The 57,671-nt window shown below is 67.7% G+C and carries 48 protein-coding genes and 3 pseudogenes (1 of these 51 running past the window's edge); 19 read left to right on the top strand and 32 right to left on the bottom strand.

The features are described 5' to 3' along the window. On the bottom strand, window positions 1-496 hold the beginning of the coding sequence (locus RT309_RS00255) for a mechanosensitive ion channel domain-containing protein (RefSeq protein WP_313354240.1). Its footprint begins 536 nt before the window's first position; 496 of the gene's 1,032 nt are visible here — the first part of the coding sequence; the start codon lies at window positions 494-496; its stop codon lies beyond the left edge, outside the window. Between the two features lie 86 nt (window positions 497-582). Between RT309_RS00255 and RT309_RS00250 the strand changes: the two genes are divergently transcribed. Continuing rightward, a complete protein-coding gene (locus tag RT309_RS00250; RefSeq protein WP_313354238.1) occupies window positions 583-966 on the top strand; it encodes a DoxX family membrane protein in 384 nt (127 codons plus the stop codon). 27 nt (window positions 967-993) lie between these two features. On the opposite strand, the gene RT309_RS00245 is transcribed toward RT309_RS00250, so the two are convergent. Both RT309_RS00245 and RT309_RS00240 read right to left on the bottom strand, forming a co-directional pair. Then, window positions 994-1,974 carry an SRPBCC family protein gene (locus RT309_RS00245; RefSeq protein WP_313354236.1) on the bottom strand — a complete coding sequence of 327 codons (981 nt, stop codon included), beginning with the start codon at window positions 1,972-1,974 and terminating at the stop codon, window positions 994-996. 1 nt (window position 1,975) lies between these two features. Beyond that, the gene (locus RT309_RS00240; RefSeq protein WP_313354234.1) at window positions 1,976-2,353 is read right to left on the bottom strand and encodes a metalloregulator ArsR/SmtB family transcription factor; all 378 of its coding nucleotides are present in this window, start codon (window positions 2,351-2,353) and stop codon (window positions 1,976-1,978) included. 517 nt (window positions 2,354-2,870) lie between these two features. On the opposite strand from RT309_RS00240, the pseudogene RT309_RS00235 reads away from it, so the two are divergent. Further along, a pseudogene (locus RT309_RS00235) lies at window positions 2,871-3,125 on the top strand (MFS transporter); the annotation flags it as partial. A 91-nt stretch (window positions 3,126-3,216) separates the two neighbouring features. Here the strand turns inward: RT309_RS00235 and RT309_RS00230 are convergent. From RT309_RS00230 to RT309_RS00210, 5 genes are all read right to left on the bottom strand, one after another. Further along, window positions 3,217-4,818: a gamma-glutamyltransferase gene (locus RT309_RS00230; protein WP_313354232.1), complete on the bottom strand. Its 1,602-nt coding sequence runs from the start codon at window positions 4,816-4,818 to the stop codon at window positions 3,217-3,219. Window positions 4,819-4,851: 33 nt separating this feature from the next. Further along, the gene (locus tag RT309_RS00225; protein ID WP_313354230.1) at window positions 4,852-6,540 is read right to left on the bottom strand and encodes an ABC transporter ATP-binding protein; all 1,689 of its coding nucleotides are present in this window, start codon (window positions 6,538-6,540) and stop codon (window positions 4,852-4,854) included. Then, the gene (locus RT309_RS00220; protein WP_313354229.1) at window positions 6,537-7,385 is read right to left on the bottom strand and encodes an ABC transporter permease; all 849 of its coding nucleotides are present in this window, start codon (window positions 7,383-7,385) and stop codon (window positions 6,537-6,539) included. Before RT309_RS00220 ends, RT309_RS00225 begins: the two co-directional genes overlap by 4 nt. A 71-nt stretch (window positions 7,386-7,456) precedes the next feature. Then, window positions 7,457-8,413, bottom strand: a complete 957-nt coding sequence (locus tag RT309_RS00215; RefSeq protein WP_313354227.1) for an ABC transporter permease — start codon at window positions 8,411-8,413, stop codon at window positions 7,457-7,459. Window positions 8,414-8,455: 42 nt separating this feature from the next. Next, a complete protein-coding gene (locus tag RT309_RS00210) occupies window positions 8,456-10,036 on the bottom strand; it encodes an ABC transporter substrate-binding protein (RefSeq protein ID WP_313354226.1) in 1,581 nt (526 codons plus the stop codon). Between the two features lie 339 nt (window positions 10,037-10,375). On the opposite strand from RT309_RS00210, the gene RT309_RS00205 reads away from it, so the two are divergent. Then, window positions 10,376-11,476, top strand: coding sequence for a LacI family DNA-binding transcriptional regulator (locus tag RT309_RS00205; protein WP_313354225.1), 1,101 nt, complete (start codon window positions 10,376-10,378; stop codon window positions 11,474-11,476). Here the strand turns inward: RT309_RS00205 and RT309_RS00200 are convergent. The 8 genes from RT309_RS00200 to RT309_RS00165 all read right to left on the bottom strand — a co-directional run bounded on the left by RT309_RS00200 (window position 11,464) and on the right by RT309_RS00165 (window position 21,578). Next, window positions 11,464-13,098 carry a hydantoinase B/oxoprolinase family protein gene (locus RT309_RS00200; protein ID WP_313354223.1) on the bottom strand — a complete coding sequence of 545 codons (1,635 nt, stop codon included), beginning with the start codon at window positions 13,096-13,098 and terminating at the stop codon, window positions 11,464-11,466. The two genes, RT309_RS00205 and RT309_RS00200, sit on opposite strands and share 13 nt — an antisense overlap. Continuing rightward, entirely contained in the window at window positions 13,095-15,158 is a 2,064-nt protein-coding gene (locus tag RT309_RS00195; RefSeq protein WP_313354222.1) for a hydantoinase/oxoprolinase family protein, read from the bottom strand. Before RT309_RS00195 ends, RT309_RS00200 begins: the two co-directional genes overlap by 4 nt. Further along, window positions 15,155-16,024: a PfkB family carbohydrate kinase gene (locus RT309_RS00190; protein WP_313354220.1), complete on the bottom strand. Its 870-nt coding sequence runs from the start codon at window positions 16,022-16,024 to the stop codon at window positions 15,155-15,157. The genes RT309_RS00195 and RT309_RS00190 overlap by 4 nt, the downstream gene beginning before the upstream one ends. Before the next feature lie 20 nt (window positions 16,025-16,044). Then, complete coding sequence (locus RT309_RS00185) at window positions 16,045-17,070, bottom strand: SIS domain-containing protein (RefSeq protein ID WP_313354219.1); 1,026 nt, start codon at window positions 17,068-17,070, stop codon at window positions 16,045-16,047. A 141-nt stretch (window positions 17,071-17,211) separates the two neighbouring features. Then, window positions 17,212-18,330: an FAD-binding oxidoreductase gene (locus RT309_RS00180; protein ID WP_313354276.1), complete on the bottom strand. Its 1,119-nt coding sequence runs from the start codon at window positions 18,328-18,330 to the stop codon at window positions 17,212-17,214. 132 nt (window positions 18,331-18,462) lie between these two features. Continuing rightward, complete coding sequence (locus tag RT309_RS00175; protein ID WP_313354217.1) at window positions 18,463-20,139, bottom strand: AarF/UbiB family protein; 1,677 nt, start codon at window positions 20,137-20,139, stop codon at window positions 18,463-18,465. A gap of 23 nt (window positions 20,140-20,162) precedes the next feature. Next, window positions 20,163-20,741, bottom strand: coding sequence for a PadR family transcriptional regulator (locus tag RT309_RS00170; RefSeq protein WP_313354215.1), 579 nt, complete (start codon window positions 20,739-20,741; stop codon window positions 20,163-20,165). 93 nt (window positions 20,742-20,834) lie between these two features. Further along, the gene (locus RT309_RS00165; protein ID WP_313354213.1) at window positions 20,835-21,578 is read right to left on the bottom strand and encodes an IclR family transcriptional regulator; all 744 of its coding nucleotides are present in this window, start codon (window positions 21,576-21,578) and stop codon (window positions 20,835-20,837) included. Window positions 21,579-21,732: 154 nt separating this feature from the next. Between RT309_RS00165 and RT309_RS00160 the strand changes: the two genes are divergently transcribed. The 6 genes from RT309_RS00160 to RT309_RS00135 all read left to right on the top strand — a co-directional run bounded on the left by RT309_RS00160 (window position 21,733) and on the right by RT309_RS00135 (window position 27,522). Then, window positions 21,733-22,161: a heme-binding protein gene (locus tag RT309_RS00160; protein ID WP_313354211.1), complete on the top strand. Its 429-nt coding sequence runs from the start codon at window positions 21,733-21,735 to the stop codon at window positions 22,159-22,161. After that, a complete protein-coding gene (locus RT309_RS00155; RefSeq protein ID WP_313354209.1) occupies window positions 22,158-24,335 on the top strand; it encodes a malate synthase G in 2,178 nt (725 codons plus the stop codon). The genes RT309_RS00160 and RT309_RS00155 overlap by 4 nt, the downstream gene beginning before the upstream one ends. A gap of 395 nt (window positions 24,336-24,730) precedes the next feature. After that, window positions 24,731-26,308 carry an SDR family oxidoreductase gene (locus tag RT309_RS00150; protein WP_313354207.1) on the top strand — a complete coding sequence of 526 codons (1,578 nt, stop codon included), beginning with the start codon at window positions 24,731-24,733 and terminating at the stop codon, window positions 26,306-26,308. 206 nt (window positions 26,309-26,514) lie between these two features. Beyond that, window positions 26,515-27,000, top strand: coding sequence for a DUF2975 domain-containing protein (locus tag RT309_RS00145; RefSeq protein ID WP_313354206.1), 486 nt, complete (start codon window positions 26,515-26,517; stop codon window positions 26,998-27,000). Continuing rightward, window positions 27,001-27,222 (top strand): helix-turn-helix transcriptional regulator, encoded by a 222-nt coding sequence (locus RT309_RS00140; protein ID WP_313354204.1) that lies wholly within the window; start codon window positions 27,001-27,003, stop codon window positions 27,220-27,222. It begins immediately after the preceding gene. Between the two features lie 90 nt (window positions 27,223-27,312). Then, window positions 27,313-27,522 (top strand): hypothetical protein, encoded by a 210-nt coding sequence (locus RT309_RS00135; RefSeq protein WP_313354202.1) that lies wholly within the window; start codon window positions 27,313-27,315, stop codon window positions 27,520-27,522. A gap of 62 nt (window positions 27,523-27,584) precedes the next feature. On the opposite strand, the gene RT309_RS00130 is transcribed toward RT309_RS00135, so the two are convergent. The 5 genes from RT309_RS00130 to speB all read right to left on the bottom strand — a co-directional run bounded on the left by RT309_RS00130 (window position 27,585) and on the right by speB (window position 31,705). Beyond that, entirely contained in the window at window positions 27,585-28,082 is a 498-nt protein-coding gene (locus RT309_RS00130) for a gluconokinase (RefSeq protein ID WP_313354201.1), read from the bottom strand. A gap of 87 nt (window positions 28,083-28,169) precedes the next feature. After that, window positions 28,170-28,862, bottom strand: a complete 693-nt coding sequence (locus RT309_RS00125) for a cyclase family protein (protein WP_313354199.1) — start codon at window positions 28,860-28,862, stop codon at window positions 28,170-28,172. Between the two features lie 4 nt (window positions 28,863-28,866). Continuing rightward, the gene (locus tag RT309_RS00120) at window positions 28,867-30,261 is read right to left on the bottom strand and encodes a cytosine permease (RefSeq protein ID WP_313354197.1); all 1,395 of its coding nucleotides are present in this window, start codon (window positions 30,259-30,261) and stop codon (window positions 28,867-28,869) included. A gap of 50 nt (window positions 30,262-30,311) precedes the next feature. Further along, on the bottom strand, window positions 30,312-30,716 hold the full coding sequence (locus RT309_RS00115; RefSeq protein WP_313354195.1) for a nuclear transport factor 2 family protein: 405 nt from the start codon (window positions 30,714-30,716) through the stop codon (window positions 30,312-30,314). Then, on the bottom strand, window positions 30,713-31,705 hold the full coding sequence (gene speB, locus RT309_RS00110) for an agmatinase (RefSeq protein ID WP_313354193.1): 993 nt from the start codon (window positions 31,703-31,705) through the stop codon (window positions 30,713-30,715). Before speB ends, RT309_RS00115 begins: the two co-directional genes overlap by 4 nt. A 100-nt stretch (window positions 31,706-31,805) precedes the next feature. On the opposite strand from speB, the gene RT309_RS00105 reads away from it, so the two are divergent. Both RT309_RS00105 and RT309_RS00100 read left to right on the top strand, forming a co-directional pair. Then, window positions 31,806-32,390 (top strand): helix-turn-helix domain-containing protein, encoded by a 585-nt coding sequence (locus RT309_RS00105; protein ID WP_313354192.1) that lies wholly within the window; start codon window positions 31,806-31,808, stop codon window positions 32,388-32,390. A gap of 101 nt (window positions 32,391-32,491) precedes the next feature. Beyond that, window positions 32,492-33,988 carry a SulP family inorganic anion transporter gene (locus RT309_RS00100; protein WP_313354191.1) on the top strand — a complete coding sequence of 499 codons (1,497 nt, stop codon included), beginning with the start codon at window positions 32,492-32,494 and terminating at the stop codon, window positions 33,986-33,988. A 174-nt stretch (window positions 33,989-34,162) separates the two neighbouring features. On the opposite strand, the gene RT309_RS00095 is transcribed toward RT309_RS00100, so the two are convergent. The 5 genes from RT309_RS00095 to RT309_RS00075 form a co-directional block, all read right to left on the bottom strand. Beyond that, complete coding sequence (locus RT309_RS00095; RefSeq protein ID WP_313354189.1) at window positions 34,163-35,506, bottom strand: DUF222 domain-containing protein; 1,344 nt, start codon at window positions 35,504-35,506, stop codon at window positions 34,163-34,165. A gap of 115 nt (window positions 35,507-35,621) precedes the next feature. Beyond that, window positions 35,622-36,923 carry a hypothetical protein gene (locus tag RT309_RS00090; protein WP_313354188.1) on the bottom strand — a complete coding sequence of 434 codons (1,302 nt, stop codon included), beginning with the start codon at window positions 36,921-36,923 and terminating at the stop codon, window positions 35,622-35,624. A gap of 113 nt (window positions 36,924-37,036) precedes the next feature. Continuing rightward, window positions 37,037-37,408 (bottom strand): hypothetical protein, encoded by a 372-nt coding sequence (locus RT309_RS00085; protein WP_313354187.1) that lies wholly within the window; start codon window positions 37,406-37,408, stop codon window positions 37,037-37,039. A gap of 31 nt (window positions 37,409-37,439) precedes the next feature. Beyond that, complete coding sequence (locus RT309_RS00080; RefSeq protein WP_313354185.1) at window positions 37,440-38,093, bottom strand: NAD(P)H-hydrate epimerase; 654 nt, start codon at window positions 38,091-38,093, stop codon at window positions 37,440-37,442. Window positions 38,094-38,376: 283 nt separating this feature from the next. Then, window positions 38,377-40,017, bottom strand: coding sequence for an AAA family ATPase (locus tag RT309_RS00075; RefSeq protein WP_313354183.1), 1,641 nt, complete (start codon window positions 40,015-40,017; stop codon window positions 38,377-38,379). A gap of 53 nt (window positions 40,018-40,070) precedes the next feature. Between RT309_RS00075 and RT309_RS00070 the strand changes: the two are divergent. Then, window positions 40,071-40,695 (top strand): annotated as a pseudogene (locus RT309_RS00070) (transposase); the annotation flags it as partial. Window positions 40,696-40,777: 82 nt separating this feature from the next. On the opposite strand, the gene RT309_RS00065 reads toward RT309_RS00070, so the two are convergent. Next, window positions 40,778-41,860 (bottom strand): type I restriction endonuclease, encoded by a 1,083-nt coding sequence (locus RT309_RS00065; RefSeq protein ID WP_313354182.1) that lies wholly within the window; start codon window positions 41,858-41,860, stop codon window positions 40,778-40,780. A 200-nt stretch (window positions 41,861-42,060) separates the two neighbouring features. Here RT309_RS00065 and RT309_RS00060 point away from each other — a divergent pair, with 200 nt between their 5' ends. Beyond that, the gene (locus RT309_RS00060; RefSeq protein WP_313354180.1) at window positions 42,061-42,465 is read left to right on the top strand and encodes a (deoxy)nucleoside triphosphate pyrophosphohydrolase; all 405 of its coding nucleotides are present in this window, start codon (window positions 42,061-42,063) and stop codon (window positions 42,463-42,465) included. Here RT309_RS00060 and RT309_RS00055 read toward each other — a convergent pair whose 3' ends face one another. Then, the gene (locus RT309_RS00055; protein WP_313354178.1) at window positions 42,466-43,353 is read right to left on the bottom strand and encodes an HNH endonuclease; all 888 of its coding nucleotides are present in this window, start codon (window positions 43,351-43,353) and stop codon (window positions 42,466-42,468) included. A 76-nt stretch (window positions 43,354-43,429) separates the two neighbouring features. Here RT309_RS00055 and RT309_RS00050 point away from each other — a divergent pair, with 76 nt between their 5' ends. The 3 genes from RT309_RS00050 (at window position 43,430) to RT309_RS00040 (ending at window position 46,407) form a co-directional block, all read left to right on the top strand. Beyond that, entirely contained in the window at window positions 43,430-43,756 is a 327-nt protein-coding gene (locus RT309_RS00050; RefSeq protein ID WP_313354176.1) for a nucleotide pyrophosphohydrolase, read from the top strand. Next, window positions 43,753-45,471 (top strand): DNA/RNA helicase domain-containing protein, encoded by a 1,719-nt coding sequence (locus tag RT309_RS00045; RefSeq protein WP_313354175.1) that lies wholly within the window; start codon window positions 43,753-43,755, stop codon window positions 45,469-45,471. Before RT309_RS00050 ends, RT309_RS00045 begins: the two co-directional genes overlap by 4 nt. 87 nt (window positions 45,472-45,558) lie before the next feature. Next, a complete protein-coding gene (locus RT309_RS00040) occupies window positions 45,559-46,407 on the top strand; it encodes a hypothetical protein (protein WP_313354173.1) in 849 nt (282 codons plus the stop codon). Window positions 46,408-46,626: 219 nt separating this feature from the next. Here RT309_RS00040 and RT309_RS00035 read toward each other — a convergent pair whose 3' ends face one another. Together RT309_RS00035 and RT309_RS00030 are read right to left on the bottom strand one after the other, a co-directional pair. Next, complete coding sequence (locus RT309_RS00035; RefSeq protein ID WP_313354171.1) at window positions 46,627-47,382, bottom strand: uracil-DNA glycosylase; 756 nt, start codon at window positions 47,380-47,382, stop codon at window positions 46,627-46,629. After that, a complete protein-coding gene (locus RT309_RS00030; protein ID WP_313354169.1) occupies window positions 47,379-48,299 on the bottom strand; it encodes a hypothetical protein in 921 nt (306 codons plus the stop codon). Before RT309_RS00030 ends, RT309_RS00035 begins: the two co-directional genes overlap by 4 nt. A gap of 79 nt (window positions 48,300-48,378) precedes the next feature. Here RT309_RS00030 and RT309_RS00025 point away from each other — a divergent pair, with 79 nt between their 5' ends. After that, window positions 48,379-49,383, top strand: coding sequence for a nuclease-related domain-containing protein (locus RT309_RS00025; RefSeq protein ID WP_313354167.1), 1,005 nt, complete (start codon window positions 48,379-48,381; stop codon window positions 49,381-49,383). A 45-nt stretch (window positions 49,384-49,428) separates the two neighbouring features. Here the strand turns inward: RT309_RS00025 and RT309_RS00020 are convergent, their stop codons facing one another. Next, complete coding sequence (locus RT309_RS00020; RefSeq protein ID WP_313354166.1) at window positions 49,429-53,166, bottom strand: hypothetical protein; 3,738 nt, start codon at window positions 53,164-53,166, stop codon at window positions 49,429-49,431. 199 nt (window positions 53,167-53,365) lie between these two features. Continuing rightward, window positions 53,366-55,048: an RNA-binding domain-containing protein gene (locus RT309_RS00015; RefSeq protein ID WP_313354164.1), complete on the bottom strand. Its 1,683-nt coding sequence runs from the start codon at window positions 55,046-55,048 to the stop codon at window positions 53,366-53,368. Window positions 55,049-55,290: 242 nt separating this feature from the next. On the opposite strand from RT309_RS00015, the gene RT309_RS00010 reads away from it, so the two are divergent. Both RT309_RS00010 and RT309_RS00005 read left to right on the top strand, forming a co-directional pair. Continuing rightward, window positions 55,291-56,658 (top strand): plasmid pRiA4b ORF-3 family protein, encoded by a 1,368-nt coding sequence (locus RT309_RS00010; protein ID WP_313354162.1) that lies wholly within the window; start codon window positions 55,291-55,293, stop codon window positions 56,656-56,658. Window positions 56,659-56,718: 60 nt separating this feature from the next. Then, window positions 56,719-57,671 (top strand): annotated as a pseudogene (locus tag RT309_RS00005) (ABC transporter); the annotation flags it as partial.

Raw genomic sequence — 57,671 nt, 5'->3', positions numbered from 1 at the left:
TGCCGGCGGATGCCAGTACGCTCGTGCCCACGACGCGCAGCGACGGGAACGAGAACAGGGCCATGCCCACCGCGATCACCGCGATGAGCACGACCGTGAGCCGCTGGATGATGAGGATCTGCGTGCGCCGGCGACGCAGGTCGGCGCCCGAGAAGGTGACCTTCTCACGAGTGAGCAGCCCCTCGAACGCGAACGACGTGACCGTGGCCAGCAGCCAGGCTCCCGCGAGGATCGTGGCGATCAGCAGCAGGTGCGAGACGGCCGGCCACCATTCCTCGCGCGCCGGCTGGCTGACCGACGCGGCGGTCCAGAGCGCGATGATGAGCACGACCACCGCCCACGGGCGGCCGGCACGACGGTACAGGTCGCGCATCCAGGCGGCCCTGCGACCCACCACCGACGCGATGGCGCGCGGGGCGAGTACGGCGGCGATCGCGGCCGCCAGGGCGATGCCGACGGCGACGGCGGTTCCGGTCCACGAGGTCCAATCGAGCATCCTTCCACCGTAGGCGGCGCCCTGTCGGGTTCCTGAGTGGCGGGTGATCCGGGCCACACGGGCGGCGGCGCGCGTACCATCGGGACATGACGTCACCCGCCCGCATGCTCGCTCGTATCGCCCTCGGCGGCTTCCTCACCTTCGCCGGGGTCAGCCATCTCACGGTCGCGCGCCGTGAGTTCCAGGCGCAGGTGCCCGACTGGGTGCCGGGCGATCCGGATGCGACGGTCGTGGCATCCGGTCTGGTCGAGGTCGGCCTCGGCACGGCGTTGCTGTTCGCGTGGCGTCAGCGCCGGCTGGTCGGGGTGCTGACCGCGCTGTTCTTCATCGTGATCTTCCCCGGCAACGTGTCGCAGTGGACGCATCATCGAGACGGGTTCGGGCTCGACACCGACATGAAGCGCTTCGCGCGGTTGTTCTTCCAGCCGGTGCTCGTGTGGCTCGCGCTGTGGAGCACCCGCCGGGGGTGAGCGGGCCGATCCGGGGGTCCGGTGCCGTCAGACGGTGAGCACCGCCGACTCGAGCCGCTGGTACGAGGCCTCCATGCCGTCGGCCATGCCGGTGGCGAGGATCATGTCGCGTGTCTCCTTGTCGGGGAACTCCATCAGCACGGTGATGAGAGTGGCGCCGTCTTCTTCGTAGAGGGTGAGGTCGTTGAGGATGTCGGGGCCGTCGGTTCCCGACATCCGCTCCAGCTGCACCGCGCGGCGCGGGGCGTCGACGAGAAGCACTTCGCCCTCGAAGCCGAACGGCTCGCCCTCGGTGTCGCCGACCGGCGCCCACTCGTTGCGGTAGCGGTCGCCGGCCTGCAGGCCGACCTCGCAGACGGTCATCTCCCATCCGTCGGGTCCGAGCATCCACCGCTTGATCAGCTCGGGCTCGGTGTGCGCGCGCCAGACCAGATCGCGCGGGCCGTCGACGAGACGCGTGATGCGCACGTGGGTGTCGTCGAGCATCTCGACCTGCGTGCCCTTGCCCTGGGCGTAGTCGCGGAGATCCTGCAGCACGGCATCCAGCTGCGACAGCGCCATGCGGGTGCCCTCGACGGCGCCCATGGCGACGACCTGCTCGAGCGCGTCGAGCGAGACGAAGTGGCTGGTGTTGCGCATGCGGGTGCCGGTGGCGGTGGGTTCGAAGGTGAACTCCATGCGCATCGCGGGCAGGTCATCGTTCGGGTTGCCCTGCTCGTCGGCGAACCCGTCGAGCACCTCGAAGCGGTGCGGCTGCTCGATCGCGAGGAACTCCCAGTACCCGGATGCCTTCTCGCCTCGCGGTCCGTGCATCGTGTAGGTGGCGCGGCCGCCGACCTCGTGATGCCACGAAGTGAAGGTGGCCGGCCAGCCGGGAGGGCCCCAGAACCGGCCGAGCTGCTCGGGGTCGCTGTACACGCCCCAGACGCGTTCGACGGGTGCGGCGAGATCGGCGACGACGGTCATCGTCAGGTTCTCGTGATCGGTGATGATGTCGGTGACAGGCATTTCAGACTCCTTCGTTGGATTCGTCCGAGCCGGCCGAGTCGGTCGGCTTCTCGGCCAGCAGGTCATCGAGCCGGGCGATGCGTGCGCGCCACAGCTCTTCGTATCGGGCGAGAAGCGCCCGCGCACGGGCGATCATCTCGGGGTTCGCGCGGACGAGCCGCTCGCGTCCCTCGGCGCGCTTGACGATGAGGCCGGCCTCTTCGAGGACGGCGACGTGCTTCTGCACCGCCGCGAACGACATCGCGTAGTCGCTCGCGAGGGTGGAGACGGAATGCTCGCGCTCGATCGTCCGCCGCAGGATGTCGCGCCGGGTCGAGATCGCGAGTGCATGGAAAACACGGTCGATCTCCGCTTCGCTGAGTTCTGTTCGTACAACCATTTGGTTGTACGTTATGCCCGACGGATGCCCGTGTCAAGAACTTTCTCGATCGAGCATGCGCCCACGGGGCGACACAGCCAATCTTGTCCCCAAAAAGGGGGACAAAGTCGTCGATTCTTTGTACGTTGCATTCGTACCTGAGACTCAGCTCGTCGGGGACTGGGGACCGCGCCGAGCTGAGACAGGACATCATGCCTCCGTGGTGTAGCCGCGTCGGGGAGACGGCTTGGGAAACCGTGTCCTCGAGGGCGGTAGCGACGAACGGGAGGGGGCGCGCCGCCTGATGGCAACGTCAGGCACATGCGCCCTCATCGGAATCCGAAGCGTCGAGCGCGGCAGAACTGAGAGCGGGACGAACGGGAGGGAAGCATGGTCACTCAAGCGATCCATGTCGCGGACGCGGAAGAACTGCGCTGGCTGCGTGCCGGCTGGCTGAAGCGCGTCCGCGAGCGCACGTCGACGTACTCGGTCGTCACCGCCAGCCTCTTCCTGCTGTTCGGCGTGCTCGGCATCATCAGCTGCGCCGCCGGAGGACGGCGGGCTGGCATCCGGCATCGTGAACACGAGCTACCAGGTGGGATCGGCGGTCGGCCTCGCCGTCGTCTCGGCGATCGCCGCGGCTTTCGGCGCCAGCCGGCTGGGGGATGCCGAAGCGCTCACTCAACGGTACTCGGCGGCGTTCATCGCCGCGGGGGCGCTGGCCCTGCTCGGCGCACTGCTCACGACGGTCTTCTTCCGCGGGCGTCACGCGCGCGGCGGCATCGACGGGTGACGCAGTAGTCGAAACCAGACCGCGGGGGCGGCGGGTCGTGGCCGCCGCTCCCGCTTTCGCCGGGCGCGCGACCACGCGGACGGAAATCAGCCTAGGCCGCGACGGCGACGCCCATACGCCTCGGGTCTCCGCAGGAGCGCATCTCGCCTGTCGCCGGGTCGATGGTGATGCCGTCGAAGTTCCCGGTCATCGAATTCCACGGTCCGATCTCGCGCGTCCACAGGCGATTGCGTTGCGCCCACCGCTGCACGTCAGCGAGCACGTCCGCCGAGAACCCGGACTCGAGTGTCGTACCGGGCACCCAACCGCGGGCCGGATCGTGCGGACGCGCGCCGAAACGTGGCTCGGCCACACTCTGCTCGATCGGCATGCCGAAGTCCATCAGGTTCACGAGGTTCTGAAGGACGCACGCCACCAGCGACACCGAGGGGGAGCCCGAGGCGATCACCGGCACTCCGTCGCGCAGCACCATGCTCGGAGCGAGGTAGATCGTCGCCCGCTCCCCCGGCTGCGGCATCACGCGCTGGAAGAAGGAGCCGCCGCCGGCGAGCTGGAAGCCCTCCGCGTACAGGCCGTTCACCCAGGGAGACGCCATGTGCGAGTGCGTCAGTGTGGCCACGTTGTGATCCGCGTCGACGACGGACAGGTGAATCGTCCCCGGCGTGGGCGGCGCCGCACCGAGGGGGCCGGCGAGCGTGTTCAACAGTGCGAAGCGCTGACGGCCGTACTCCTTCGACAGCAACACGTCCATGAGTCGGTCATCGTCACGGAAGCGCCGTTCCCGCGGCGCCGCATAATAGACGGCGTTGTGCACCGCGATCAGGGCGGAGAGGGTCTCCGGCGACGAGCTGGCCGGTCCGAGCGCGGCGAGATCCAGATTCTCGAGGATGTTGAACGCCTCGACGAGCTGAAGACCTCCGTCATCCGGGGGTGCCGAGCCGATGAGCTCGAAGCCGCGATACGAGCCGCGCACCGGGTTCGCCCACTCGGGTTCGTAAGCCTCGAAGTCGGCGAGCGTGATGACACCGCCGTCTCCATCGCTCTCCGCGCAGAATGCGCGGGCGAAGTCGCCCCGGTAGTAGCTCATCCCCTCGTCGCGCAGCCTCTCCAGGGTGCGGGCGGCGCGCTCCTGCACGAGCGGCTGTCCCGGCCCGATGAGCGAACCGTCGCGGAAGAACATCTCGCGGGACTGCGGATGCCGGCCGAGGTTCTGTCGTGCGTTGTACATCTCCCCGAACAGGTAGGGAGAGACGGCGAAACCTTCCCGCGCCGCGTCGATCGCCGGAGCGAGCAGTCGGCCCACCGGCATCGTTGCGAAGCGATCGTGCGCGGCGGCGAACGCCGGCCACCAGCCGGGCACCGGCACACCGCGGGCGCGGGTGAGATCCGCGCCGCCGAAGTCCGCAAGCTCGGCCAGCGGAGCGTTGATGTTGCCGGAGAGGTACGACGCCCGCCCGCTTGCGGCCTCACGGTAGACGAGCGAGATGCCGCCGGTGAGAGAGGTCATGTGGGGCTCGGTGATCAGCTGCGTCGCCGCGACGGCCAGAGCCGCATCGAGCGCGTTCCCGCCCTCCCGCAGCACAGCGGCACCCGCCTCGACGGCGATGGGCTCGGAGCTGACCACCATGCCCCGTGTGCCGACAGCGACCGGCTTCGGACCGAACCGGCCGGGGGTCGCATACTCGCTCTTCAACGGCGTCTCCTCGTGTTCACGCTTCCGAGCTCATCACACGCTGCCCACACCACGCCGCGCACGCTGCGCGACCGGGTCGGGCACGGGAATCGCTCCGAGCAGGGTTCTCGTGTACTCGTTCTCGGGATCGTGGATGACGGCGTCGGTCGCGCCGCTCTCCACCACTTGCCCGTCCTTCATCACCAGAACTCGATCGGAGATCGTGGAGACGACGTACAGGTCGTGGCTGATGAAGATGCATGCGAAGTTGTGCTCCCGCTGCAGCCGCGCCAGCAGTTCGAGGACGGTCACCTGCACCGTCACATCCAGCGCCGAGGTCGGTTCGTCCGCGATGAGGACGTCCGGCCGATGCGAGACCGCGCGCGCGATGGCCACGCGCTGGCGCTGACCGCCCGAGAGCTCGTGGCGCCGGCGATCGATCCACGCGGGATCCAGATCCACGTCCGCGAGCAGCTCGCCGGCGCGCCGACGCAACTCGCCCTTGTCGCGGACGGTTCCGCTGCGCCACAGCGGCTCGGTGACGACCCGCCAGAGCGGAAGGCTCGGATCCAGCGAGGACGTCGGGTCCTGGAACACGACTCCGAGCCGGGACAGCGCCTTGCGGCGGCGGCGTCCGCGCAGCCCCACCAGTTCGACGCCGGACAGCGACACCGATCCGCCGGTCACCGGAGCGAGGCCGAGGATCGCCCGAGCGATCGTGGACTTGCCCGAACCGGACTCGCCGACGATGCCCAGCGTCTCGCCGCGCGCGACACTCAGATGCGCCCCGCGAACGGCGGCCCGGCGGTTCTCCTCGGTCCGCGGGCGACGCAGACCCGAGCGGCGGTACTCCACGAGCAGATCGCTGACCTCCAACGCCACCGGCTCCGCGGCATCCACCTCGACAGCCGCCTCCTGGACGACGTCCGGCTCGCGAACGGCGGGTTGCCGCTCATCCTCGCCGTGCAGGGCCCGGGCGGCCGACAGCAGTGAGCGGGTGTACTCGTGCGTCGGGTTCTCGAAGATCGAGTAGACGTCGCCGGTCTCCACGACCTGACCGTTGCGCATCACGACCACGGAGTCGGCGATGTCCGCGACGACGCCCATGTCGTGCGTCACGAAGACCATCCCCATGCGCTCACGCTGGACGAGCTCACGGAACATGGCCAGCAGGTTGCGCTGGGTGGTGACGTCGAGTGCTGTGGTCGGCTCGTCGGCGATGAGAAGCGCCGGCTTCCAGGCGACCGCGCCCGCAGCCATGATCCGCTGGCGCTGCCCGCCGGAGAGCTGGTGCGGATAGCGCTGCAGAAGGTCGTCGTAGCCACCCAGCCCGACGAGGTCGAGCAGCTCCTGGGGCTCACGGCGCGGTCCGCCGGTGTGGTCCTGATGCGCACCGATGGCTTCGGCCAAGAAGTCGCCGATGGTGTGCAGCGGGTTGAGCGCTGTCATCGGCTCCTGGTAGACGCATGCGATCTCGGCGCCGCGGTAGCGGCGCATCTCGCCCTCGGAGGCACCGACCAGTTCGGTGCCCTGGAAGCGGATCGAACCGTGGCGGGTCACGCCCTGCGGCAGCAGAGCGGGGATCGCCATGGCCGTCATGGACTTGCCGGCGCCGGATTCGCCGACCAGCGCCACGACCTCTCCGGGCGAGACCGTGAAGGAGACGCCCCGCACGAGCTGCTTGTCGGCGACGTCGATGCGAAGGTCCGAGACCGAGAGCAGTACCTCGTCGCGCGCGTTCATGCGTTGACTCCCTGTCCGAGCGAGATGTCGTTCGGGCGCGCGGCTGCGTTCTTCCGTGCCGGGCGCCGCTTCCGTGTGACCCCGCGAGGGTCGAGGAGATCCCGAACCCAATCCGCGACGTATCCGAGTGAGACCAGCAGCGCGACGAGCACGATGCTGGGGATGAGCAGCTGCCACGGGCTCTGCATGAAGTACTGCTGTCCGGTCGCGATCATCAGACCGAGCGAGGGACGCGGTGGCGTGATGCCCAGACCGAGGAAGCTGAGTCCGGACTCCAGACCCACGGCGAACGCGAGCGTGAGGAAGCCCTGAGCGAGCACCAGCGGCCCGACGCCGCGCAGGAGCGGCCCGCTGATGATCTGCCAGCGCGTACCGCCGAACAGCTCGGCCGACTCGACGTACAGCGACTGCCGCAGCGAGAGCACCTCACCATATGCGAGCCGCGCGAACGTGGGGAAGAACGCGATCGCGCAGACGGCCACGACGGTGAGGTCGCTGGCGCCGTAGAGCGAGACGATGAGCATCGCGAAGACGAGGTTCGGAAACGCGAGCACGACGTCCACCACGCGCATCAGGAGCAGATCGGCGAAGCCGCGGAAGTACGCGGCGAGGATGCCGATGAGCGTGCCGACGAGGGCGGCGAGCAGCGTACCCGATGCGCACACGATGATCTCGGTGCGCAGACCCACCACGAGGCGGGCGAACGTGTCGCGCCCGAGGTTGTCGGTTCCCAGTGGATGCCCTGCGGCGCCGATCGGTGCGAAGGCGTCCGCGACGTCCTGCGCCAACGGGTTGACGGTGCTGAACAGCGGGTAGATGAAGATGAACAGGACCACCAGGGTCATCACGCAGCTCGTGATGAAGAGTCCGGGGCTGGACCTGTGCCAGATCGTTCGGAAGGCGCTTCTCATCGGAATCACCCCTCCACTCGGGGGTCAAGGAATCGGTAAAGGAGGTCGACGAGGAGGTTGGTCAGGATGAACACCACGGCGAACAGGATGACGATGCCCTGGACCAGCGGATAGTCGCGACCGTTGATGGCATTCAGCAGCGTGCTTCCGATACCCGGCCAGTTGAAGACCTGCTCGATCAGCACGGTCGCGCCCAGCAGTCCGCCCAGCTGCAGCCCCGAGACGGTGACCACCGGGTTGATCGCATTGCGGAAGACGTGGCGGCGGAACACGCGTGCACGCGGGAGTCCCATGCCGCGGGCCGTGCGCACCCAGTCCTCACGACGAACGGAGAGGATGGAGGTCCGCGCGACCCTCCCGACGATGGCGAGGAACCCGAAGGACAACGCCAGGCTGGGCAGGAACGCGTGGTACAGGAACGGCCCGATCCCCTCCTCCGGGGCTCGGTATCCCAGCGAGGGGAACCAGCCCAGGCTCAGCCCGACGATGAGCGACAGGAAGATCGCGATCACGAAGCCGGGCGTCGAGACCGCCACCGAGATGAGTCCGGACAGCACGCGGTCGAGCACGCTCCCCGGCCAGTTGCCGGACAGAACGCCGAACGCGAGGCCGACGATGCCGCCGATGATGAGCGCGATGAACACGAGAGTGACGGTGTTGCCCAGCGGCGACGCGATGATCTCGGTCACCGGGGTGGAGTACTTGATGGAGTTGCCCAGGTCGCCGCGCAGCAGATCGCCGAGGTAGGTGACGTACTGCAGCAGGATGGGACGGTCCAGCCCGAGCTCCTGTTCCAGGGCGGCGACGGCGGCGGGATTGACGTCCCCGCCGCCGGCGCCACCTTGCAGGATGATCGATGCGGGGCCGCCCGGGACGGCGCGCACGGCCAGGAAGACCAGTGTCACGACGCCCCAGACGGTGACGACACCCAGTCCGAGTCGAAGCAATATGTAGCGAATCATTGAGAACCCATTCGAATCAGAGGGTGCCGTGCGCAGCGCGACTCATTCGGTGAGACGCGCTCCGGCCAGGCTGTACATCGAGGAATAGACGATCGGTCCGTTGAGCATCTCGAAGCCTTCGAGCGCGTCGGTGTAGGCGTAGGCCGCCGTCCCCTGTCCCCACGTCACGAACGGCACGTCCTCGAGGTAGATCTCTCCCAGTTCATGGTAGATCTCGGCACGTTCGGGGCCGTCCGGGGTCTGCGCGCCCTTGTCGAGCAGTTCGGCGTAGAGGTCCTGGTTGATGCCGAAGCTGCGCACGAAGGTCGGACCGCCGATGAACGCACCGGTGATGGAGGACGGGTCGTTGATCGCCGCGGGCGGACCGCCGATCATCAGGTCGTACGAGCCGTTGTTGCCCTTGGCGATCATGTTGGCGTAGTCGCCCGTCTCGATCTCCGCGGTGATGCCGATCTTCTCGAGGTCGCTCTTGACGACCTGCGCGCGCTCGCTGTGACCGAAGTACTGCGAGTTCGTCAGCAGCGTGAGGTCGATGCCGCCGTCGGGGAAGCCGGCCTCCGCCAGCAGCTCCTTCGCCTTGTCGAGGTCCTGCGCGTAGTGCGTGGCCTGCTCTTCGTCGTAGTACTCGCTGTCCTCCGAGATGGGCAGTCCGCCGCTGGCGGTGCCGTACCCGAGGGTGCCGACCTCGTTGAGGGCGTCCAGGTCGAGGGCGTATGCGATCGCCTGGCGCACCTCGGGGATCGCGACCGGACCCTCGGTCAGGTTGAACTGGAGCGCACCATAGAGACCGTGGGCCGTGTCGAGCGTGACGCCGTTCGTCTTCTCGATCGTCGCGTAATCGGTGGCCGGCACATAGTCGATGAACTGCACCTGGCCGCTGACCAGAGCCTTCACGCGGGTCTGCGCGTCAGCCATGAAGATCATCTCGATCTCCTCGAGCTCGACGGAGTCCGCCTCGTAATAGTTGGGGTCGGCCTCGAGGGTGTACGAGACGCCCTTCTTGTAATCGGTCACCATGAACGGGCCGGCTCCGACGGGAACGCCGTTCGCGTCGACCGGCTCCTCGGGAACGATCGCGTTGAGCGGGTTGGCGATGATCTTGGGCAGTGCCGTCTGCGGCTCTGCGAGCGTGAGCACGACCGTCGTGTCGTCCGGGGCCTCGATGGCGGCGATGTTCGCGAACGACGTCTGGTCTGCGGCGCCGTTCTCGGGCACCGCGAGGTACTCGTAGGTGCGCTTCACGTCGGCTGCGGTCAGCGGGTCTCCGTTGGAGAACGCGAGCCCGTCGCGAAGCGTGAAGGTGTAGGTCAGGCCGTCTTCAGAGACCTCGTAGTCGGAGGCGAGCGCGGGGACGACGTCGCCGTCCGGGCCGTACGAGAGCAGGCCGCGGCGCACCAGCGTGATGAGCTGGCGGTTGGCGGAGCCCTGGTCCACGCCGGTCTTGAAACCGGGAGGCTCGGCGGAGAAGCCGATCGTGAGGGTCTGGTCGACAGCTGCATCCGTGCCGCCGGCGCTCGAATCGCCGGCGCAACCGGTCAGGCCCAGGCCGAGCACGAGTGCGGTGGCTCCGGCGACGACGCCGAGCCGTGCACCGCGCCGAGGGCGGATGTTGAGAGTATTCATGCCGTGAATCCGTCTCTTGAGGGCCCGAAGGGGCCGAGGGGAAGAGAAAGTAGTGCTCGGCTGCGATGCCGAGTGCCGGGACCAGGGAGTCATGAGCTGTTCGGGCGCTCACTCACCCGCTCGCCGGGGTTCTGCGGTGAACCTCCTCCTGTCTTCGTCGGTTCGGGAGAAAAGTGGGACACGCTCTTTTTGGGAACGTTCCCGGTAGGTTTTGTCCCACTCTTACGCACGTTGGGAACGATGTCAATATCATGAGGGAAGATTTACCAGACGGTGATCGTCGGGGCGGCTGCGAATGGCCCGTCCGCTACGATGCCATCGACCGAACAGGAGCGATGCATGGCGCACGGAGCAGTGACGATCATCGACGTCGCGCGAGAAGCAGGGGTGTCGAAATCGGCGGCCGCCCGGGTGCTCGCGCAGAAGGGATCGGCGAGCGAGAAGACGCGGACCAAGGTCCTCGAGGCGGCGGATCGCCTGGGGTACCGTCCGAACCAACTGGCTCGCGCCATGAAGTCGGGCACCACGAACATCATCGGCATCGTCGTCCCGGACGTCGCGATCCCCTTCTTCTCGGCGGTGCTGCGCGGTTCGGCCGACACCGCCCGTGCTGCCGGGTTCGAGGTGCTCGTCAGCAACACCGACAACGACGCCGACATCGAGGATCGCGCATTGGAACTGCTGGCTGAGCAGCGCGTGGACGGCGTGATCATCGCGCCCGTCTTCCAGCCGGACCCCGCCGCGATCACGCGGTTGTGCGAGGAGGGGATGCCGATCGTCCTTCTCGATCGCCGGATGCCGGGGCTCGAGCACCTTCCGCTGGTCTCGGTGGACCACGTCGACGCGTCCGAGCGCGCCGTCCAGGCGCTCATCGACGAGGGGCACCGGCGCATCGCGCTTGTCACCGAGGCTTCTCAGGTGCATTCCACCCTGAAGGACTTCACCGACCGGCCGGCGGAGGACGTCGATCTGTCGCTGCTCCGACCCTCAGCCCAGCGCTTGGTGGGGTACCTCCGCGCGCTGGGTCGCGCCGGGCTCGACATCGACGAGCGCCTGATCATCCGCTCCAGCTACACCACGGCGGATGCCCAGAAGGCGGTGGAGGCGTTCCTGGAGACGGGAATCGAGGCCTCGGCGCTGCACGCCACCGACGCCGTGCTCAGTTCGGGTGCCTATCGAGCGCTGCGAGCTCGGGACGTGGCGATCCCCGATGACCTTTCCTTCATCGGGTTCGACGATCAGGACTGGACGACGATGGTGCAACCCGCGGTCACCGTGGTGGAGCAGCCGCGTCAGCGGCTGGGCGCCACGGCGACCACGGCGCTGATCGGGATCATCCGGGGAGCGGCGGCGGAGTCGCGCCCGCAGATGCTCACTGCTGAGCTTCTGGTGCGCGACTCCGTCGCCGCCGCCGCACGGGCGACGAGTCAGCTCCGATAGCTGCGGGCCGTCTCCGGGGAAACGCGGCCATCCTGCACATCGGCCTGAAGGGCTTCGTCCACTCTGGCCGAAGGATCGCCATAGCCGCCGGCGCCGGCCGTCTCGATGGACGCCCACTGACCAGGCTGCAGAACCGTGTAGCCGTGATCGATGGGCCGCGCATCCTCGCTGAGCACGCAGCGTGCCGAAGCGCCGGGACCGCCACCGAACACTCCCCAAGGCTGCGACTTCTGACGACTCGTGTCGAGCCAGAAGTGCACGTCCTCGGCTTCGGCCCGGATCCGGCGCCGAATGCCCATGCCGCCGCGGTACTCACCGGTGCCGCCGGAGTCCTCGATGAACTCGTACGCCTCGACCATGAGCGGGTACTCGGTCTCCAGGCTCTCGACCGGCAGGTTCGAGGTGTTCGTCATGTGCACCTGGACGCCGTCCAGGCCGTCCTTGTTGTACCGGGCTCCGCTACCGCCGCCGATCGTCTCGAGGTACACGAAGTCGCGCCCGCGTGCGTTGTCACGGCCGGAGAAGTGCACCCCGGTGTTGGCGCCGTTGGACGCCCCGGTCACGCGCTCGGGCACGGCGGGAGCCAGCGCCCCCTGGATCAGATCGACGATGCGCTGACACGTCTCGCTGCGGCCGTTGACCGCGGCGGGGGCCGAGCAGTTGATGATCGACCCCTCCGGCGCCTCGATCGTGATCGGTCGGTAGAGCCCCGCGTTGGGGGCGATATCCGAATCGATCAGTGTCTTGATCGTGTAGTACACCGCAGCGTACAGACCGGTCCAGACGACGTTCACACTCGCCCGGACCTGGGGAGGGTTGCCGGCGAAGTCGAAGAGCATCCTGTCGCCGCTGACCACGATCCGCACCCGCAACGTGAGCTCTTCGTCCAGCTCGGGGCAGTCGAACTTGTCCTCGAACGTGTACTCGCCGTCGGGGAACTCGGAGATCGCGACGCGCGTCCGGCGCTCGGTGTAGTCGAGCAGCTCCGCCCCGATGGCACGCACGACGTCGGCACCGTAGCGCTCGCACAGCTCGGTGTACCGCGTCACGGCCACCCGCAGCGCCGCCTCCTGCGCACGCAGGTCGGCGATGCGCTCTTCGGGGATCTGGCAGTTGAGCAGGATGAGTTGAAGGAGCTCGTCCTGACGCACCCCTTCGCGCACCAGGTGGACCGGAGGGATGCGGATCGCCTCCTGGAAGATGTGCGCGTGACCCCGATCGCCGAAATCGGCGTGGTGGGCCAGCGTCGCCGCCCAGGCGGAGAGCTTGCCGTCGATGAAGATCGGCGTCGCCAGCACGATGTCGGGGAGGTGCGAGCCTCCGCCGGTGTACGGGTCGTTGCCGATGAACACGTCGCCCGGGCGGATCTTGTCGAGGGAGTACTGCTCGCGCAGCGCCGACACGATGCCCATGAGCGAACCGAGGTGCAGGGGTGAGCCACCCTCATCTTGGGCGATGGCCTGCCCCTCGGCATCGAAGAGGCTCGCGGTGCAATCGCGGCGCTCCTTGATGTTCGGCGAGAAGGCCGCCTTCACCAGCGTCTCGCTCATCTCCTCGACGATGGTCGACAGGGCGGACCCGACGACCTCGACGAGCACGGGATCCAATTCGATAGCGGTCACTTCTGCTCTCCGATCTCCACGATGAGGTTGCGGTATTCGTCCACACGGCACACGTCCGACGGCAGCAGGACGGTCGTGGTGTCCATCTGCTCCACGATGGCCGGCCCGGTGAAGACATCGCCGGGGGTGAGCAGTGCACGGTCGTAGACCGGTGTGTCGACGTATCCGGCGACGGGGTCGAAGCAGGTGCTCCGAGTCTCGACGACGGCCTTCGCCGGGTCGGACGGACTGATCTCGTCGCGTCGCAGATCCACGTGCGGCGCGGAGCCGGAGGCCTCGAGTCGGAACGTGACGACCTCGACAGCGGCATCCTCTGAACGGTATCCGTAGACGCGCTCGTGCGCCTCGTGGAACAGCTCGATGACGGCATCCGCCCCATCCGCAGCGAAGCGGTGGCCCGCAGGAACCTCGACGGCGAGCTCGAAGTTCTGACCGCGGTACCGCAGGTCCATGCGTCGACGCAGGGTGCGTCCGCTCTCTTCGACCTCCTCTTCGACGAACCACTCCGCCGCGCGAGCGGCGAGCTCGTCGAAGACGTCGTCCACGGCTGCCGCCGTGGTGTCGTCCACCGCGGTGATCAGCGTGCGCATGAAGTCCGTCTTGACGTCGGTCATGAGCAGGCCCAACGCCGACTGCGCGCCCGGGATCTCGGGGATCACGATCGTGCGCATGCCCAGTTCCCGCGCGAGACGCGAGGCGTGGAGAGGACCGGCACCGCCGAAGGGAACCAGCGCGTAGTCGCGCGGGTCGTATCCGCGCTGCACGCTGACCACGCGGATCGCGCGCGCCATGTTGGCGGTGACCACGCGAAGGATGCCGAGGGCGGTCTCCTCCACGGACAGTCCCAGCAGCTCGGCCAGGCGCTGGACGGCGGCCACCGAGGCGGAACGGTCGATCTTCATCTGTCCGTTGAGCAGATACTCAGGGTTGAGCATCCGCAGCACCACGTTCGCGTCGGTGACGGCGGCGTCGACGCCGTTGCCGTAGCACGCAGGCCCGGGGAAGGCGCCCGCGCTCTGGGGCCCCACCCGCAGGTGGTTACCGCTGTCGATCCAGGCGAGGGAGCCGCCACCCGCGCCGACCGTGTGGATGTCGAGCATGGGCGAGCGCACCGGTCGCCCATCCAGCTCCATCCCCGCGGTGACCTTCGGGCGTCCCTCCTGAACGAGCGAGATGTCGGAGGAGGTTCCGCCCATGTCGAACGTGATGATGTCGTCGAAACCGGCGGCCGAGCAGATCTGCGCCGCCCCCACGACACCGGTGCTGGGCCCGGAAAGGACCAGGCGGACCGGCAGCGACTCGGCGGTCGAGAACGGGATCACCCCGCCGTTGCTCTGCGTGACATGCGGGACGGCGGTCAGGCCGCGGTCGGCGAGCACCCCGCGCAGACGGGCGAGGTAGTTCGCGACGACCGGACCCACGTAGGAGTTGGTGACGACAGTGGACAGGCGCTCGTACTCCCGGAACTCAGGGAGCACGTCACAGGAGAGCGAGACATAGACCTCGGGCATCTCCTCGCTGATGATCTCGCCGATGCGTCGCTCGTGGTCGGCGTTCAGGTAGCTGTACAGCAGACACACCGCGATCGATTCGACCCCGGCATCCTTCAGCTCCCGGACCGCACGGCGGACGTCGTCCTCATCCAGCGGGGTCTCGACGGCGCCGGTGTGACGCACGCGCTCGGTGACCTCCTTGCGCAGATGCCGTGGCACCTGCGGTTCGGGCTTGTCCGCCTGGGGGTCGTACATGCTCGGGCGGCGGCCGCGTCCGAGCTCGAGCAGGTCACGGAAGCCGCGCGTGGTGATGAGGCCGGTCCGCGCGCCTCGTCCGGTCAGTAGAGCGTTCGTGCCGACCGTCGTGCCGTGGGCGAAGTACCCGACCTCGTCGATCGTCCGGGAGCCGATCTGGTCGAGGATGGCCTCGACGCCCTCGACGATCGCGCGTCCCGGGTCGTCGGGCGTACTGGAGACCTTGCGCACGTGCACGCGCCCCGTGCCCTCATCGAAGGCGCACACATCGGTGAAGGTGCCGCCGGTATCCACTCCGATGCGCAAGCTCATGCCGTCACCGCTTCCTGATCGTCGTTGCTGTTGTCATTCGTTCCATGCTCACGCCGAACGGCCTCCGCGTCGAACGGGATGCCCCGCTCGAACGCTCCGTTCACCTGGCACACCTGCGCAGCCTGCGCGCTGGCGGCGACGAGGGTCGATCGCAGATCGCGCCCCGCCCCGATGCCGACCAGCACGCCCGCGATGAACGCGTCGCCCGCGCCCAGCGTGTCGCGCACGTGCACGCGGTCGGCCTCCTGGTGCAGGATGCCGTCGGCGGACCCGAGCAGCGCTCCCTCGGATCCGCGTGTCACCAGAGCGTATTCCGCTCCGGCGTCCAGCACGCGACGGACCAGCAGTCCGGCCTCCTCCTCGCCGAGATGACCGCCGGAGAAGCTCGCCAGATGCAGGTGAGGGAGGTAGGGCTCGGCGTCGCGAGGATCGAACCGGCTGCCGAAGTCGAACGACACCTGTGCGCGCTCTGCCATCTCGGGCACCCGGCTGAGCAGGGTGCCCGCGTACCCGGAGTGCACGATGTCGTACTCCTCCATCGCCTTCAGGTGAGCGTCCTCCAGTTCGAAGAGCGCTGTCGTGCGATCGGATCGGAGGAACACCCGGTCGTTGCCGACCAGTTCGACATCTGCTGTCGCGTTGGGAGCCTGCACGACGCGCGTGAGCGTGGTGTCGACGTGCTCCGCCCGCAACGCGCGCAGGATCTGTCGGCCCGCAGCGTCGTTGCCGAGCACACCGAGGTAGCCGGCTCGTGCCCCGAGCCTGGCGGCGAACACGGCGACATTCACCGCGTTGCCGCCCGGATACATCATCGCCTGATGCAGGTATCTGTCGGCGACGTTGTCACCGGCACCGAGGACTCTCATGGGAAGCTCCCGCCCGCCGTTCAGTACGCGATCTTGTACATGTAGCGGCGCTGGGAGGTGTCGTGACCCCGTCGCGCGGCCACGTGATCGAGCACACGGCGCTCGGCACTCATGAGAGCCAGCACACTTAGGTCCGGTCGGGACTCGGCGGGGATGCCAGGCAGAGTGAATCGCGCAGTGTCGACGGCGGCGGAGTTGCGTGTCTGCTTCTCGGCGAAGCGAACGACGCGTTCGCCTAGTTCTCGGCTGGCATCCTCAGCGACGAGGGTGACCACAGTGGTGTCTTCGAGCACCATCTCGAGCGGGCCGTGGAAGAAGTCGCCGGCGTTGATGGCCGCCGAGTTCATCCAGCTCATCTCCTGGAAGTAGCACCACGCCATCATCTTGGCCATGCCGTACGCCGGTCCGCCGCCGACGATGTAGCTCAGGGGCGCGTCCGCGGCCGACAGCAGGTCGGCGACGCGCTCGCCCGCCTCGGCGACCTCGTCCTTGACGGCGCGCAGCGCGCCGGGAAGTGCCGGGATGCCGCGGCGGAGCTCTGCCGCCTTCTCCGGGGCGCCGAAGGCGTCCAGCAGCGCTGCCGCGACCTGCTCGTTGTGGACGAGCTTGGGCTCGGTGATGGAGATCGTGTCCGGGTAGTCGAGGTGAACGTCGCCGATCTGCGACAGCCCGTTCTCACCCTGGCGGGAGATGCCGGCAACGATCGCGCCGCGCTCCTTGGCGAACGTCGCTGCGGCCACCGTCTCGGGGGTGTTGCCCGAGTGCGACGCCGCGACGACGAGCGACTTCTCGTTCAGGCCGATGGGCGCACGTGAGGTCAGCTCGGCGCTGGTGATCCGCTGCGAGACGATCCCGGATGCGTAGCGGTCTAGCAGGTCGAAGGCGGGGTAGGTCCCGAAGTGCGAACCACCACATCCCACGAGGTAGACGCGCTCGACGCCGCGCTCCACGGCGCGCTCGACCAGGGAGCGGGCCTTGCCATCCTGGTCGATCGCGTGCTGGACACACGCTTCGAAGTCGTCGGGGACCGGAATCAATTCGCTCATCGCTATCGCTTTCTCTGCGTCACTTCGCCGTCCAGGCGGATGTGGAACGTTCCCACACCGATACTCTTGCCTAAATTGGGAACGGTGTCAATAGCGAGGTGTGCGGGTTTGGCGGCGGCTCTGCACCGTCCGCCGAAACCGCTAGGAGAAACGATCGATGCGGAAGGGCTGCAGCACCGGGGCGGGGCGTCCGGTCAGGAGTTCCTCGGCCACGAGCTCTCCGAGGATGAGGCCGAGCGTGGCGCCGGAATGCGTGAATAGCACCGAGAGACCGGGCACCGCCTCCACGGCGCCGACCACCGGTTCACCGTCGCCGGGGATCGGCTTGGGTCCAAGGCCGATGCGACGAACTGTGAGACGCGGAGCGCCGGCAAGCACCTTTGCTGCTTCGGCAAGCAGGCCTGTCACCGTTCCTTCCGGCACTGTGAATTCTCCGTTCCCCCCGCGGACGACGGACTCCTCGGCCCATCGGGAGTCGAGCGCCACGCCCCCGTCGGGCATCGGCCGGACGGCGACCCGCGGAGTGTTCAGCACAGTGCGCACGGGCGCGGCCAGCGGATCGGCCACGACGAGACAGGCCGGCACCGTCGCATCTGGCACCGACACACCGAGGGAGGCGAGCTGAGCAGGCGCATCGGCGCCCGTGGCGAGCACCACCCGGTCCGCGCGAACCAGACGCCCGCCATGCAGTCGAACGCCTCGCACGCCGTCTTCATCCCGCTCGACGTCAGCAGGCCCGACGCGCTCGAGCACCGTCGCGCCACCGGCGACTGCCTGCGCGAGGAGCTCCCGGATGATGTGCGGCAAGTCGATCCAGCCCTCGCCCGGATTGAAGATGGCGCCTTCCTCGTGGACGGCTTGTGCACGGACATCCGGCAGTCGAGCGGCGATCTCCGAACGGGTCACCCAGACGGTGTCGTAGCCACGTGAGCGCTCGTGCTCGAAGATGTCGCGCAGCGATTCGCCCCGGTCAGCCCACTTCAACGCTCCCTCGAAACGCAGATAGCGTTCGCTGCCTGGGCGTCGGGCCTGCCAGCTGCGGTACCGATCGATGCCGAGCATGCGCAAGGTGTGGTAGTCGCGCGAACGGATGCCGGAGGAGTTGATCCACGCCAGAGAGCGACCCGATGCTCCGTCGCCCAGAGTCCCGGCGCTCAACAGTGTCACCTTCGCACCACCGCCCACCAGATGAAGGGCGGTGGACGCTCCGAGGATGCCGCCACCGACGACGATGACATGGAGGGGGCGGGACGTGGGCATCTGGTTCCTCCGGTTTGGGCGCCGGCCCGTTCCGGCCGCGTTCGAGTGGTCAGTCTGGACGGGCACCGGTGATCTCCGCAAGTCCAAACAGGGGTCATTCCACCGCGAGACGACGCGCAGCTGCGTGGTGAGTCACGACCGAGGCGCCCGACGCTCGCGCCCGAACAGGGCGTGCAGCAGCGGCAGCACCGACACGCACATCAGCGCGACACCCCAGCCCGATGCGGGCTCGAGCAGCAGCACGCCGCCGATCAGCATCCCGCCGAACAGCACGGCCGACACCGCGCGGTACGCGACCCGGATGATGCGGTCGAGCCGCAGCTCGAGGCTCGAGATGTCGAACGTCAGCGAGCCCGAGTCGAGGCGGTCGAGCACGCCGTCGACACGGGCGGGCAGCCGCCACATCGACGACATGTTCGACATCGCCTGCGCGCCGAGGTCCTGCATGAAGTTGCCGCTCTCGTCGCGCAGCAGCTTGGTGGCGTACGGCTCGACGGGCTCCCAGATGTTGAAGGCCGGGTCGAGTGCGCTGCACATGCCCGAGGTGAGCGACACGGCGCGCAGAAGCAGCAGCAGCTTCTCGGGGAACTGCACGGGCAGCGACCGCACGGTCTCGCCGAACTCCATGCCGAACTTCTGCAGCTCGCGCGGGTCGACGTCGCGCAGCTCGTTGAAGCCCATCCCGCCGAACCGCGCGAACAGCATGCTGAGGGCGCGTTCGAGCTCGGCGGTGTTCGTCGACGGAAGCAGCACGCCGATCTGCTGCGCCGCGGCGATCATCCCCCGGCTGTCGCGGCCGGCCACGGCGATCACCAGGGTGCGCAGGCCGGCGCGGATGCCGTCGGGCACCTCCGCCATCATCCCGAAGTCGATGAACGTCAACCGCCACGAGCCGTCGGGCAGCGGGGTGACGAAGATGTTGCCGGGGTGCGGGTCGGCGTGCACGAACGAGTGCGTGAAGACCTGGTCGAGCATCACCTGCGCGAACACCTGCGCTACCTCCGCGGGGTCGATCCCGGCCGCGCGCAGGGCGGCGGTGTCGCTGATCTTGATCGCGGTGACGTCTTCGAGCGTGAGCACGCGGCGGGTGGATCGCTCCCAGACCACTGCGGGCGCGCCGACCCGGGCATCCGCGGCGAAATCCGTCGCGAAGCGCTCGGCGCTCGCCGCCTCGTGCAGGTAGTCGATCTCCTCCTGGCAGGTCTGGGCGAACTCCTCGACGAGCGCGGGCGCGTCGACGCGGGATGCCACGATGCGCACCCGCTGCGCCCAGCGCGCCACCCGGCGCAGGGCCGCGAGGTCGACCGCGACGATCCGGTCGATGCCGGGGCGCTGCACCTTCACGATCACCCGGTCGAGGCCGGTGTCGGCCGCGTCGATCGCCGAGAGGGTGGCGCGGTGCGCCTGGCCGAGGGACGCCGCTGCCACCGGCACCGGGTCGAATGTCGCGAACGCGTGCGGCAGGGGCATCCCGAGCTCCGCCTCAGCGGCCGCGCGGATGTCGTCGAACATCTCGGCGGGCACCTCGTCCTGCAGGTCGGCGAGCTCGGCGGTGATCTCGGGCGGCAGCACGTCGAGGCGCGACGACATGAACTGGCCGACCTTGATCATCAGTCCGCCGAGGTCGACGGCGAGCGCGCGGAAGCGACGGGCGAGCCGCAGCATCCGCCCCTCTCGCGTCCGGTCGGCGACGCGGGCCAGCCCGACTCGGGGCAGCACCAGCTCGAACCACCAGATCTGCACGAACGCACGCGCCGCGAAGCGCAGGATGCACCGATAGCGAGCCCGGTGCTGGGGAGTCTGCTGCAAGCCCGTGCTCCCTTCTGCGGGGGTCACCCCTCGGCGAGGATCGCGTACAGCCTACGCCGGGCGTCTTCGAGGATCTCGACGCCCTCCTTCACCTGCTCCGGCGTGCCGCTGCGACCGAGCTGCGCGGCGGCGCTGGCGAGCTCCATGCCCGCCTTCGCCAGGCCGCTGCCGTGACCGGGCGCGCGGCTGCCGCGCTGACCGGCACCCTCCCACGGCGCGGGCTTGGCGGCGAGCTCCTCCGACTCGGCGACCCCGGCCTCGGTGAGCGAGTACGTCTTGCGTCCGGCCTGCTCGTCGGCGGTGATGACGCCCTCGTCGGCGAGCAGCTGCAGGGTCGGGTAGACCGATCCGGCGCTGGGCTTCCACGCCCCGCCCGAGCGCTCGCTGATCTCGCTGATGATCTGGTAGCCGTGCATGGGGCGCTCGGCGAGCAGCGAGATGACCGCCGCGCGCACGTCTCCGCGAGCCATGCGCGAGCCGCCGGTGCGCTGCTCGAATCCGGTGCGCAGCTGCTCGACGGCCTCCCACACGCCGGCGAGCGGATTGCCCGCGCCGTTGCTGGAGCCGAAGTTGAACCCACTGGAGGGGAACGATCCGTTCATGATGACCTCCTGTTGTTGAACGATGCTCAACGATATGTCGTTGAGTGTCGTTCAGCAAGAGGTTCCGGTGCGCTCACGGCGACTTCGAAGGTCTCAGAGCCCCTGGTCGGGCGCGCCGCGCTCCGACGCGAGCACGGCCAGCTCCTCGGCTGCGGCGCGCAGCGCCCGCACGACCTCGACCACCGTCGCGTCGTTGATGCGCGCCGCCGGCCCCGAGACCGAGACGGCGGCGGGCTGGCCGATTCCCTTCACCGAGACGGCGATGCACCGCACGCCGACCTCCTGCTCGCTGTCGTCGGCGGCGAAGCCGCGTGCGCGCGCGCGACGCAGATCGGCGATGAACGCCTCTTCGTCGGTGATGGTCTGCGGCGTGAACCGGGGAAGGCCGGTGCGGGTGATCAGAGCGCGCACCTGCCGCTCGGGCATGGTCGACAGCATCGCCTTGCCCACACCGGTCGAGTGCGGCAGCACGCGCCGGCCGATCTCGGTGAACATGCGCATGCGCTGACGCGACGCCACCTGGCCCGCGTACAGCACGAGGTCGCCGTCGAGCACGGCGAAGTTCGCCGTCTCGTGGAACTGGTCTTCGAGCCGGCGCAGCAGCGGCTGAGCGGCGTCGGCGAGCGGGGGCACGGCGTGCCGGCCGAGCGTGATCAGGCTGGCGCCGAGCGCGTAGCGCCGGTCTTCGAGCTGACGCACGTAGCCGAGATGGTTGAGCGTACCGAGCAGCCGGTGCGCGGTCGGCACCGCCAACCCCGTGCGTCCGGCGATGGATGCCAGCGACGCCTCGCCTCCGGATGCCGACAGCGCCTCGAGCAGCGAGAACGCGCGCGCCACGGACTGCACCGTTCCCGCCGGCGCGGAACCGTTCGGGGTGGTTCCTCGGTCTGGGGTTTCAGCTGTTCCCACCATAAGTTCCATCATATGAAATCGGCACTCCGAAAGATGCACTGTTGCCTAATCTGGAACTGCACTTTTAGAGGGGAATGACATGACGGCTCGCCAGATCGTCGCCGTCACCTATGCCACGGCGGCACGGGCGGTCGACCTCGCAATGCAGATCGGTGCCGAGCGGGGCGTGCGTCCCGTGGTCTCTGTCGCCGACCCGTCGATGACCGTGATCGCCTTCGGCATGGCCGACGGCGCGACGCCGCACAGCGTGGAGACCAGCCGTCGCAAGGCCGCGACCGCGGCATCCACCCGTCGTCGCACCGCACTGATCCCCGAAGCGGTCGCCGTCGCGCTGCCGCTCGGCACGGGCGGCCTGCTGACGACGATTGACGGCGGACTGCCCATCTACTTCGGCGAACAGCACGCCGGCGGTCTCGGTGTCGCCGGCGGCACCCCCGCTCAAGACGCGGAGATCGCCCTGGAGACCCTGCGCCGGATCGGCGCTCGAACAGAAGGAATGGAACTATGACCTCGCACCTCAGTCGCGCCGATCTCTCGGTCGCTGCTCCCATCGTCGAGTTCGCCGAGGCGGCGCTCGCCGAGAGCGGGCGCGACATCGACGAGTTCTGGGCCGGCGCCAGTGCGATCATCCACGAACTCGGCCCCCGCAATGCAGAGCTGCTTGCGAAGCGCGACGAGCTGCAGAAGAAGATCGACGACTTCCACCGCGAGAACCCGGGCCTGCCCGACAAGGACGCCTATCGCGCCCTGCTCACCGAAATCGGCTACCTGGTGCCGGTGCCCGAGAAAGTGTCGGTGACCACCGAGAACGTCGACCCCGAGATCGCCTCGATGTCGGGCCCGCAGCTGGTGGTGCCGCTGCTGAACGCCCGCTTCGCGATCAACGCCGCGAACGCCCGCTGGGGCTCGCTCTACGACGCGCTGTACGGCACCGACGCGATCGACCAGACCGGCGAGCTGGCCCCCAGCAAGGAGTTCAACTACACCCGCGCCGCCGCGGTCGTCGAGCGCGGCCGTGAGCTGCTCGACCAGATCGCCCCGCTCACCGAGGGCTCGCACCGCGACGCCACCGGGTACGCCGTCGACGCCGGCGGCCTGATCGTGCGCACCGAGGGCGGCGACCGCCGCCTGGCCGACCCGGCCGGCTTCGCGGGCTACACCGGTGAGGCGGATGCTCCGACCGCGGTGCTGCTCGTGCACCACGGCCTGCACGCCGAGATCGTCATCGACCGCTCGGGCCGCATCGGCACGACGGATGCCGCGGGCGTGCAGGACATCGTCCTCGAGTCGGCCATCACGACGATCCTCGACCTGGAGGACTCGGTCGCGGCGGTCGACGGCGACGACAAGGCCCTGGGCTACCGCAACTGGCGCGGGTTCATGGACGGCTCGATCAGCGAGTCGGTCACCAAGAACGGCCGCACCTTCACCCGCGTGCCGAACGCCGACCGCGTCTACCGCACGGCCGACGGCGGCGAGCTGACCCTGCCCGGTCGCGCGGTGCTGTTCATCCGCAACGTCGGCCACCTCATGCGCACCCCGGCCGTGCTCGACCGCAACGGCGAGGAGGTGTTCGAGGGCATCCTCGACGCCATCATGACCTCGCTCGGCTCGCTGCCCGAGCTCGAGGGCCCGAACAAGGGCACCAACTCGCGCACCGGGTCGATGTACATCGTCAAGCCGAAGATGCACGGCCCCGAAGAGGTCGCCTTCGCCGCCGAGCTGTTCGGCCGCGCCGAGCAGCTGCTGGGCCTGCCGGCGCGCACGATGAAGATCGGCATCATGGACGAGGAGCGCCGCACCTCGGCGAACCTCAAGGCGGCCATCGCCGCGGCATCCGACCGCGTCGTGTTCATCAACACCGGCTTCCTCGACCGCACCGGCGACGAGATCCACACCTCGCTGCACGCCGGGCCCTTCCTGCCGAAGGCGCTGATCAAGCAGCAGCCGTTCATGACGGCGTACGAAGACCGCAACGTCTCGATCGGCCTGCAGTGCGGGCTCGACGGGCACGCGCAGATCGGCAAGGGCATGTGGGCCGAGCCCGACCTCATGCGCGCGATGCTCGAGAAGAAGATCGCGCACCCGCAGTCGGGGGCATCCACGGCCTGGGTGCCCTCCCCGACCGCCGGCACCCTGCACGCCCTGCACTACCACCAGGTCGACGCGATGGCGGTGCGCGAGACCCTCACCCCCACCGGAGACGACGCGCTGGATGCGCTGCTGACTCCGCCGCTCGCCGCCGACGGCGACCTGACGCCCGAGGTCGTGGTGCAGGAGATCGACAACAACGTGCAGTCGATCCTCGGGTACGTGGTGCGCTGGATCGACCAGGGCATCGGCGTCTCGAAGGTGCCCGACATCCACGACGTGGGCCTCATGGAAGACCGCGCGACCCTGCGCATCTCGAGCCAGCTGCTCGCGAACTGGCTGACGCACGGCGTGATCACCGAAGCGCAGATCGACGACAGCCTGCGCCGCCTGGCCGTCGTGGTCGACGAGCAGAACGCGGGCGATCCGAACTACGAGAAGCTCTCATACGCCGAGGGCGACCAGCCGGGGATCGCGTTCACCGCCGCCCGTCGCCTGATCGTCGAGGGAGCCGCGCAGCCCAGCGGATACACCGAGCCGCTGCTGCACGGCCTGCGCCGCGAGAAGAAGGCCGAGCAGGCGTCGGCCTGATCAGGTTTCGCCGTGCCCGAGGTAGGCGAACACACCAGCGTCGGTGATCCCGGCCCGGATTGCTCCTACCTCGGCTTGTTCTCCTACGCCGGGTGAGGCGGCCGGGCGCGGGTGAGTCGGCTGCGGATGAGTCGGCTCACGCGCATTCCGGATGCTCGGCGAGGCCGCCACGCCTGATGTCCGCCGCACGGAGGTAGGCGAACACACCAGCGTCGGTGATTCAGGCCCGAATTGCTCCTACCTCGGCCTGTTCGCCTACCCCGGCAGACCGGCATCCCCGGCAGAGAGGCCCCCCAGCCGAGCGACATCCCCGGCCGAGCGACACCGGATGCCAGACGCGGCCGCCCGCGTCAACCCTTCTGTCGTCGCGCGACCGCGAGTCGTACTCTCGTCTCATGAGCGAGCTCACCGCCCCGACCGGGCGCGAACCGGCGCTGCGCGCCATTCCCCGTGACGACGGCTCGGCACCCCGGGTGCTGGTGTTCGGCGCGACCGGATACATCGGCGGGCGGCTCACCCCGCGGCTGCTCAACGCCGGATACCGGGTGCGTGTGCTGGCCCGCGATGCGGCGCGCGCGCAGTCGTTCTCGTGGGGACGCGACGTCGAGATCGTCGAGGGCGAGGCGCAGGATCGCGACACCGTGGCCGCAGCCATGCGCGATGTCGACGTCGTCTACTACCTCGTGCACTCGATGACCGGCGGCAAGGACTTCGAAGAGAAGGACACGGCGGCCGCCGAGTCGGTGGCGGATGCCGCGGCCGCGGCCGGCGCGAGCCGGATCGTGTACCTCGGCGGGCTGCATCCGGACGATGCCGAGCTCTCGCCGCACCTGCGCTCGCGGGTGCGGGTGGGCGAGATCTTCCTCGAGTCCGGCGTGCCGACGCTGGTGCTGCAGGCCGGTGTCGTGATCGGGTCGGGTTCGGCGTCGTTCGAGATGATCCGGCACCTGACCGACGTGCTGCCCTACATGCCCGCGCCGAAGTGGGTGCGCAACCACATTCAGCCGATCGCGATCCGTGACGTGCTGCACTACCTGCTGGGCGCGGCGCGCGTCGACGCGTCGGTGAACACGGCGGTCGACGTCGGCGGTCCCGACGTGCTGCGGTACGGCCAGATGATGAACGGATACGCCCTCGAGGCGGGGCTGCGGCAGCGCGCGATCGCGTCGCTGCCCGTGCTGACTCCGCGACTGGCCTCGCACTGGGTCAACCTCGTCACGCCGGTGCCGCGGTCGATCGCGCGGCCGCTGGTCGAGTCGCTGCAGAACGAGTGCGTGATGAAGAACCACATGATCGACGAGCTGATCCCCCGGCCCGAGGGCGGCCTGACCCCGTACCGGCGGGCGGTCGCGATGGCTCTGGGCCGGGTGGATGCCGACGGCGTCGAGACCAGCTGGCAGGATGCCGAGGTCTCGGGGGCGCCGAGCGACCCGCTGCCGAGCGACCCGGATTGGGCCGGACGCACGGTGTTCACCGACAACAGGTCGGTGCACACGACCGCGCCGGTGACGGAGGTGTGGCGCGTGATCACGGGGATCGGCGGCGAGAACGGCTGGTATTCGTCGCGGTTCCTGTGGGCCGTGCGCGGGGTCATGGATCGCGTGATGGGCGGAGTCGGGCTGCGCCGGGGCCGGCGCAGCCGCTCGACCGTGCGCCCGGGCGACGCCGTCGACTTCTGGCGCGTCGAGGCCGTGGAGGAGCCGCTCGTACTCGAGTCGGGTGACGGCTCTCGGGGAGGTCTGCTGCGGCTGCGGGCCGAGATGATCGTGCCGGGTTCGGCCTGGCTGGAGCTGCGGGCAGTTCCGGATGCCGACGGCACCCGCTACGAGCAACGCGCCGTCTTCTTCCCGCGGGGCCTGCTCGGCCGGTTGTACTGGCTTGCAGTGCTGCCGTTCCACGGCTTCATCTTCACCGGCATGGCCGCGCGCATCACCGCCGCGGCCGAGCGCGGCAGCGCAGTTCCCGTCGACTGAGCCCCCGTCGCCGGCGACCTCACTGCGGCGCGAGCGTAGGCGAACACACGAGCGCAGGAGATTTCCACCGGGATTGCTCCGTCCTCCGCGTGTTCGCCTACCTCCGCGACGGCACGCCCCGAAACGCCACCCACCACAACACACACCCCTGGCGCCAGCGAACGATTAACGATAGATTTTCATCGTCAATCAACGAGAGGCGACCCATGCGACACGGAACAATCCTCCTACTGAAGGTCGTGATCGCGCTCGCGCTCGCGGGCTCGGTTGTCGTGCAGGTGATGATCCTCCCGGCGGTCTGGCGTGACCTCGAAGGCGAGGCTCTCTGGGGGCGCATCACGCTCGTGAGCATCGCGGCACTCGGCGTCCTGACGATGCAGGTCTTCGCGGTCTGCGTCTGGATGCTGCTCACGCGCGTGCGTCGCGGCTCGATCTTCAAGGCATCGTCGTTCCGGCCCGTCGATGTGATCATCGGCGCGATCACGACGGCAGCGGCACTCGCGTTCGCCCTGGCTGCGCTGCTGGCTCCGGGAGAGGTGGCGCCCGGAGCGGTCGGCCTGATCGGAGGTGCGGGGCTGGTGCTCGCCGGATTCGCGCTGCTGGTCGTCGTGATGAAGGCCCTGCTGCGCCAGGCGATCGAGCGCGAAGACGAGGCGCGCACCCTGCGCGACGAACTGGGCGAGGTGATCTGAGTGCCCGTCGTCGTCGACATCGACGTGATGCTCGCCCGGCGCAAGATGGGCGTCGGCGAGCTCGCCGAGCGCATCGGCATCACGCCGACCAACCTCGCGGTGCTCAAGAACGGTCGCGCGAAGGCGGTGCGCTTCACCACGCTGGATGCCCTGTGCCAGGCGCTCGAGTGCCAACCCGGCGACCTGCTGCGCTGGGAACCCGATGAGGGTTTCGACCGCTGACCGCCGCATCGGACGCGAGGTTTGTCAACGGGCATCCGCGAGCCATCCCCGGATGACAGGCTGTACCCCCACCGACAGACGGGAGCCACGATGTCCGACCCCACGCCTTTTCCCACCGACCCGATGAAGGCCGAGGACACCGACCCCGACCTGAGCAAGGATGACGATTCGCGCCAGGCCTCCGGGGCCGCAGATGAAGACCGCCCCGACGACCGCGCGCCCACTCACGACGAGCAGATGCGCGACCGCATGGCGGCAGAGCAGCAGGACTTCGGTCAGAAGTACACGAACATCGACTGACGGGTCGCGCAGCACGCTCACCGACGGCAAGCGAGAGCTCTTCCGAACACGGAAGGCCGACGTCACAGCCGCTCGAGGATCTCCGCGACGATGTCGTCCGGTGCCGAATCGGTCGAGACGACGATGCCGTTCTCGTCGGGTTCCAGGCGCTCGAGCGTCGCGAGCTGCGATGCCAGCAGCGAGACGGGCATGAACTCGTGCGAGCGCGCCGCGGCCCGCTCGGCGAGCAGCGCGTCGGGTCCGTCGAGATGAACGAAGCGGATGCCCGGAGCCGCCGCACGCAGCCGGTCTCGGTACGCCCTGCGCAGCGCACTGCAGGCGACCACGAGACCACTGTCGACGGCTTCCGCGAAGCGCCGCCCGATGGCGTCCAGCCAGGGCCAGCGGTCATCGTCGGTGAGCGGCACGCCGGCAGTCATCTTCGCGGTGTTCTCGGCGGGATGCAGCGAGTCGCCGTCGAGGAACGGCACGCTCAGATGCTGGGCGAGCCGCTCGCCGACGGTCGACTTGCCGCAGGCAGAGACGCCCATGACGCAGATCAGCGGATGCTGCTCATTCACCGCTCGTGCACCTCGTTCACCAGTCGTGCACCGTGCCGCCGTGCCGAGCATCCGGACATCGTCTGAAAGGTGATCACGTAGACCCACCTAATCGGCGTCGTGGAGCGATGTCAACTGATCGACGATGCTGCCAGAGCCCCCACCGTCGATGAACGCCACCGCGCGCACCGGGGCGCCGTCGCCCTGCAGCTTGAACGGGAAGAAGCCCACCTGAACGTGCGCGGCGAGGTCGGCGAGGCCGCAGATGTTCTCGACGATCAGGCCGTCGCCGCCGAGCACGATCTCGTGCACGGGGAACTCGGCGGAGTCGCCGCCGGTCTCGTCGGGGCTGAGGGTGTCGACGGCGAGCACGCGCATGCCGCGTCGCCACAGCTCAGCTGCGGCATCCGGGTGCAGATGCGGATGCCGGGTGGCGCGGTCTTCGCCGAACCACTGCGCCCAGCCGGTGTCGATGATGACGATGGCGGGCACGGCTGCGGGGATCTCCCCCGCCGCCTCGAGGTCGTCCCAGCCGTAGCACTGCCGGTCCGCCAGGCCGCGCGGCCGCAGCACGAGCGCATCGCCGACCAGCTCGTCGAGGCGCACGTCGGCCATGGTGCGGCCACCGGCGACGGTGTGCGCCGGCGCGTCGATGTGGGTGCCGGTGTGCGATCCCATGTCGACCCGCTCGACATGCACCCCGTCGCGCTCCACGGTCAGCGCCGGAGTGATCTCCACGTGCGGGTCGCCCGGGTAGACCATCATGCCGTCGCGGATGGGATGGCTCAGGTCGCGCAGCATCCGCTCACACCTTCCCGGCCGGCTCGGACGCGTCGACGGCGTCGGCGAGATTCCCGACGGGAGTGCCTCGCTCGGTCACCCGCGTCGGCCACGACACGAGCAGGTACAGCGCGAACGTGATCACGAACGCCGGGGCGGTCGAGCCGAACGGCAGCGGGAAGACGTACGCCCACACGTAGGCGAGCACGGCGCCGACCACCCATGCGCCGACGGCCAGCCAGTTGACGCCGCCGCGGTACCAGTAGCGTCCGCCACGCGTGCCGAGGATGTCGCGATCGTACGAGGCGCGCTTGATCACGTAGTAGTCGACGATCATGATCGCGAAGATCGGCGCGAACAGCGCGCCGATGGTCACCAGGAACGTCGTGAACTGGTCGAGCAGGCCGAAGAAGGTCGCGCCGATGATCGAGAGGATGCCGACCACGAGGGCCGTGGGCAGGAAGCGCAGGCGCGTGCCGGGCACGGCGTTGACGACGGTGGTCACCATGCCGTAGACGACCATCGTGTTGGTGGCCATCACCGACAGGAAGATCGCGACGCCGAAGATCCAGCCGAAGGGCTCGATGATGGTCACCGGGTCGAACGGCACCGCCTCGCCGCCGTTCAGGATGACGTACGCCATCGCGGTGGCGCCGAGCGACATCGAGATGATGGTCGACAGCGTGTAGCCGACGCCCGCGCCGACCACGCTGGCGCGGTTGCTGCGCCCGAGGCGGTTGATGTCGGCCGACAGCACCGTCCACGAGATGGCCGTGGCGAGCACGACGTCGAAGACGAGGCCGGAGGTGTAGAACGGGGCATCCGGAGCGGCGATCGAGGTGAACTCGGCCGGGCTGAACGTCGTGAACGCGGTGACGAAGATGTAGGCCGCGATGGCGAGGATGATCACGGCGAACCACGGCTCGACGCGGGCGACGCCGGCGTGGCCGAAGATCGCGAGGATCACGACGATCGTCTGGCAGAGCACGGCGAAGACGACCGGGTTCGAGAAGCCGGTGAAGGTCATCACGACGTAGTCGAGCGCGATGCCGGCGAGCATCGCCTGCACCCAGCTCCACCCCATGAGGATGACGACGTTCGCGGCGACGGGCAGCAGGCTGCCGCGGGTGCCGAACGGCCCGCGCGTGAGCGCCATGGTGGGCAGCCCGGTGCGGCGCCCGATGGTGCCGACCGCGACGAGCACGGCAGCACCCGCGACGGTGCCGCCGACGATGAGCAGCAGCACGATGCCGTAGGGCACGTCGGGTACGAACAGGGTGCCGGTCAGCAGGGTGGTGACCACGAGGTTCGCGGCCAGCCAGATCATCAGCAGGCGCCCGGTGGCGTAGGTTCCGCGAATGGGGCCGGCGTCGTCGGACTGCGCCTGCAGTCGCTGCTCGAGACGGGAGTAGAGGGACATCGGAAAGCTCCTTCGCTTCGCGATCGTGCGCTCGCGCGCAGGGTGAGGGGTCAGGGCGTCTCGGTGGAGGTGACGGGTGAGAGGTGCTCGTGCACGGCGATGAGCCGGTCACCGTGCAGCGCGAAGACGATGGTCTCGCGCTCGCGGTACGAGTCGTCGCCGTCGGCGGTGTGCACCGTCGTGTCGACGGTGTGCGTGAAGATGCCGCCTCCGTCGAACACCTGCACGCGGCTGTCGCTGGATGCGCACGAGAGCACGCTCCAGCCGCTCTCGAGCCACTGCGCCCACAGGTGCTCGTAGGCGGCGCGGCTGTCGAGGCGGGCGGGCTCGGTGTGGAAGACGAAGGAGGCATCCGGCGCGAACGCGTCGAAGTACCGCGCGGTGTCGGTCGCCGCGAAGGCGTCGACGATGGCGGCGGCGGCATCGGCCACCGCGTTCGGGTCGGGAGTGGTCATGCTCGGTCTCCTTCGGGGGTGCGGATGCCGGTGGGCCGAGGCGCCATGGCGCTGAGCAGCTCGTAGACGACGTGGCTGGCCGCGACGGCGGTGAGCTGGGCGTGATCGTAGGCGGGGGCGACCTCGACGACGTCGGCGCCGACGATGCGGAACCCGGCGAGGGCGCGCAGCATGCGCAGCAGCTCGCGGCTGGTCATGCCGCCCGCCTCGGGGGTGCCGGTGCCGGGGGCGTGCGCGGGGTCGAGCACGTCGATGTCGATGGAGATGTAGAGCGCCTTGTCGCCGATGCGTGCGTGCATCCGCTCTATCGCGGATGCCACGCCGTGCGTCTCGAGGTATTCGCTCGTGATGACGGCGAAGCCGAGGCGCTCGTCGTCTTCGAGGTCGCTCTTGTCGTACAGCGGGCCGCGGATGCCGACGTGCATGCTCGCGGTCATGTCGATGAGCCCCTCCTCCGAGGCGCGCCGGAACGGCGTGCCGTGGGTGGTGGGGGCGCCGAAGTAGGTGTCCCACGTGTCGAGGTGCGCGTCGAAGTGCAGCACCGCGACTGGGCCGTGCACCGAGGCGACCTCGCGCAGCAGCGGCAGCGCGATGGTGTGGTCTCCGCCGATGATGACGAGGCGGTCGGCGTTGGCTCGGAGGGCCCGCGCGCCGGCCTCGATCTCGGCGACGGCGGCGGAGATGTCGAACGGGTTCGCCACGATGTCGCCGGCGTCGGCGACCTGCTGGGCGGCGAAGGGCGAGACGTCCTGCGCGGGGTTGTACGGCCGCAGCAGACGCGAGGCCTCGCGCACGTGCGACGGGCCGAAGCGGGCGCCGGGGCGGTAGCTGACGCCGCTGTCGAACGGGATGCCGGCGACGGCGACCTCGGCCCGCTCGACCTCGTCGAGGCGGGGGAAGGTGGCGATACCGGCGAAGCGCGGCACGACGCTGGCGTCGACCGGGCCGCGCGGGGTGAGTTCGTTCTCACCGGAAACTGGATGTTGCATATTTGACAACCTTTGGTACGTTGGAGGCAACCTTTGAGTGACCATACGCGCGTCGTACGGCGTGCGTCAAGAGCACGCCGGCCTGTTTCGAGGAGCATCCATGCGCGCCATCCATCCGCACGCCGATGCGGTGACCACACCGATCGGCGCGAAGCTGCGCGCGGCGCGCACGAGTCAGGGCATGTCGCTCAGTCAGCTGGCGGCCACCAGCGGGCTGTCGAAGGGCTTCCTCAGCCGGGTGGAGCGCGATGAGACATCGCCCAGCGTCTCGACGCTGGTGCAGCTGTGCCAGGTGCTCTCGCTGCCGGTGGGGGCCCTGTTCACCGAGCCCGAGATCCAGCACGTCACCTTCGCCGACGCCCCGCGGATCAACCTCGGCGGCATGCACGCCGACGAGCGCCTGCTCTCGCCGCGCAGCGAGGAGCGGGTGCAGCTGCTGCGCTCGGAGCTCGAGCCGCACGCGCACGGCGGGTCGGAGCTGTACACGATCAACTGCGACGTCGAGGTGCTGCACGTCATCGCCGGCGAGGTGACCGTGCGCTTCGCCGACCGCTCCGTCGTGCTCGGCGCCGGCGACGCGCTCACCTTTCCGGGCCGCCAGCCCCACACGTGGGAGGTCACCGGCGGTGCGCCCGCGAGCGTGGCCTGGGTGATCGTGCCGGCACCCTGGAGCGGGTCGGCCTGAGCGCCGCCGGGCGGGGGAACACCGTGCGGCGCCCGACCAGGGCATCCGCTCTACTCTTGAACGTCTGCCTCATCCCCTCTCGAGGCGCACTCAGGAGCCGCATGTCCACCGCATCCGTCGATGACCCCGCCCGCTACCGGCCGAACCCGTCGGTGCTGACCGCGCTGAAGAGTCCGCGGATGCTGACCCGCGAGGTGCTCGCCGGACTCGTGGTGGGGCTGGCCCTGATCCCCGAGGCGATCGCGTTCTCGGTGATCGCCGGGGTCGATCCGAAGGTGGGGCTGTTCTCGTCGTTCATCATGGCGGTATCGATCGCGTTCCTCGGCGGCCGACCGGCGATGGTGACGGCCGCGACCGGCGCCGTGGCGCTGGTCATCGCGCCGGTGGCGCCGACGTACGGCATCGACTACTTCATCGCGACGGTGATCCTCGCCGGGGTGTTCCAGGTGCTCCTCGGGGTGCTGGGTGTGGCGAAGCTGATGCGGTTCATCCCGCGCAGCGTGATGGTCGGGTTCGTGAACTCGCTGGCGATCTTCGTGTTCAGCTCGCAGTTCCCGCAGCTGATCGACGTGCCGTGGCTGGTGTATCCGCTGGTCGCGCTGGGCATCGCGGTGATGATCGTGATGCCGCGCATCACCAGGGTGGTCCCCGCCCCGCTCGTCTCGGTGGTGATCGTGACTGGGGTCGTGCTCGCCTTCGAGATCGCGGTGCCGACCGTTGGCGATCAGGGCGAGCTGCCGCGCAGCCTGCCGTCGCTGTTCATCCCGAATGTGCCGCTGACGTGGGAGACGTTCACGATCATCGCGCCGTTCGCACTCGCCGTCGCGCTGGTCGGGCTGATGGAGTCGCTGCTCACCGCGAAGCTGGTCGACGAGATCACCGACACCCACTCGCGCAAGGGCCGCGAGGCGTGGGCGCAGGGCGTCGCGAACATCCTGTCTGGCGCGTTCGGCGGCATGGGCGGATGCGCGGTGATCGGCCAGACGATGATCAACGCGAAGGAGTCGGGCGCGCGCACCCGCATCTCGACGTTCTGCGCCGGTGTCTTCCTGTTCCTGCTGGTGGTCGTGTTCGGCGACTTCGTCGCGACGATCCCGATGGCGGCGCTGGTCGCGGTGATGATCATGGTCGCGATCGGCGCCTTCGACTGGCACAGCGTGCGCCCGTCGACTCTGAAGCGGATGCCCAAGAGCGAAACCTTCGTGATGGTCTCGACCGTCGTGCTCGTGCTGCTGACGCACAACCTCGCCGTCGGCGTGGTCGGCGGTGTGCTCGTCGCGTCGGTGCTGTTCGTGCGGCGCGTGGCGCACCTCGTCGACGTGACGCGCTCGGTGTCGGACGGTGTCGCCCGGTACGTCGTGACCGGCGAGCTATTCTTCGCGTCGAGCAACGACCTGACGACACTGTTCTCTTATGGTGCCGACCCTTCTCGCGTGGTGATCGACCTGTCGCGGTCGCACGTGTGGGACGCGTCGACCGTCGCCGCGCTGGATGCCATCGAGACGAAGTACGCGGCGTACGGGAAGACCGTCGAGATCGTGGGGATGAACGACGCGAGCGGGGTGTTTCACGGGCGCTTGAGCGGCGGGTTCGAGTAGGGAAGAACTCACGCCTGCACGAACGCCACCGCCCGCACCGGCGCGCCGTCGCCCAGCAACGCCTGGCCCCTCCTGACGCGCTGAGCGTGCCGAAGTACCCCTAGCCCCACATGCGGCAGGCACCACAGCTAGCGGATGCGCCGTGACCGCGCGGACGATTGCCGACGCGCAGGATCAGGCTGCGATGTCGAATCGTGCTCGGCCACCCCGGCGCGGCGCGCGGGCAGGGTCGACGTGTGGTGGTGGCACGAACCAGACAGTGTTGCCGCGGCCGGGTGGGTCGATGCGGATGTTCCACCCGTTGTCGTGGATGCGATGATGACAGGTCTCGCAGAGCAAGACTCCATTCGCCAGGTCGGTCGGTCCGGCGTCGCGTTGCCACCATCGAATGTGATGCGCCTTGGCCATGCTGGGCGGCAGCCCGCACATGGCGCATCCGCCGTCGCGTTCGGCGAGAGCGAGACGCTGGGTCGGGGTGAACAGTCGTCGCCTACGCCCCCAGTCGAGCACTTCACTGTCTCCGCCGAGAACGCACGGGATGATCCCGCCGTCGGCGGCCATGCGGCGTGCGGCGCTGATGCTGATCGGCTGATCGATCCCGTCGATCGTCGCCGAACCGGTGCCCGCCTGAAGGTCCTGCAGAGTCATCCGCACCACCACCGTCGCCCCTGCGAGCGCGGGCGTCTGCGCGGTGCAGCCGAGCATGTGTGATCCGAACAGGCTCAGAGCGTCGGCCTGCAGCATCGGGACGGTACGGCGATCGGCATCCGGCGCCTCGGGATCCGGTGCATTCTGTCGGGCCGCGAATGCGGCGGTGACGTATCCGCGGATCGCGGTGATCACCGGGGCGGCACTCTCGGGGTCGAGCAGCGCGTTCAGGTGAACCATCCCGTCGCGCTCGAACATCGTCAGTGACCGCTTGGCGCGCTGCTCTTCCGCGCGCGGCTCCACTCCGTCAGGGTCCAGCCACGCCTCGGCACGGACGATCAGCTTGCGCACGTCGTCCAGAGACAGCCCGACGGCGACCTCGGTGAGGATCCGCTCGCCCTCGCTCGTCCGCTCAGGCCCTGCCGCGATGCGGCACCGATCGAGCAGGCTGATGATGAGCCCGGCCACCTGCGAACTGACTGCACCGTCAGACAGCGCCTGCCGCACCAGGGGATAGCGCGCAGGAAGCCGATCACCGAGCAGATCCGCCCGGGGAGCCGTCGCCTCCCCGACCTTTATGAGGCGAATCGCATCCCCCGTCGAGACGCCCGTAGTCGCGGCGATGAGTTTCGCCGGCGTGCGATACCCCTGCTGCTTGGCCAGGCTGTCCGCTCCGAGCTCAGGACGCGACTCGCGAGAGATCCCCGCGGCGACGTCGGCGTGCACGGCATCCAGTCGACGCTTCACCATCCCGATAGCGCTGTCGATCGCGATCAACTGCTCACGGGTCAGGTCCGCTGCGTCTTCCGCATCGCCCCAGGATCGATCGAGCGACGACATCGCTTCGATCAATGGCGTGAGCTTCGACATGCATTAATAGTACGTGTGTTCGATACACGTGTCAACACTTCCTCGAAACTTTGTTCTATGAGGTTTGGGCCACTCGCCCCGGGCGTGGTGCTCCGCAGCCCACTGCTCCCAACGCTCAGCCGCGCTGCAATGCGGCGCGCGCCACCGCCCGGATGTGCGGCGTCACGAGGCCGAAGGCACCGGGAGCCGACAGCGCGAGCAGTCCGTCGGTGAGCTCGCGGAGCACGCGATCCGATTCACCCCGATCGAATCCCGCGCGGGAACGGCCGGAGTCGTACCAGTCGCCGTACTCGTCGTAGCTTCTCGTGTCACGCGCCGCGTGCGCCTGCTCGAGGTATCCGGCGAGCTCGTCGTACGACGCGGCGGATCCATCGGCGACTGCGAGCAGAGCCGCGGCGCGAGAGAAGCGGCTCGAGTCGTACGAGTACGAGTACGTTCGCGCACCGTCCGCAATCGCGCTGACGACCCGCGGTAAGGCCTTGACCGGATCGGCCATCAGCTGCTTCCCGAGTGCGGTGACCACGACCCGTCCTTTCAGCCGCCGGATGAGCCCCGCACGCCGCGCGAACGAGCTGAGCAGATCCGCCGCAGCATCGGCATCCCACTCCACGCCGGCGACGACCCTGTCGACCACGCCGGTCGGCAGCCACCCGCTGGTGGCGTCCTGGTCGGTGCCGTCGGGCCCGACCGCGTCGATCAGGGCGCGAAGCGCGTGGGTCGCCTGTCGCACCGCGTCGACGTCCAGCCGGTTCGCGTCGAGCATCTCGGTGGCGTTCAGATGAGCCCGAAGGGCGAGCCGCCGAACCGGGGTCAGCGGTGCGAGCAGATCAGCGGTCAGCGAGTGGGCGGGGATGCCGTCGGGAATGGTGCGCAGAGTCCCCGAGCGGACGAACGGCAAGACGATGCCGAAGCGACGGACGAGCTCGCGGTTGGCCTGATCCAGATCCAGCGGCTGCGCGCTCGTCTGCCAGTCCTTCGAGGGCCGCAGCGAACTGTCGATGCCGGCACCCACGATCGACACACTCGCGTCTCCCGCCTGCGGGTCGGGCGCGCGATCAACGGTGATGTCGACATCGTACGGAAACGACGGCACCCGCACCGCCGCCTCCGCCAGCGCGGTTGGCTTGTCGAAGAAGTCGTCATCCGCGTAGCGCACGGGACGGGCCGCGAACGGTATCTGCCACTCGTCTCGAACCACCCAGTTCTCGCCGCAGTAGACGTCCGGGTGGCGATACCCGAGTGCTTCGATGTCGTCATCACACGCTTCGACGCCGATGCTGAGCAGGTAGGTCTCCCACAGCCATGTCTCAGGCGAGTGCTTCGGGAGCTCGATCGTTCTGTCCCACTCCGGGCGACCCGCAACCGACACCTCGACGCGCACGGCCGACGGAACGAACAGGTGCTCGCGATAGTTCATGCAGGCGACGATAGGCATCCGCTCCGACGCTCACCGCGCCGCATCCCGCGACCTGTGGAACACCTCTCAGACCCAGCCATTGTGCAGAAAGACTGGCCTCGATGCGACAGCCGTCAGCGCGCCTGATACTCGGTGCGCAGCGCCTCGCGGTTCGAGCGTGCACCCTGCTGTAGACGAGCGAACAGCCATGCCGGGTCGATCTGCAGGAAGTAGCGGAACAGGATCGTCACCGACTTCTGCGTCACCCGGCGGTCGTCGATCAGCAGCTGCACAGCATGATCGACCGACCACACCGCGGCGGTCACACCGTCGACTTTCACGACCCACGACCAACCGGCCACTCGCACATCCGGCGACACCTGCTCGATGATCGCGCTCAGTCGCGTGCCGCGCCGCACGCGCACCACCGCGGCGTGCGAGACGACATCGTCGCCGGCGGCGACGCTTTCACGATCGACATGCACCTCGACGGATGAACCGAGCACGACCTCGAGCCTAGTTCGCGGCGGGTACGGTTTACCCGGCGCGCCTCTCCGCCACGGTCGCCTCGCACACGGCATCCGTCGGGTCGAGCGTCAGCCCGATGTCGACGAACACGATCCGCCCGCTCAGCCGCGGCCCCTCGCCGCGGGCGAGGCCGGCCTTGACCGCGCCGAATGTCACCGTCGTCGCCGCGGCGAGCACGGCGTCGTCGGCAGCGCCGGTGTCGGCGTCGAGTCCGCTGGGCAGGTCGACGGCGATGACGACGGCGGATGCCGACAGCAGCGCGGTCGCCGCGTCGCGCGCCTGCCCCCGCAGGGTGCCGTGCGCGCCGATGCCGAGGATGCCGTCGACGATGACGTCGTAGACGGCCGGGTCGAGATCGGCGAGACGGATGCTGCGCGCGCCGGCGTCCATTGCGGCTTGTGATGCCTTCTCGTGCACGCGGTCGGATGTGCGCAGGATGTCGACGGGCACACCGCGGGCGGAGATGTCTGCGGCGGCGAACAACACGTCGCCGCCGTTGTCGCCGGAGCCGGCGAGCACCAGTATGCGCTCGGGTTCGTACTCGGTGATCACCTCGGCGAGCGCGGCGGCGGCACGGCGCATGAGCGGTGCACCGGCTGCGAGCAGGGGCGCTTCCGCCGCCCGCACCTGTGCGGCGGTGAAGGTGGGAACGGTCTCTGGCATGACCTCACGGTACTGCGGGGTTCGTGGTGCGGCGACGTACGGAATCACCGCCGCCTGCCACATCGGTTCGAGAGGTCAGGTCAGTCGCTCGAACGCCATCGTCGCCTGTATGCGATCGCCGCGGCCGAACCCGGTGCTGCCTGACGATGCGGTGGTGATCTTGTGTGCAGGCGGTAGCCGAGCGCTGCCCGCTTGTTAATCACTTTCTCGAAGTCGAAACCACATGTCCGTCGCATCGGCGGCGTGACTACAACTCGCCACCCATCTGTAGCAGTCTCCCGCCCTAGGCCTTGAGCTCAGGTATCACGACCGAAAGCAATGACTGCACTGAGGCGCTTTTATGAGCCTCCGCGTCTAGCGCGGAGCCGACCCAAGCGGCGCCCTTGCCCTCCTCGCGGTGGAAGTCCTCCAGCTCGCCAACCGGAAGAACGTGTAGCCGACGAACTGCCAACTCTCCGAGGAGTGCACGAAAGTCCTTAGTCGCGACCCCAGCCGGAACCTGGTCGAGACCACCGTTGTGAACTTTCTTCCAAAACAACGCTTCCTTGCCTCGCTCAATGTGGCGCATCGCGTTCAACCACGCGGCGTTGACGCTTTCGTCCCAAGTCGCTCCAAGCGCCGCAAGCGTCGCTTCGACCTTCGCCCGGTCATCGAGGAAGTCGAAGTCGGTGATCACGGATGCTGTTACGTTCAGGTCTCGCAGGACGTTCAGTAGCTTCGCAAATCCGCCTGTGCCACTACTGGGGATGAACAAGGTGTTGTCAGCAACGTGCTGCTTGTCAAGCGAGGTCGCCAACTCATCGGCCGCCGCACCGTAGAACCTGCAGTCGCGGTCCCCTTCACAGACCACGACCCGCTCGTGGAAGAGGCCTTGCAACACGTTGGAATATCTCAGCGTAGGATCCGTCCAATATGCGTTAAGGTCCGTCGATTCCAGCTGGCGAGCCCGGGCGCCCTCCTCGGCGCGCGTGAGCCGGAGGATCTCGAGGCCCCCACCCTTCGAGCCGTTCAGGAGACCGATGAGAAAGTCCCGGTCGTGCGTGGCCACGACTACCTGCATCCCCCTGTCACGAGCCGATGCGGCGAGCCAGCGCCCAACTGCGCGAGCCTGAGCTGGATGCAAGAACGACTCAGGCTCGTCGAGTAGAAGCACTGAGGGCGATAAGGCCATAGTTACTAAGGCGAGCCCGGCGAAGCTCCGAAGGCCGTCTCCTTGATCGTCGAGAGGTGGGCATGAGTTCACAGCGTCCGCATACTCAGCCGTGAGTGCATTTACGGGCGGCGGGTCGACCAGCACGTGTCCCGCGCGGAGCCGTGGAGGGAACCCTACGCGGTCGACGAAGCAGGGAACCGCGAAGAGCCGCTCGACAATCGCCGAGAATTCGGCTTCGAGCTCGCCATTCTCATGCAGACGTCGAATCAACCAGTTCCGGAGTGAGTCCGGGTTCTGGTCTGTGCGCAACTCACCGGCCGCGTAGGCCATCGCTCCGCCAGCCGGAATGCGTCTGACGAATGAATCCGTTAGATACTGCAATCCATTGCCTGCTGCGCTTGAGGTGACGCTCGACGCAATGCTCGACAAATGGGTCTGGTTCTGACTCGGAGGAAGGATGACGTTACCTGGCGCGTGGGAAGGACCCACCGCAAGAGTGTTCGCGGACGCCCACTCAATGATGTCTTGCTCGCTGTGCGCGTCGACGATGAAACTCGCGTCCCTCACGACTGAGCGGCTTGCGCCACGCTCGCCGGAATCGGGACCGTAGTACACACCCATCTGACCCCGGACTGTCTCGACCATGTCCTTCAGGAGTTGCGACTTGCCGGTATTGTTTGCGCCCACCACACAAGTGACACCGGTGCCGAGAAGCTGCAACTCTTGTCCGGAGGTGAGGGTGATCGATGTAAATCTGTACGAGAGTCCCACGTCGGCAACCTAACGCATCGAGCTCTGGTTGCAGCCAATCTGGTTCTTAGCCGCTGATCGATGACCCTGCCAGGTGCGACGGGGTCGGCACGATCGGCGTAGATGAGCATGCCTGGCGTTACCCGGCTCGGCGAGAAGTAGGCCAACGTGATTATCGATCTCACCCCAGCCCGTTAAAGACCAGCCCGGCACGTCTGCTGGACATGAATGAGAGCCGCTCCAAGGCCGTGTTCGAGCAGTGACTCACCGGAAGGCCGGAGGAGTGGGCTCGCAGATCGAGGTGGTCGCGATGGACGAGTTCCGGGTTCGCAGACTTCAAGACCCGGGCCTCCCAGGCGCTCCCGGACACTCCTGGTAATGGATCAATTCCATGACGTCCGGCGCGCCGGCAACGCGCTCGATGTCTGCCGGCGCCGCATCCAGCAGGACGCCATGGCGCACCGCGGAATGAAGGGTGATCCGGCCTTACACTCACAGACGGCCTGCACACCGGCTCCAGCCTGCTCACCGACCGGCAGAAGCTCCGCCTGGACGCAGTATTCGCCGCTTTCGAGCGCGTCGAGGTCGAAGCGACCCGGGCACCGTGATCGCCGCCATCACCAACGGCGTACCTACCCCGCTACGCGTGATCCGCAAGCTCGGCCGGACCGTGAACAACGCGCCGCCGACATCCTCGCGTTGGATGCGGCCCGAACTAAACAGTAGTCTGCGCCTGCGGCCAAGTGCGGTCGGCTGTGTAACGCTACCAACTGACAACCGATCACGCGTAGCGCCGCACAGCGTCCCGGATGCCCTCCGCATGAACGTAAATCTCATCGAGGTCGACAATCGGGTGGCGCGTTTCAGCCTTCTCTCCGTCGAGAAGACCGAGGTATTTCTGCTTGCCGTTGAAGTGAAGGCGGGCGATCGGCTTGCGGTTGTTGTCGTCCAGCAGTACGGCGAAGTAGCTCTTCGCATCGCGCTGTGTCACTCGTTGCGGCTTGACCTCGCCACACGCAATCGCCTTAACGATCTGGTAGCCCTCCAACTCCTCGAGCGTGGTCTCAATCTCGGTGTCTCGATCGAGATCCGCCTCGGCCACCTCCGCGCTTGACGGCGACGGAACGGCGGAAACCTGGCTACCTCCGCTTACCCCGAGTGCGGCCTTGAGCCTGTCATTCACACGCTCAGTGAGGAACTGCTGGGCAGCCTTGCCTACGAGGCCCGTGAACTGCTGGCGTACACGCTGAGTGAATGCTCCGTCGTAGACCCGAGAAGTGAAGAACTTAATCCACTCGTCGGTCGGCTCCCGAAACTGAGCAGCGATCTCCCGCTTCAGCGCACCGATGTACTTCAACTCCTCGGCTGCACTGATGATCGACTCGAGGTCGAAGCTCTCCTTGCTGAGCTTCTGGATCTCGGGGATCAGCGTTTCATCGATATCTAGCAGGTCCAGAACCAGGAACGGCTTGGCATCCATCCGGTTCGGAGCATCGAGGTCAGTGTAGAAGTGCCACACAACCCCATTCGTGAGAACCGCGATTCGTGCGTTCGTGACCGAGAAGTATCGGAACAGCTGCGACGCGTGCTCGATCTTCAAGGAGCCCATCGATGGTTTGCACTCGATGAGGATCTGCACCTCGCCATCTCGCATGATGGCGTAGTCGATCTTCTCTCCCTTCTTGGTACCGACGTCTGCAGTGAATTCCGGTACCACCTCGAGCGGGTCGAACACGTCGTATCCAAGGATCGTCGAGATGAACGGCATCACAAAGGCGTTCTTCGTCGCCTCCTCCGTGCCGATTGCTGTGGCTTGGTTCCGAACCTTTACCGCGAGTGATTCGAGGCGCTCCGCGAACTCCATAAGCCGCTCCCATCTTCGTTGACTGAGTGACACCGACTCCCCCCTCAGAGAGCCTGATCTTGACCCTAGCGGAGGTGATCCGCCCCGGACCAACCCGGGTAGATGCCCTCGCGCCCTAAATCGCCAGCGACGGGGTGGCTAGTCTGTTCGCCAACTGACGAACCTCGGGGGATTTAGTGGAAGCAAGGGCTCAGCATTAGTTGGGCAGACTCATCGACGTCGTTGGTGCTGTCATCACGCGGGATGGCACTGTGCTGGCCGCCCAACGTGGCCCTGACAAGGCGCTAGAAGGAATGTGGGAGTTCCCTGGCGGCAAGGTCGAAGCGAATGAAACCTATCCCACAGCGCTGAAGAGGGAGATTCTCGAAGAGCTCGGCTGTGACATCACGGTGGGCCGACACATAGTCACAACGACTCACCCCTACGAGTTCGGGACAGTTCGCCTTGCGACTTACTACGCAGTTCTCGAGAACGGTCTGCCACAGAGATCAGAGCACACCGCACTCCGGTGGGTGGAAATCAGCAGGCTCATGGAGCTCGACTGGGCTCCGGCAGACCTTCCGGCTGTGAGCAAGGTGATCTCGCAGTCGCAATCGATGCGCTGACTACGCAGCGAACTGGTCGTACTTCTCTGCCAGTCGGTCGCGCGAAGGCCAGTCCGCCTTTCTTTGCGGAAGCGTCAGCGGCCGACCGTGCATGTCTTGCAGACCGTGTCGAAGCATCGGCCCATCTATCTCCTCAAGCAACGCTCGATCGATGCGGACCTCGTACTGCGGCGTGATGCCGAGCAGGTTCCGATCGTACGAAGCGTGGTGAATTTTGCATAGGGCGAGACCGTTCGTGACCTCCGCGACGCCGTGGCTGCTCGCGTCGGGAACGATGTGGGCTGCGTCGAGCAGTTCGGCATGTTTCAACTCGCAGATCGCACAAGCTGTGGCGTACGCGCGCAGCACTCGTGCTCGGAACATGGGCTGGTGTAAGCGCGCCTTCACGAGACGCTGTGCGTACCGACGCTCCATCTCGTTCAAGTGAAGGGGGTCGTCGAAGAATCTCAGTGACTCGTCGAGAGCCACATGAACCTCACGCCGAAGCGGATCATCGTGCATGATGTAAGCCGGGTAGAAGGCAACGAAGAACCCGGCACGCACGCCGAGGAAGTAGACCAGCGGGTCTGCATTGTCGTACGCGTTGCGAAGCTTTCGATTGTCGCCACCGTCGCGCGACTGATACGAGTAGCGCACAAGCCCCTCAGCGCTGATCCCGTCGGAGTACTCGGTCTTCTTTGAGCTCGTCATGATGGTCAGGGTCGAGTCGAAGTCGGCCGGATTGCGAATACCGCGACCAGTATCAAGCAATGGGATGCGCTCACCCTGGTACGAATAGCTGATGAGCTCAGCGCGGCTGAATTCATACGCTCCGGCGGCACGTCGATCATCGAGCCAACGGAAAACATCTTCTCGGATTGCCTGCTGCTCGAGCGCGGGACGTGCCATGCGGCTCAATCTACCTACACCGCCGCCTCGGTCGAGCGTCTCAGTTCTGCACGCACTCTCCTGCTACGTTCTCCCCATGCCGTCCCCCGCAACGCTGCAGGCCCTCCGCGACTTCGCCGTCGAGCGCGAGTGGGATCAGTTCCACTCCCCTGAGAACCTCGCGAAGTCGATCTCGATCGAGGCGGCCGAGCTGCTCGAGCTGTTCCAGTGGCGGCAGACGCCCGACCAGACTCGGGTAGAAGAAGAGCTCGCCGATGTGCTCACCTACTGCTTCCAGATGGCGGCGAGAATCGGCGTCGACATCGATGAGATCGTGCTGAGCAAACTCGAGAAGACCCGCGCGAAGTATCCCGTCGAGCTGTCGAAGGGTCGCATCACCAAGTACACCGATCTGCAGCCATGACCGAGTTCAGCATCGAGCGGCTTCCTTTCGAACGCAAGCAGGTCGACGCGTGGGCGCGCAGCGATGCGCAGCACACCGACTGGCCGGTCGTCTACGTGCTCGACAGCTCGGGCCGCAGCAAGAAGCTCTATGTCGGCGAGACGGTGAATGCGGCATCCCGCATGCGGCAGCACCTCGCCAGCTCGAAGAAGCACGAGGGTCTCGAGTCGATCCGCGTCGTCGTCGGCGAGCGTTTCAACAAGTCCGTCTGCCTCGACCTCGAATCGCACCTGATCCGCTGGTTCCACGGTGACGGCCAGTACAGCATCCTGAACGGCAACGACGGCCTCAGCGACGCGCGCTACTACGACCGCGACATCTACCGCGAGTCGTTCCGCGACGTCTTCGAAGCGCTGCGCGCCGAAGGACTGTTCAGCCGCAGCATCCCGCAGATCGAGAACAGCGACCTCTTCAAGCTCTCTCCGTTCAAGGCGCTCACCGACGATCAGGCCATCGCGATCGAAGACATCGTCGAGGGCCTGCTAGCCGATCTGCAGCATCCGGATGCCCAGTCAACACTCGTCGTGCAGGGCGACCCCGGCACGGGCAAGACGATCATCGCGATCTTCCTGATGAAGCTGCTCGCCGACATCCGCGACTACCAGGACCACGACGATATCCAGCCGGACTCGATGTTCGCCGAGTTCTTCACGACCGACAATCGAGAGTTGCTGCGCGATCTGAAGATGGCGCTCGTGATTCCGCAGCAGTCGCTGCGGCAGTCGGTGCGGCAGGTGTTCAAGAAGACGCCGAAGCTCGATCCGGCGATGGTGCTCACGCCATTTCAGATCGGGGAGTCGGATACCCTGTTCGACCTGGTCCTGGTCGACGAGACGCACCGGCTTAATCAGCGCGCAAATCAGGCGTCGGGGGTTCAGAACAAGAAGTTCCGCGAGATCAATGAGAAGCTGTTCGGCTGGGACGATCCGTCGCGTACGCAGCTCGACTGGATCAAGGCCCACAGCCGTCACCGGATGCTGCTCGTCGATGGCGCCCAGAGCGTGCGTCCGCACGATCTGGGGCCGGCGACGCTCGAGCGGGAGCTTCGGGATGCCAAGGACTCGCACCGCCACTTCCGGCTGACCACGCAGATGCGGGTGCGCGCCGGCGCGGACTACGTCGAGTACATCCGTGCGCTTCTGCGCGGCGAGCATCCGCAGCGTCCCGATCTCGGCGACTACGAACTGCGCTTCTTCGACGATCTCGGTGAGATGCGGCGCGCGATTCGCGCCCGCGACCGCGAGGTCGGGCTGTCTCGTCTCGTGGCCGGATACGCGTGGGATTGGGTGTCGCGTCGAGATCCGTCCGCGTTCGACATCGAGATCGACGGCGAGCGGATGCGCTGGAACAGCACTGACAAGGACTGGATCAACGCTCCCGGATCGCTGGAGGAGGTCGGTTCCATCCACACCGTGCAGGGGTACGACCTGAACTACGCCGGCGTGATCATCGGTCCTGATCTGCGTCTTGGTCCGGACGGTTCGATCGCCGCCGATCGCGAGGCCTACCGTGACAAGAAGGGCAAGGAAAACACCGGGCATCTGAGGGACGCCTTCGGCGACGACGACCTGCTCGTGTTCATCCGGAACATCTACGGAGTGCTGCTAACGCGAGGGATGCTGGGGACGTATGTGTATATATGCGACGAACGGCTGAGACAGAGACTTCGGCAATAGCGCCGAGTGACCTCGCCATCCCGCTAGGCTCAGCGGCATGCAGCCGTCGATCGGTGGTGAGAGGTGAGTGCGGATTGGCTCCAGGCCTTGATCGCCGCGATCGCGTTGCTCGCCTCGATCGGCGCGGTGATGATTTCAGCATCAGCCAGACGGGACTCGCGTACGCAGTTGCTGACAGATATCAGGCAGCGCTGGGAAGAGCTTGGCAACGATTGGTCCACCGCACTACTGCTCTGGGATGGCGGTAGAACGTATTACTCAGACGCACCCGTCGGGGAGCGGCAGCGCGTAGCCGCGTTGGTCGATCGATACGAGGATCCCGACGCACATACGACCGACCCGCTGTTCTCGATTCGTGCGGAGACTGCGGGGGTTCGACGAGTGTCTCGCTTCTTCGCATACGCCGCGGATGCGGTGCTTCGCGGAAGGCTTGGAATCAACGACGTTTATGCCGTGTTTGGACCGGATGTTGCCCGTCACCATCAGGCTGCATTGTGGATCGCTGGCCGTGAATCGCTTCACGCCGGTCGAGCAACCTTCTACGACGTCCGTTCTCGTTATCCCGAATGGGCGGTAACAGCGGACAACATTCCGGAATCGGGCTTCTACGACGAGCAGGAAGCCGTGGTGCTTCTGCTGTGGTTGTGCGCGGGCGTGCAGTCACGTCGCGGTGATTCGTCCGCCCATCTGATTCTTGAGCGAGCACGGTACTTCCGTCGCAGCGGTGAATGGAGACGCGTGGCAAGTTCCATGTGGAGGCTCAGCCTGTCCCGGGGACAGGTCCCATGGAGACCGGTTTTGCAGTTCTGCCTCCGGAGCGCCGCGTCGATCCCGCCGTCGGCGGCCACCGCGCCAGCAGCTGAACCTCTATTCAACCCAGAGCATCAACTCGTTGCTAACGCCCGCCTGCGCAGGCAGATCCGATCCCGGCATTGACGAGATTCAACGAGACGTCGCTCGCGGCATGACTGCTCCCCGCGCCGATATTGAGTTGCGCACACGATGTCCTTGACGGCAGTCAGGCTTCCACCTGCTGCAGGCCTTACGGCACGCAAGGCAGATCTCGGCGGCGACGTTGTCCGTCACGTAGACCGGAACATGGATTTCGCCGACAAGTGTTCGACCCCCCCCCCCCCCCCCGAGATCTTCGGGGCGTCACCACCAGCGCGGATGAATGTCCACTCGGTCACCTTCTGCATCCGGATACCACTGCGCGAGCGTCGCGCCAAAGCGGTCGCGGTCGACGTGGATCTGACCAGCGCCCACGGCATCCGGTCGCCAATCCCGTGATGCTCGGGCGAGCGACGCGACGAGATGGTCACGCTTGCCCCGCTGATTCATCGCAAGAGGCGAGGGGTGCCACGACTCGATCGTCCGGACACTGGCACCAAGCCCGGGTCGGCCAAACCGAGACCACCCCCTCCGAGGAAAGCGCCCCAACGTCACCACGGTGTGCAGCTGCGGGAGCATGGCGATGAGTTCACGAAGGTGGTTCGCACCCTCCTGCAGATCGGCGACCTTCGGCTTCTTGCTCGCATGACCGAGGTACCACGGCACGATGTTCCAGATGAGCACTTCCTCGACCAAGCCCGAGGAATGCCGAGCCCGCCATAGGTTCTCTGCCGTCACATCGTTATTGTCCGAGGATATAAACCCTGACCCTGCACGTGCGTTCTGAGCATTGGTCATGGGCCCCGGCGCCTCGAGAAGCAGCAGAACTCGTGCACCTGTGCCGGCATCGGCGGGGTCGATGAGCGGAATCTCGGCAGCCAGCGACCGCTCCAAACGTTTGACCTTGAGGTCGTCGATCCATGAGATCAATGGCACCGCGGTGGCGACAGATCGAGCCATAGTGCGCCGCTCCTCAAGCAGCGACGCGACGCCGAGCGACCGTGGGGCGTTGGAGATCACGACTCTGATGGTATGGCTCGACTGCGAGGGGTGGCCGCGAGCATCCGCACCACCGTCCCCACCCCAGCGATCACCAGCGCCACCACCACCGGCAGCACCTCCACCTCCAGCGCCATCGGGAAGATCTGCGCCGCGACCTCGGCCATCTCACGCAGATCGCCGTCGAGCACGCGCATGCCGAGGGCGGAGCTGATGGCCGTGAACACCGCAGGCAGCATCCAGAGCGCGAACAGACCCGCTGCCCACACGGCCAGCCGCGAGAGCGGACGCACCCCGCACCAGATCAGCGCGGCCGCGACGATCACCGCGGGCACCCAGCGCAGCACCGTCCCCACCTCGGGCGGGTAGCCGTAGATCGGGTCGAACGACGCGATCGTGTAGCCGAGCCAGCTGCGCGCCGGCACGGCCGACAGCGCGGCGGCAAGCGCGGGCAGCGGCATCGCCGGGCGCGATGCCATCCAGCATCCGAGCTGCGCCAGCAGCATCCCGGCCAGCACGCCGCCGAGCATCCCCCCGAAATAGAGCATCTCGCGCGATCCGGCCGACCCGTCGGCGAAGCCGAGCCCGCCCGCCAGCACGGCGAAGCTCTGCACCGTCGCGATCACATGCACGAGCAGCACGCCGAGCGCCGCAGGCCAGGCGCGCGCCCGCAGCATCCGCACGACGAAGCCCGCGACCACCCCGCCGAGCAGCAGCATGGCGAAGATGCTCAGCGCGTCGTACTGGCTCAGCGGCAGCAGCGAGAACGGCATGCCATCAGGCATCGTCTGCTTGTGCCACAGGTTCTGCAGCGGCAGCCGGCCGCCGCCCGCCCACGATGGGAAGAGCATGAGAGCGGATGCCGCGATGCCGACGATCAGAGAGGCCCAGACGGGTCTGGGAGCCGCAGAGGAATCGACGGCGGCGTCGGGATGCATGAGAGCAGTCAACCAGGCAATATCTACGCGTGTCGACACACGCTCGGAGAACGTCGGCGTTTGCTGCTTTACTCAGGGCGTGGATACGACGACGACGTACGGTGTGGGGCTGGCCCTCGTTCTGCTGCTGGTTCTGGTGCTGCTCGTGCACCGGCGGCAGCGCCGGAAGTGGAAGGCGCAGCGCGCTGACGATGCGCGGCTGCATCAGCAGCACCTCGCCGGTGTCGCCGCCGAGCACCATCAGCACGTCCTGGCGCTGCAGGCAGGGCAAGCCGCCAGCGACGCGCTGCGCGACCGGGCGATGCACCTCGCCGCACGCGGCATGCGATGGGAGCTCAACTCGCGCGAAACGCTGGTGAAAGCCTGCGAGGCCGCATCGCTGAACGCCATCGTCGCGACCAATGTCGTCTTCGCGGTCATCTCGGAAGAGCGCTCGTTCTGCGCGCAGATCGACCATGTCGTCGTCACCGACAACACCGTGCTCGTCATCGACAGCAAGTACTGGAACGGTCTGGTCTTCGACGGCACCCGGCCGTCGCAGCTGGCCGCTCCGCTGGCTGCGCTGCTAGACGAGAAGAAGCTGACTCCGCCGTTCGCCGTGCATCTTCGGCAGCGCGATGACGCGTCGATCGGCCTGCGGATCGACGCTGGGCCGGCATCACCGGCTCGTCAGGTTCGCCTCGGTGCCTCTCGCCTGCACGCGTACCTGGCTCCTCGAGTGGCTGAGCTGCCGTACATCGACACGTGCGTGTTCTACTCGCATCCGGATGCCACGGTCGTCACCCCGGGTTTTGACGTGCAGGGCAGAGCCCGCACATCGATCGCCGATGTGCACACGATCGGGTCGTTGCTGCGGCGGGCGCACGCCGCTCGCTCCGAGCAGTCCTCGCCTGAGCGGGTCGACCGGATCGCCGAGGCGCTGACCGAGCTGGGTGCCGATATCGTGCGCACCGGCGCGTTCGCGGTCGACCGCCCGGTGTCGCCGGTCGCGCTTGAGTACCGCGTGCAGACGCGGCGCGAGCGCTCCCTCGCCCGGGCGGGTTCCACGCCGACCGAGCCGCGCACGGGTGCGGCCGGTCGTTGACGCGGGCGTCGAGCATCCGGCGCCAGCCCAAGAAGAACCCGCCGCTTAGCGATACAGCTGCCGCGCGACGTAGTTCTTCTTCTTTTTGTTTCCCACCACGATCTCGTCGGGCAGGAAGGCCTCTCCGTTCGCTCCGGCTTTGAGCGCATCACGGCGCTTCGCCTCGTCGCTCAGCGCGGCGTCGGCGGCGAACGCGTCGAACACCGCCTGACGCTGGCTGCTCGCGGTGGTCGCATCGGCGAGCGCCGCCGCATCCCAGCCGAACGTGTTCGTGAGCAGGTCTTTGTTGACCTGAGCGTTCAGCCAGGTGACATCGCCCTTGTACGCGGCCGCCTCGAACGTGATCATCTGCGCGAACGTCGGCGCACGTGACGTGAGGGTCGCGAACTGGGCGGTGTGCTGGGTCTCGTGGCGCAGGGTGAGCACCCCCGCACCGCGCACGAAGTCCTCGGCATCGGCGAGAGGAACGCCGTTCGCCACCGCATCGGCGATCATCTTCTGCAGGGCCGAGAGGTTGACGTAGATGTTCTTCGGGTCGTCGGTCCACGCGCCGAACTCGACGCCGGCGTAGACCTTTCCGTTCGGGTGATCCGCCAGGTCGCGCAGGGTCACGCCGCGCAGCGCGATGCCGGCCTTCAGCGCATCCTTCCGGAGCGTCTTCAGCAGCAGCGTCTTCGACGAGCGGATCGACGTGCTCGATCCTCGGATCTTGAAGTCGGCCAGCATCATCGGCACGCCCAGGGCGGAGGTCGTAGCGCTCAGCCGGTCGGGCGAGACCGCCGAGGCGTCATCGGCGAAGGCGAGCTCGCGCGCGAAGCCGCTCGGCCCCGGCATGAAATCGGTGCCGCCCGTGTCGTCGGAGGCCGCATCCGACGCGCCTGTCTCTGCGGAGGGGTCGGTGGTCGCCCCGCCGCCGGCGTCGGACGACGAGCCGCCCGCGCCGGATGAGAGACCGCCAGAGCCGCCGCGCGCCGTCACTCCGCGCTCGTCCATGTCGCGGCCGTGGTTGATGCGGGCGCCATCGCCCGAGATGCCCGCCTCACGACCCTTGGCGGCCTCGCCCGACTTGATCGCCGTGAACATGTTCGCGGCGGCCTTGCCCATCTCGGTGGCCTGGGTGGTCGCGGCCTGGAAGTTCGTGCTCGCGATGCGACCCGCCTCTGTGGCGGCGTTGAGGGTGCCGGCGGATGCATCCTTCGCGATGTCCTGCGTGCCGGCGAGGCCAGCCATGTCACGGAACATGCTTCCGTTCGCCAGCGCGCTGAGCGCCGCCGAGAGCCCGGCGGGTTCGGGCAGTACGGTCGGTGCCGAGATGCCCAGCACCGGTGCACTCAGCTGCCCGGGCTTCAGATCATCCGTCGTTCCACGCGACCCGGTCCCGACCGGAGAGATCTCGGGCGGCTGCAGCGGGATCGGCGAGTCCTGCCAGTTCCAGAACCGGGTGATGTCGAGCTTCTCGGCCGCGTTCGAGCGGCCGAGCACCGCCTCGGCGAAGACGCCGGCCGTGGGGATGGGCACGAGCCGGGTCGACTGGGTGCCGAAGTCGATCCCGCGGTCGCGCAGCAGATCGCGCCAGGTCGCGTACTGCGCGATCCCGCTGGCGTCGGCGTCTTCGGCGGGCGCGCGCAGCACCAGGTAGTTGCCCGACACGGCGATCGGATTCGGCTCGACCTGATCGGCGAGCGGCTTGCCCAGCCACGACACATCGGCGAGCAGCAGAGCGAGGGATGCCGCATCCAGACGCCCCAGAACGACGCGGGTGTAATGGCTGCGGTTCGCCTGCAGATGCGCGAGCAGCTCGGCGCGGCGCCCCACGGCATCCCCCCGCAGGAAGCAGACCTTCTGCATCGCGCTCGTCGCGAGCACGGCGATCGGCACGACGGCGAGCGACTGCTGCCCCTCGGATTCGTACCGGATGACCATCGACCCCTCACCCGCGGCGGCCGAGTCGCGGGCCACGTGGATCGCGTCGATACCGCGCGCGGCGACACCCTGCGGAAAGTCGACCTGCCCCGTGCCCGCCGCCACCATGAACGTGCTCGCCTCGGCGGCGACCCCCGGCTGGTCGAGTCGCACGCGATCGACGACGACATCGTCGAACGCGATCGAGGTGATGCTCGCGTCACCGGGGATGACCTCGGCGATCGGCCCGGGACGCACGACCGTGAACCGGGTCACCACGCGCGTCGGCTGCCGCGGGTCACCCACCGGCGGCACGTCGGGCGGATCGTCGGGAAGGGGTGCGTCGTCGCCCACCCGCCGCATCGCCATCCGCGCCGTCGCGGCGGACGCCGCCGGTGCCACCGCCAGGTCGGCGACCGTGATCGGCCTCGGCACCCGCACGGCGCTGTGCACTTCGATGCGCCCGCGGTCGTCGAGCAGCAGATCCGCCGCGCGCAGCGTGAGCGCGCCGGCGAGCAGTTCGCCGCGGAAGCGCGCGACGAGATCGGGACCGGATGCCGTGCTGAAATCCAGCAGCTCGAACGGAAGGAACAGCGCCCGGTCGAACCGGTTCAGCTGCACGGTGACCCGGTAGATCTGCACGACCTCGTAGTACTGCACGGTGAGCGCGTGCATATGGTTGTAGTTCGCGACGATCCGGGTGCTGACCTGCTCGTGCTCGGACTGCGAGACCTCGCGCACGGCTGTCGCTCGGCGGTTGCGCACTGAGGTCGCGAACTGCTCGGTGCGGTCGTTCACCCGCTGATTCATCTCGGCAAGCACCGAGCGCGACCCCACCGACCACGATGCGCTCGTCGCCTCGGACTGCGTCTCGGATGACTGGCTCGTGTACGAGCCGCCACCGCCGAAGCCGAGCGCGCCGCCGATCGAGCCGGCCACACCAGCGATCCCCCCGCCGACACTGGCCGCGAAGCCCTTCGACTTGCTCGACGATTTCGACCATCCGGTGGCGATCGACCCGCCCTCCTGCATCTCGTCGGCCACCGCGTTCTGCACTTCGCTGATCGCGCGCACATGGTTCGTCGCGTTCGTGAGGCGCTCCCCCTCGTCGACCGACTCGCTCGCCGTCGTCGTGGTCTTGCGGGTCCAGTCGATGACCGCGAGCCGGGTCGCCTCGCCGGGTGCGAGCGCGAGCGAGTGGACCATGTGCCCGAGAGTGAGTCCCTGCGCGAACCACGACTGCGCGTAGGTGGCGATCGCCCCGATCGCCGGAGCGCCGAAGGCGAGCCCGGCGCCGGCCAGTTTCGCCAGCGAGAGCGGTGCGGACAGCGGCTGCTGGCCCTGCGTGGCATCCGTTCCCAGCATGAAGAGCGTGTCGTAGTAGACGCGCTCGGTCGGGTACTCGCCGAACGCGGGGCGCAGCTCGTCGGCGGCGCGCTCTTCGGTGTCACCGAGATCGGTGCCGAGCGCGACGCCGACCATCTCGTGCGCGACGCGGCGCGGCGGCCACAGCGCGAACTCGCGGATGGTGCTCACCGACAAGGCTGCGGTGAGGGCCGACGCGACGGCCTGCGACACCCCGTGCAGCCGCCCGAGGGGCAGGCCCGGCACATCCTCCGGCGGCACTCCCGCACCCGACGTGCCGAGGATGTCCTGCGGCACGAGCTGCACATCGGAGTCGGCCGCGGCGAGCGCGGCCGAGGCGCGGGCGAACACCGACGAGGTGCCGAGGTCGAAGATGGATCCGATCGTGAGGGAGGAGAGGGCGGATGCTGCCGCCGCGCTCACCCCGATCAGCTCGGTGACCGGCTGCTCGAGCAGCTCACGAAGGCTGAGTTCGCGGCTCGACTCGCGGACGAGGTCCGCAAAACGGACGGACATGACTGTCTCCGATCCGCGTCCCGCGGGGCGCACGCCGACGATCGAGATGAGGTGAGGAGCCCCAGACAACACTCCTCACATCGCCGAATGGTACTCCGGCGCGCAGGCCCGCGACAGAGTCACTTGCGAGCGGTCGCATGACGCTCGAGTGACGTGAATGAACGATGACAAGAGAGCGGCCGCGGGATGCTGCGAGCCGTCAGTTCGCTGGCAGGTAATATCGCGCCGCTCGGCGTTCCCCTCGTAGAACGAGGGCTCCCTCCTCGCGCATGCGGAGCAGCATCCGTCGCGCGGCTTCAGGAGTTGCGCCGCTCAGGTCCGCGGCTTCGCTACGCGAGATGCTGCCGTTCGCCTCCACGAAGTTCAGGATCATCTGCCGCTGCTGCAGCACATCGAATGCGCGGACACGTACATAGCCTGCTGCGCTCGCCAGCCGACGATACGACGCAGCACTCAGTGTGTACCTGCGACCGCGACCGTCGCCGCGCATCTCAACGAGACCCTCCTCCAGCAGCATCGCGAGTCGTGACTTGGTCCACACCAGTGGGCGTTGGATGACATCGGCTATGTCAGCGGCAGATAGACGCGGATCCTCCTTGAGCGCCCGCACAACCTGAAGGTCGGCGAGGTCGAATCTACGACCAGCGCGGTCATCGTGCTCCACAACGAAGCGAACGAGATCGCTATCCGTGCCTCCCAGCTGCACTGACACCGACACCCGCTCCGAGGTCGAGCGGGTGTAGTCGGGCTCGGGCCGCCCTGCCCTGAGGCTGGCTTCGAATACCCGGTTGATCCCGCGCCCCGCGCGGTCGACGATTCCCGCGCGTTTGAATGCTTCAGCAAGAATTCTGCTGCGCGGATTGCTGCTCTCGAGAATGTTCCCCAGTGTCACCCCCAACGGAAAGCCACCGGGACTGGTGATCGTCAGTTCATCATCGACAACCTGAACCGACACAACTCCCATCCGCGTGTAGTCGCGATGCACGAGCGCGTTGGCGACAAGCTCCCGTGCGGTGACCTCGGGAATTCGATCGATGCCCATCCTGATCAGCCCGACCATGACCTCTTCCTGAGAGTTCATGGCCTGGAGAAGGCTGTACAGCCTCTCCGCAGAACGCAGCAGCGGCGACGAGGAGATCTCGTTCTGAACTACGACTCCGCGTTCCAGCACCTGAAACGCTGTCTCGTGGGTAGGCACTAGACGGCGCAACGCCTCTTCCTGGCCGAAGAGCAGCAGGGCACCTCTCCTGAGCAGCAGTTCGCCGCCGCGTCGCTCTGCTACGCCGAGTGCGCTCAACAGCTCATCGTCGGCTAACCCTGCAAACACGTCAGCTTGTCCGCCAGCGGCTGCAGCTAGGTTTCGGAACCGCTCGAACTCCTTAGGGTCGAGGTCGTGGATACTCGCCTCGGGCTCGGGAATGGCGGCGAAGTCGACTTGGCCCCGAGAGATTCGGTCGGCAAGCATCTCATGCGCGAGGAAGGGCAGACACGCAGGGCGACCGTCAGAGCCGTAACCTCGACGCACGTACAGGCCATTGCACGTGCCCACGACCGTGTCTGCAGCTGCGACTTCGACGATGATGATCGACTTTCCCTGTTGGGAGGCGACCTCAACGTCGGGCACAACCTGAGGAACTGTGTTGTTCGCCACCATCGTGCGCAGGCGGGTCGGATCTGTCATCCTGCCGTGCCGCGCCCTCGCGCCCGTGACCGTGCCGTCATCTTCTACCCCGATGAGCAGACGACCGCCACCGCCGTTCGCCATGCAAACGACGGCTTCGACGATGCTGGAGTCATTGAAGGGCTTGTGGTGATCCGACTTGAACTCGACATCAAGCTGTTCGCCACTGGCAAGGAGTGCATGCAGCTCATCGGGTTCCATTGAACGATTATGACATGTTTATGGACTTTATTGACGGCTGCCGCTAAAGATCATAAGGGCAACATAACTAACCATAGATGGCTCTCAGGGGCCGCTGGCGCCCACCAGGCAAGGATGGCAACAGCCGGTCACCCGCGTTGGCCGAGTCCTCAGCACCGCCCATAGGCTGGCCGTCATTCACGCGAAAGCCCGGATCGGCGGCCCGCGTCCCGGATGTCGCACCCCATCCGTACGCTCATCCCATGACCAGGTACCGCCTGCGCGTCGCTCTCGTCGACAGCGAACCCAAGATCTGGCGCGAGTTCGACATCGACGGGCGGATGCCACAGCGCTCACTGCACATCGCCCTGCAGACGATCATCGGCTGGCGCGAATCGCACCTGCACGCGTTCACCGACACCGATCCCCACCGGCCGTCCTCACCAGGACGGCGCTGGGAGTCACCTGACTTCGCGAGCGACACCGGCGCCCTGTCGGAAGAGGCGGCCACCGTCGATCAGGCGCTCTCGAGCCTCCACACCCTCTGGTACGAGTACGACTTCGGCGACGGGTGGGTGCACCGTCTCGACGTCGTCGAGCGCCAGCCGGATTCTCCACTGCTCGCCCCCGTGGTGCTGCTCGACGGCGCGAACCGCGGGCCGTTCGAAGACGCCGGCGGCATGCACGGCTACGCCGACAAGGTCGCCGCGCTGGCCGATCCACAGCATCCGGAGCACGACGAGATCACCGACTGGGCGCGGGCGACCGTCGGTCCGTGGGCGCCGATCTCGCCCGGCGCGTTCGATCTGGTCGGTGCGCAGAGCGAGCTGAACCTGATGTTCAACCCGCAGGGGTCTGGTCTCTCGCCGTACGACATGTCGGGTCTGGTGAAGAGCGACGAGCTGCGCCGCCCGGGAGACGTCTCCGACGAGTCGCCGATCGTCGAGGTCGCGGCGCAGCTGCCGCCGCCGATCCGTTCCGAGCTGCGCCAGCATCTGCACCTCACCGGAGTGCTCGAGCCACTCGAGTTCGACGACGAGACAGCGACGCGCATCGTGCGCCCGTTCGCCTGGCTGATGGATGCCGTCGGCGCCGACGGCCTCGCCCTCACGGCCGCGGGGTGGATGCCGCCCGCCACCGTGCTCAACGGCATGACCGAGCTGGGTCTGCTCGACGATTGGATCGGCGCAGGCAACCGAGAGGATCTCACCCCGCCGATCTCCGAGCTGCGCGACGCCGCCCAGCGGCTCGGTCTGGTGCGCGTGCAGAAGGGACGCCTGCTGCTCAGCGCCGCCGCGAAGAAGGCCCTCGGCGACGCCCGCGCGCAGCTGCAGCTGATCGCGCGAGGGCTGTACCGCAAGCTCAGCGACGCCGAATCGGATGCTGCCACGCTGCTGCTGCTCGCCGTCGCCGACGGAACCCCACCCGGCGAGCGCTGGCACGCGATCGCGTTCGGTCTCGAGGCGTGCGGCTGGCAGTCATCCACCCGCCTCGCGTTCACCGAGCGCGACATCACACACGTCACCTTTCATCCGCAGCGGGTGCTCGACCTGCTCGGCGACTCACTCCGCCGGCATCCGGCGAGCGCGGCCGACGACCTGCAGCTGTTCGCGCGGGCGGCGCTGCGCTGAGGCGGCGAAAGCTGACACCGCGCTCAGACCCTCTGATCCCCGCTCACTAGACTCGGCCGGATGCTCGACACGTCACCGGCCGCCGATCCCTTCGTCCGCGTCCGCGGCGCGCACGAGAACAACCTCCGTGGCGTCGACGTCGACATGCCGCGCGATCGGATCGTCGCGTTCACCGGCGTCTCGGGCTCGGGCAAGTCGTCGCTCGCGTTCGGCACGATCTTCACCGAGGCGCAGCGCCGCTACCTCGAGTCGGTGGCCCCGTACGCGCGCCGGCTGATCCAGCAGGGCCACGACCCGCACGTCGACTCGATCACCGGTCTGCCGCCTGCGGTCGCGCTGCAGCAGCGGCGCGGCGCACCGAGTTCGCGCTCCAGCGTCGGCACGGTGACGACCCTGTCGAACTCGCTGCGCATGCTTCTCTCGCGCGCCGGCACCTACCCCGACGTCGTCACCGAGCGCCTCGACTCCGACGCGTTCTCGCCGAACACCGCCGCCGGCGCCTGCCCGCGCTGCCACGGCGTGGGCGTCGTGCACGACGTCACCGAGGACTCGCTCGTGCCCGATCCGTCGCTCAGCATCCGCGACGGCGCGATCGCCGCCTGGCCGGGCGCCTGGCAGGGCAAGAACCTGCGCGACATCGCCATCACCCTCGGCTACGACGTCGACCGCCCCTGGCGCGACCTTGCCCAGGCCGACCGCGACTGGCTGCTGTTCACCGACGAACAGCCGGTGGTGCAGATCATCCCGCAGCGCGACCGCATCGAGAAGCCCTACAACGGCCGCTTCTGGAGCGCGAAGAAGTACGTCTTCCACACCCTCGCCGACTCGCAGAGCGCGATGATGCGCGCGAAGGTGCTGCGCTTCATGCGCACCGGCCCGTGCCCGCTCTGCCACGGCACCGGGCTGCGCCGCGAAGCACTCGCGGTCACCTTCGCGGGGCGCTCGATCGCCGAGCTGAACGCCCTGCCGATGACCGAGCTCGCCGAGGTGCTGCGCCCCACCACCGAGATCAC

The sequence above is a fragment of the Microbacterium sp. genome (assembly GCF_032084865.1).
Taxonomy (GTDB): domain Bacteria; phylum Actinomycetota; class Actinomycetes; order Actinomycetales; family Microbacteriaceae; genus Microbacterium.
Note: the sequence above shows the minus strand (reverse complement) of the source record. Positions and strands in the feature narration are given on the sequence as shown.

Excerpts from the sequence above, each read along its gene's own strand:
- RT309_RS00190 (WP_313354220.1), bottom strand. The coding sequence starts at position 16,024 with ATGAGAGTCCTCGGTGCCGGTGACAACGTCGCCGACAGATACCTGCAT.
- RT309_RS00055 (WP_313354178.1), bottom strand. The coding sequence starts at position 43,353 with ATGGCACGTCCCGCGCTCGAGCAGCAGGCAATCCGAGAAGATGTTTTC.
- RT309_RS00125 (WP_313354199.1), bottom strand. The coding sequence starts at position 28,862 with ATGCTGCGCGACCTGAGCCATCCCATCCGCGACGGCATGATGGTCTAC.
- RT309_RS00145 (WP_313354206.1), top strand. The coding sequence starts at position 26,515 with ATGCGACACGGAACAATCCTCCTACTGAAGGTCGTGATCGCGCTCGCG.
- RT309_RS00150 (WP_313354207.1), top strand. The coding sequence starts at position 24,731 with ATGAGCGAGCTCACCGCCCCGACCGGGCGCGAACCGGCGCTGCGCGCC.
- RT309_RS00030 (WP_313354169.1), bottom strand. The coding sequence starts at position 48,299 with ATGCATCCCGACGCCGCCGTCGATTCCTCTGCGGCTCCCAGACCCGTC.
- RT309_RS00065 (WP_313354182.1), bottom strand. The coding sequence starts at position 41,860 with ATGGAGTTCGCGGAGCGCCTCGAATCACTCGCGGTAAAGGTTCGGAAC.
- RT309_RS00205 (WP_313354225.1), top strand. The coding sequence starts at position 10,376 with ATGGCGCACGGAGCAGTGACGATCATCGACGTCGCGCGAGAAGCAGGG.
- RT309_RS00220 (WP_313354229.1), bottom strand. The coding sequence starts at position 7,385 with ATGACCCTGGTGGTCCTGTTCATCTTCATCTACCCGCTGTTCAGCACC.
- RT309_RS00015 (WP_313354164.1), bottom strand. The coding sequence starts at position 55,048 with ATGGAACCCGATGAGCTGCATGCACTCCTTGCCAGTGGCGAACAGCTT.
- RT309_RS00120 (WP_313354197.1), bottom strand. The coding sequence starts at position 30,261 with ATGTCCCTCTACTCCCGTCTCGAGCAGCGACTGCAGGCGCAGTCCGAC.
- RT309_RS00045 (WP_313354175.1), top strand. The coding sequence starts at position 43,753 with ATGACCGAGTTCAGCATCGAGCGGCTTCCTTTCGAACGCAAGCAGGTC.
- RT309_RS00090 (WP_313354188.1), bottom strand. The coding sequence starts at position 36,923 with ATGAACTATCGCGAGCACCTGTTCGTTCCGTCGGCCGTGCGCGTCGAG.
- RT309_RS00225 (WP_313354230.1), bottom strand. The coding sequence starts at position 6,540 with ATGAACGCGCGCGACGAGGTACTGCTCTCGGTCTCGGACCTTCGCATC.
- RT309_RS00020 (WP_313354166.1), bottom strand. The coding sequence starts at position 53,166 with ATGTCCGTCCGTTTTGCGGACCTCGTCCGCGAGTCGAGCCGCGAACTC.
- RT309_RS00240 (WP_313354234.1), bottom strand. The coding sequence starts at position 2,353 with ATGGTTGTACGAACAGAACTCAGCGAAGCGGAGATCGACCGTGTTTTC.
- RT309_RS00210 (WP_313354226.1), bottom strand. The coding sequence starts at position 10,036 with ATGAATACTCTCAACATCCGCCCTCGGCGCGGTGCACGGCTCGGCGTC.
- RT309_RS00095 (WP_313354189.1), bottom strand. The coding sequence starts at position 35,506 with ATGTCGAAGCTCACGCCATTGATCGAAGCGATGTCGTCGCTCGATCGA.
- RT309_RS00100 (WP_313354191.1), top strand. The coding sequence starts at position 32,492 with ATGTCCACCGCATCCGTCGATGACCCCGCCCGCTACCGGCCGAACCCG.
- RT309_RS00215 (WP_313354227.1), bottom strand. The coding sequence starts at position 8,413 with ATGATTCGCTACATATTGCTTCGACTCGGACTGGGTGTCGTCACCGTC.
- RT309_RS00105 (WP_313354192.1), top strand. The coding sequence starts at position 31,806 with ATGCGCGCCATCCATCCGCACGCCGATGCGGTGACCACACCGATCGGC.
- RT309_RS00250 (WP_313354238.1), top strand. The coding sequence starts at position 583 with ATGACGTCACCCGCCCGCATGCTCGCTCGTATCGCCCTCGGCGGCTTC.
- RT309_RS00245 (WP_313354236.1), bottom strand. The coding sequence starts at position 1,974 with ATGCCTGTCACCGACATCATCACCGATCACGAGAACCTGACGATGACC.
- RT309_RS00195 (WP_313354222.1), bottom strand. The coding sequence starts at position 15,158 with ATGAGCTTGCGCATCGGAGTGGATACCGGCGGCACCTTCACCGATGTG.
- RT309_RS00135 (WP_313354202.1), top strand. The coding sequence starts at position 27,313 with ATGTCCGACCCCACGCCTTTTCCCACCGACCCGATGAAGGCCGAGGAC.
- RT309_RS00160 (WP_313354211.1), top strand. The coding sequence starts at position 21,733 with ATGACGGCTCGCCAGATCGTCGCCGTCACCTATGCCACGGCGGCACGG.
- speB (WP_313354193.1), bottom strand. The coding sequence starts at position 31,705 with ATGCAACATCCAGTTTCCGGTGAGAACGAACTCACCCCGCGCGGCCCG.
- RT309_RS00080 (WP_313354185.1), bottom strand. The coding sequence starts at position 38,093 with ATGCCAGAGACCGTTCCCACCTTCACCGCCGCACAGGTGCGGGCGGCG.
- RT309_RS00010 (WP_313354162.1), top strand. The coding sequence starts at position 55,291 with ATGACCAGGTACCGCCTGCGCGTCGCTCTCGTCGACAGCGAACCCAAG.
- RT309_RS00180 (WP_313354276.1), bottom strand. The coding sequence starts at position 18,330 with ATGCCCACGTCCCGCCCCCTCCATGTCATCGTCGTCGGTGGCGGCATC.
- RT309_RS00170 (WP_313354215.1), bottom strand. The coding sequence starts at position 20,741 with ATGAACGGATCGTTCCCCTCCAGTGGGTTCAACTTCGGCTCCAGCAAC.
- RT309_RS00155 (WP_313354209.1), top strand. The coding sequence starts at position 22,158 with ATGACCTCGCACCTCAGTCGCGCCGATCTCTCGGTCGCTGCTCCCATC.
- RT309_RS00050 (WP_313354176.1), top strand. The coding sequence starts at position 43,430 with ATGCCGTCCCCCGCAACGCTGCAGGCCCTCCGCGACTTCGCCGTCGAG.
- RT309_RS00115 (WP_313354195.1), bottom strand. The coding sequence starts at position 30,716 with ATGACCACTCCCGACCCGAACGCGGTGGCCGATGCCGCCGCCGCCATC.
- RT309_RS00185 (WP_313354219.1), bottom strand. The coding sequence starts at position 17,070 with ATGAGCGAATTGATTCCGGTCCCCGACGACTTCGAAGCGTGTGTCCAG.